This window comes from Kibdelosporangium philippinense, from assembly GCF_021390435.2.
Classification (GTDB): domain Bacteria; phylum Actinomycetota; class Actinomycetes; order Mycobacteriales; family Pseudonocardiaceae; genus Kibdelosporangium; species Kibdelosporangium philippinense.
Window position 1 is genome coordinate 1266107 of sequence record NZ_JAJVCN010000001.1, and the last position, 56328, is coordinate 1322434.

General features: G+C 65.1%; 53 protein-coding genes and 2 pseudogenes (2 of these 55 only partly in view). 25 read left to right on the top strand and 30 right to left on the bottom strand.

Translation table 11 applies throughout. The features are described 5' to 3' along the window. From LWC34_RS05785 to LWC34_RS58695, 3 genes are all read left to right on the top strand, one after another. Window positions 1-314: the end of a hypothetical protein gene (locus tag LWC34_RS05785; protein ID WP_233723384.1), read on the top strand. The gene continues 682 nt to the left of window position 1, outside the view; the window shows 314 of its 996 coding nt (coding positions 683-996); its start codon lies off the left edge, out of view; its stop codon occupies window positions 312-314. A gap of 162 nt (window positions 315-476) precedes the next feature. Continuing rightward, window positions 477-1739 (top strand): alpha/beta fold hydrolase, encoded by a 1263-nt coding sequence (locus LWC34_RS05790; protein ID WP_233723385.1) that lies wholly within the window; start codon window positions 477-479, stop codon window positions 1737-1739. Then, entirely contained in the window at window positions 1729-1860 is a 132-nt protein-coding gene (locus LWC34_RS58695; protein ID WP_372496427.1) for an alpha/beta hydrolase, read from the top strand. The genes LWC34_RS05790 and LWC34_RS58695 overlap by 11 nt, the downstream gene beginning before the upstream one ends. A gap of 212 nt (window positions 1861-2072) precedes the next feature. Here LWC34_RS58695 and LWC34_RS05795 read toward each other — a convergent pair whose 3' ends face one another. The 6 genes from LWC34_RS05795 to LWC34_RS05820 are packed head-to-tail and all read right to left on the bottom strand — an operon-like array spanning window position 2073 to window position 8679. Beyond that, window positions 2073-3632 (bottom strand): GMC family oxidoreductase, encoded by a 1560-nt coding sequence (locus LWC34_RS05795; RefSeq protein WP_233723387.1) that lies wholly within the window; start codon window positions 3630-3632, stop codon window positions 2073-2075. Further along, window positions 3629-4057 (bottom strand): hypothetical protein, encoded by a 429-nt coding sequence (locus LWC34_RS05800; RefSeq protein WP_233723389.1) that lies wholly within the window; start codon window positions 4055-4057, stop codon window positions 3629-3631. The genes LWC34_RS05795 and LWC34_RS05800 overlap by 4 nt, the downstream gene beginning before the upstream one ends. After that, a complete protein-coding gene (locus tag LWC34_RS05805; protein ID WP_233723390.1) occupies window positions 4054-5253 on the bottom strand; it encodes a substrate-binding domain-containing protein in 1200 nt (399 codons plus the stop codon). The genes LWC34_RS05800 and LWC34_RS05805 overlap by 4 nt, the downstream gene beginning before the upstream one ends. Before the next feature lie 11 nt (window positions 5254-5264). Beyond that, window positions 5265-6209 (bottom strand): ABC transporter permease, encoded by a 945-nt coding sequence (locus LWC34_RS05810; RefSeq protein ID WP_233723392.1) that lies wholly within the window; start codon window positions 6207-6209, stop codon window positions 5265-5267. Continuing rightward, complete coding sequence (locus LWC34_RS05815; RefSeq protein WP_233723394.1) at window positions 6206-7189, bottom strand: ABC transporter permease; 984 nt, start codon at window positions 7187-7189, stop codon at window positions 6206-6208. Before LWC34_RS05815 ends, LWC34_RS05810 begins: the two co-directional genes overlap by 4 nt. Further along, window positions 7186-8679 carry a sugar ABC transporter ATP-binding protein gene (locus LWC34_RS05820; protein ID WP_308199977.1) on the bottom strand — a complete coding sequence of 498 codons (1494 nt, stop codon included), beginning with the start codon at window positions 8677-8679 and terminating at the stop codon, window positions 7186-7188. The genes LWC34_RS05815 and LWC34_RS05820 overlap by 4 nt, the downstream gene beginning before the upstream one ends. Window positions 8680-8783: 104 nt before the next feature. On the opposite strand from LWC34_RS05820, the gene LWC34_RS05825 reads away from it, so the two are divergent. The 4 genes from LWC34_RS05825 (at window position 8784) to LWC34_RS05840 (ending at window position 11996) form a co-directional block, all read left to right on the top strand. Then, window positions 8784-9443 carry a GntR family transcriptional regulator gene (locus tag LWC34_RS05825; protein ID WP_233723396.1) on the top strand — a complete coding sequence of 220 codons (660 nt, stop codon included), beginning with the start codon at window positions 8784-8786 and terminating at the stop codon, window positions 9441-9443. Window positions 9444-9949: 506 nt separating this feature from the next. Then, window positions 9950-10750 (top strand): inositol monophosphatase family protein, encoded by an 801-nt coding sequence (locus LWC34_RS05830; protein WP_233723398.1) that lies wholly within the window; start codon window positions 9950-9952, stop codon window positions 10748-10750. A gap of 213 nt (window positions 10751-10963) precedes the next feature. Beyond that, window positions 10964-11566 carry an RNA polymerase sigma factor gene (locus LWC34_RS05835; protein ID WP_233723400.1) on the top strand — a complete coding sequence of 201 codons (603 nt, stop codon included), beginning with the start codon at window positions 10964-10966 and terminating at the stop codon, window positions 11564-11566. Continuing rightward, complete coding sequence (locus tag LWC34_RS05840) at window positions 11544-11996, top strand: hypothetical protein (RefSeq protein ID WP_233723402.1); 453 nt, start codon at window positions 11544-11546, stop codon at window positions 11994-11996. Before LWC34_RS05835 ends, LWC34_RS05840 begins: the two co-directional genes overlap by 23 nt. 8 nt (window positions 11997-12004) lie before the next feature. Here LWC34_RS05840 and LWC34_RS05845 read toward each other — a convergent pair whose 3' ends face one another. After that, window positions 12005-14581 (bottom strand): CHAT domain-containing protein, encoded by a 2577-nt coding sequence (locus LWC34_RS05845; protein ID WP_233723409.1) that lies wholly within the window; start codon window positions 14579-14581, stop codon window positions 12005-12007. Window positions 14582-14664: 83 nt separating this feature from the next. Between LWC34_RS05845 and LWC34_RS05850 the strand changes: the two genes are divergently transcribed. Next, a complete protein-coding gene (locus tag LWC34_RS05850; RefSeq protein WP_233723411.1) occupies window positions 14665-15954 on the top strand; it encodes a S8 family peptidase in 1290 nt (429 codons plus the stop codon). Window positions 15955-16014: 60 nt separating this feature from the next. Here the strand turns inward: LWC34_RS05850 and LWC34_RS05855 are convergent, their stop codons facing one another. The 3 genes from LWC34_RS05855 to LWC34_RS05865 are packed head-to-tail and all read right to left on the bottom strand — an operon-like array spanning window position 16015 to window position 17224. Further along, window positions 16015-16236, bottom strand: coding sequence for a hypothetical protein (locus LWC34_RS05855; protein ID WP_233723413.1), 222 nt, complete (start codon window positions 16234-16236; stop codon window positions 16015-16017). Further along, the gene (locus tag LWC34_RS05860; RefSeq protein WP_233723415.1) at window positions 16230-16370 is read right to left on the bottom strand and encodes a hypothetical protein; all 141 of its coding nucleotides are present in this window, start codon (window positions 16368-16370) and stop codon (window positions 16230-16232) included. The genes LWC34_RS05855 and LWC34_RS05860 overlap by 7 nt, the downstream gene beginning before the upstream one ends. A 14-nt stretch (window positions 16371-16384) precedes the next feature. Then, window positions 16385-17224: an EamA family transporter gene (locus LWC34_RS05865; protein WP_233726371.1), complete on the bottom strand. Its 840-nt coding sequence runs from the start codon at window positions 17222-17224 to the stop codon at window positions 16385-16387. A gap of 123 nt (window positions 17225-17347) precedes the next feature. Here LWC34_RS05865 and LWC34_RS05870 point away from each other — a divergent pair, with 123 nt between their 5' ends. Further along, window positions 17348-18226 (top strand): LysR family transcriptional regulator, encoded by an 879-nt coding sequence (locus tag LWC34_RS05870; RefSeq protein WP_233723417.1) that lies wholly within the window; start codon window positions 17348-17350, stop codon window positions 18224-18226. A 377-nt stretch (window positions 18227-18603) separates the two neighbouring features. Here LWC34_RS05870 and LWC34_RS05875 read toward each other — a convergent pair whose 3' ends face one another. The 3 genes from LWC34_RS05875 to LWC34_RS05885 are packed head-to-tail and all read right to left on the bottom strand — an operon-like array spanning window position 18604 to window position 20893. Continuing rightward, window positions 18604-19677, bottom strand: coding sequence for a peptidoglycan recognition protein family protein (locus LWC34_RS05875; protein ID WP_233723419.1), 1074 nt, complete (start codon window positions 19675-19677; stop codon window positions 18604-18606). Window positions 19678-19733: 56 nt separating this feature from the next. Beyond that, window positions 19734-20630 (bottom strand): FAD-dependent monooxygenase, encoded by an 897-nt coding sequence (locus LWC34_RS05880; protein WP_235729073.1) that lies wholly within the window; start codon window positions 20628-20630, stop codon window positions 19734-19736. A gap of 50 nt (window positions 20631-20680) precedes the next feature. Then, on the bottom strand, window positions 20681-20893 hold the full coding sequence (locus LWC34_RS05885; RefSeq protein ID WP_233723421.1) for a hypothetical protein: 213 nt from the start codon (window positions 20891-20893) through the stop codon (window positions 20681-20683). Window positions 20894-21234: 341 nt separating this feature from the next. On the opposite strand from LWC34_RS05885, the gene LWC34_RS05890 reads away from it, so the two are divergent. Continuing rightward, window positions 21235-22485 (top strand): vanadium-dependent haloperoxidase, encoded by a 1251-nt coding sequence (locus LWC34_RS05890; RefSeq protein ID WP_233723423.1) that lies wholly within the window; start codon window positions 21235-21237, stop codon window positions 22483-22485. 141 nt (window positions 22486-22626) lie between these two features. Here LWC34_RS05890 and LWC34_RS58700 read toward each other — a convergent pair. Next, window positions 22627-23031, bottom strand: a pseudogene (locus LWC34_RS58700) (SDR family NAD(P)-dependent oxidoreductase); the annotation flags it as partial. 12 nt (window positions 23032-23043) lie between these two features. On the opposite strand from LWC34_RS58700, the gene LWC34_RS05895 reads away from it, so the two are divergent. Then, window positions 23044-23610 (top strand): zinc-binding dehydrogenase, encoded by a 567-nt coding sequence (locus LWC34_RS05895; RefSeq protein WP_233723425.1) that lies wholly within the window; start codon window positions 23044-23046, stop codon window positions 23608-23610. A gap of 26 nt (window positions 23611-23636) precedes the next feature. Here the strand turns inward: LWC34_RS05895 and LWC34_RS05900 are convergent, their stop codons facing one another. The 3 genes from LWC34_RS05900 to LWC34_RS05910 all read right to left on the bottom strand — a co-directional run bounded on the left by LWC34_RS05900 (window position 23637) and on the right by LWC34_RS05910 (window position 26838). Further along, the gene (locus LWC34_RS05900; protein WP_233723426.1) at window positions 23637-25166 is read right to left on the bottom strand and encodes an AMP-binding protein; all 1530 of its coding nucleotides are present in this window, start codon (window positions 25164-25166) and stop codon (window positions 23637-23639) included. Continuing rightward, window positions 25163-26188 (bottom strand): SAM-dependent methyltransferase, encoded by a 1026-nt coding sequence (locus LWC34_RS05905; protein ID WP_233723428.1) that lies wholly within the window; start codon window positions 26186-26188, stop codon window positions 25163-25165. The genes LWC34_RS05900 and LWC34_RS05905 overlap by 4 nt, the downstream gene beginning before the upstream one ends. Window positions 26189-26319: 131 nt before the next feature. Further along, window positions 26320-26838 (bottom strand): P-loop NTPase family protein, encoded by a 519-nt coding sequence (locus LWC34_RS05910; protein WP_233723429.1) that lies wholly within the window; start codon window positions 26836-26838, stop codon window positions 26320-26322. Between the two features lie 159 nt (window positions 26839-26997). Here LWC34_RS05910 and LWC34_RS05915 point away from each other — a divergent pair, with 159 nt between their 5' ends. The 7 genes and pseudogenes from LWC34_RS05915 (at window position 26998) to LWC34_RS05945 (ending at window position 31546) form a co-directional block, all read left to right on the top strand. Then, window positions 26998-28110, top strand: coding sequence for a magnesium and cobalt transport protein CorA (locus LWC34_RS05915; RefSeq protein ID WP_233723431.1), 1113 nt, complete (start codon window positions 26998-27000; stop codon window positions 28108-28110). A 69-nt stretch (window positions 28111-28179) separates the two neighbouring features. Then, window positions 28180-28557, top strand: a complete 378-nt coding sequence (locus LWC34_RS05920) for a DUF2089 domain-containing protein (protein ID WP_233723433.1) — start codon at window positions 28180-28182, stop codon at window positions 28555-28557. Further along, a complete protein-coding gene (locus LWC34_RS05925; protein WP_233723435.1) occupies window positions 28554-28814 on the top strand; it encodes a hypothetical protein in 261 nt (86 codons plus the stop codon). The genes LWC34_RS05920 and LWC34_RS05925 overlap by 4 nt, the downstream gene beginning before the upstream one ends. An 11-nt stretch (window positions 28815-28825) precedes the next feature. Further along, entirely contained in the window at window positions 28826-29239 is a 414-nt protein-coding gene (locus tag LWC34_RS05930) for an SHOCT-like domain-containing protein (protein ID WP_233723437.1), read from the top strand. Window positions 29240-29250: 11 nt separating this feature from the next. Continuing rightward, window positions 29251-30008 (top strand): annotated as a pseudogene (locus LWC34_RS05935) (ABC transporter ATP-binding protein). Next, window positions 30005-30763: an ABC transporter permease gene (locus LWC34_RS05940; RefSeq protein WP_233723439.1), complete on the top strand. Its 759-nt coding sequence runs from the start codon at window positions 30005-30007 to the stop codon at window positions 30761-30763. The pseudogene LWC34_RS05935 and the gene LWC34_RS05940 overlap by 4 nt, the downstream one beginning before the upstream one ends. Before the next feature lie 57 nt (window positions 30764-30820). Next, window positions 30821-31546: a hypothetical protein gene (locus LWC34_RS05945; RefSeq protein ID WP_233723441.1), complete on the top strand. Its 726-nt coding sequence runs from the start codon at window positions 30821-30823 to the stop codon at window positions 31544-31546. A gap of 276 nt (window positions 31547-31822) precedes the next feature. Here the strand turns inward: LWC34_RS05945 and LWC34_RS05950 are convergent, their stop codons facing one another. The 4 genes from LWC34_RS05950 to LWC34_RS05965 are packed head-to-tail and all read right to left on the bottom strand — an operon-like array spanning window position 31823 to window position 34572. Further along, window positions 31823-32107: an NAD(P)-binding domain-containing protein gene (locus LWC34_RS05950; protein ID WP_233723443.1), complete on the bottom strand. Its 285-nt coding sequence runs from the start codon at window positions 32105-32107 to the stop codon at window positions 31823-31825. A 14-nt stretch (window positions 32108-32121) separates the two neighbouring features. Continuing rightward, window positions 32122-32496 carry an NADPH-dependent F420 reductase gene (locus LWC34_RS05955; protein ID WP_233723445.1) on the bottom strand — a complete coding sequence of 125 codons (375 nt, stop codon included), beginning with the start codon at window positions 32494-32496 and terminating at the stop codon, window positions 32122-32124. Continuing rightward, the gene (locus tag LWC34_RS05960; RefSeq protein ID WP_233723446.1) at window positions 32493-33536 is read right to left on the bottom strand and encodes an LLM class flavin-dependent oxidoreductase; all 1044 of its coding nucleotides are present in this window, start codon (window positions 33534-33536) and stop codon (window positions 32493-32495) included. The genes LWC34_RS05955 and LWC34_RS05960 overlap by 4 nt, the downstream gene beginning before the upstream one ends. Further along, on the bottom strand, window positions 33529-34572 hold the full coding sequence (locus LWC34_RS05965; protein WP_233723448.1) for an LLM class flavin-dependent oxidoreductase: 1044 nt from the start codon (window positions 34570-34572) through the stop codon (window positions 33529-33531). Before LWC34_RS05965 ends, LWC34_RS05960 begins: the two co-directional genes overlap by 8 nt. Window positions 34573-34656: 84 nt before the next feature. Here LWC34_RS05965 and LWC34_RS05970 point away from each other — a divergent pair, with 84 nt between their 5' ends. Together LWC34_RS05970 and LWC34_RS05975 are read left to right on the top strand one after the other, a co-directional pair. Continuing rightward, window positions 34657-35133, top strand: coding sequence for a MarR family winged helix-turn-helix transcriptional regulator (locus tag LWC34_RS05970; protein ID WP_233723449.1), 477 nt, complete (start codon window positions 34657-34659; stop codon window positions 35131-35133). 87 nt (window positions 35134-35220) lie between these two features. Next, the gene (locus tag LWC34_RS05975; protein ID WP_233723451.1) at window positions 35221-35943 is read left to right on the top strand and encodes a hypothetical protein; all 723 of its coding nucleotides are present in this window, start codon (window positions 35221-35223) and stop codon (window positions 35941-35943) included. Between the two features lie 45 nt (window positions 35944-35988). Here the strand turns inward: LWC34_RS05975 and LWC34_RS05980 are convergent, their stop codons facing one another. Next, window positions 35989-39216: a S8 family serine peptidase gene (locus tag LWC34_RS05980; protein WP_233723453.1), complete on the bottom strand. Its 3228-nt coding sequence runs from the start codon at window positions 39214-39216 to the stop codon at window positions 35989-35991. Between the two features lie 573 nt (window positions 39217-39789). Beyond that, window positions 39790-40947, bottom strand: a complete 1158-nt coding sequence (locus LWC34_RS05985) for an alpha/beta hydrolase fold domain-containing protein (RefSeq protein WP_233723462.1) — start codon at window positions 40945-40947, stop codon at window positions 39790-39792. A gap of 136 nt (window positions 40948-41083) precedes the next feature. Here LWC34_RS05985 and LWC34_RS05990 point away from each other — a divergent pair, with 136 nt between their 5' ends. Continuing rightward, complete coding sequence (locus LWC34_RS05990; protein ID WP_233723464.1) at window positions 41084-41983, top strand: LLM class flavin-dependent oxidoreductase; 900 nt, start codon at window positions 41084-41086, stop codon at window positions 41981-41983. Here LWC34_RS05990 and LWC34_RS05995 read toward each other — a convergent pair. Together LWC34_RS05995 and LWC34_RS06000 are read right to left on the bottom strand one after the other, a co-directional pair. Beyond that, complete coding sequence (locus tag LWC34_RS05995; RefSeq protein WP_233723466.1) at window positions 41923-44025, bottom strand: putative glycosyltransferase family protein; 2103 nt, start codon at window positions 44023-44025, stop codon at window positions 41923-41925. The two genes, LWC34_RS05990 and LWC34_RS05995, sit on opposite strands and share 61 nt — an antisense overlap. Beyond that, on the bottom strand, window positions 44022-44996 hold the full coding sequence (locus LWC34_RS06000) for a glycosyltransferase family 2 protein (RefSeq protein ID WP_233723468.1): 975 nt from the start codon (window positions 44994-44996) through the stop codon (window positions 44022-44024). The genes LWC34_RS05995 and LWC34_RS06000 overlap by 4 nt, the downstream gene beginning before the upstream one ends. Window positions 44997-45083: 87 nt before the next feature. Here LWC34_RS06000 and LWC34_RS06005 point away from each other — a divergent pair, with 87 nt between their 5' ends. Beyond that, window positions 45084-46778, top strand: coding sequence for a PIG-L family deacetylase (locus tag LWC34_RS06005; RefSeq protein ID WP_233723470.1), 1695 nt, complete (start codon window positions 45084-45086; stop codon window positions 46776-46778). Here the strand turns inward: LWC34_RS06005 and LWC34_RS06010 are convergent. Then, window positions 46775-48214 (bottom strand): FAD-dependent monooxygenase, encoded by a 1440-nt coding sequence (locus LWC34_RS06010; RefSeq protein WP_233723472.1) that lies wholly within the window; start codon window positions 48212-48214, stop codon window positions 46775-46777. The genes LWC34_RS06005 and LWC34_RS06010 overlap by 4 nt on opposite strands. Window positions 48215-48287: 73 nt before the next feature. Here LWC34_RS06010 and LWC34_RS06015 point away from each other — a divergent pair, with 73 nt between their 5' ends. Next, window positions 48288-49013 carry a TetR/AcrR family transcriptional regulator gene (locus LWC34_RS06015; protein WP_233723474.1) on the top strand — a complete coding sequence of 242 codons (726 nt, stop codon included), beginning with the start codon at window positions 48288-48290 and terminating at the stop codon, window positions 49011-49013. On the opposite strand, the gene LWC34_RS06020 is transcribed toward LWC34_RS06015, so the two are convergent. Together LWC34_RS06020 and LWC34_RS06025 are read right to left on the bottom strand one after the other, a co-directional pair. Further along, window positions 48997-49578: a dihydrofolate reductase family protein gene (locus LWC34_RS06020; RefSeq protein ID WP_233726373.1), complete on the bottom strand. Its 582-nt coding sequence runs from the start codon at window positions 49576-49578 to the stop codon at window positions 48997-48999. The two genes, LWC34_RS06015 and LWC34_RS06020, sit on opposite strands and share 17 nt — an antisense overlap. A 21-nt stretch (window positions 49579-49599) precedes the next feature. Further along, window positions 49600-50061 carry an SRPBCC family protein gene (locus LWC34_RS06025; protein ID WP_233723476.1) on the bottom strand — a complete coding sequence of 154 codons (462 nt, stop codon included), beginning with the start codon at window positions 50059-50061 and terminating at the stop codon, window positions 49600-49602. 166 nt (window positions 50062-50227) lie between these two features. Between LWC34_RS06025 and LWC34_RS06030 the strand changes: the two genes are divergently transcribed. After that, window positions 50228-50650, top strand: coding sequence for a hypothetical protein (locus tag LWC34_RS06030; protein ID WP_233723478.1), 423 nt, complete (start codon window positions 50228-50230; stop codon window positions 50648-50650). Here LWC34_RS06030 and LWC34_RS06035 read toward each other — a convergent pair whose 3' ends face one another. Both LWC34_RS06035 and LWC34_RS06040 read right to left on the bottom strand, forming a co-directional pair. After that, complete coding sequence (locus LWC34_RS06035) at window positions 50651-53527, bottom strand: AfsR/SARP family transcriptional regulator (RefSeq protein ID WP_233723480.1); 2877 nt, start codon at window positions 53525-53527, stop codon at window positions 50651-50653. 384 nt (window positions 53528-53911) lie between these two features. Beyond that, window positions 53912-55351 (bottom strand): IS1380 family transposase, encoded by a 1440-nt coding sequence (locus LWC34_RS06040; RefSeq protein WP_233723482.1) that lies wholly within the window; start codon window positions 55349-55351, stop codon window positions 53912-53914. 218 nt (window positions 55352-55569) lie between these two features. On the opposite strand from LWC34_RS06040, the gene LWC34_RS06045 reads away from it, so the two are divergent. Next, window positions 55570-56328 carry the 5' portion of a hypothetical protein gene (locus LWC34_RS06045; RefSeq protein WP_233723484.1) on the top strand. 228 nt of this gene lie beyond the right edge of the window, so 759 of the gene's 987 nt are visible here — the first part of the coding sequence; its start codon is at window positions 55570-55572; its stop codon lies off the right edge, out of view.

A 56328-nucleotide genomic window follows, 5' to 3' on the forward strand; every position in this document is an offset into this window, starting at 1 on the left:
ATCGCTTTGAAGCTGGCATCGACGGCTTGTTCCTCAATGTGGAGGCTCCGATGCCCAACCGCGCGCACGGCCGCGACGACTGGCGAGTCGAGGTAATCCGTTGGATCCCAGACAACCCGGAGGATGAGGACAGCAATGCCACGGGCGAACCCATCCTTCGTTGCGTACGGGCGGAATCGCCTGCTGCTGCCGAGATCGCGGAACTGCTGAACCGCAGCGGGAACAACGAACAGCTCAGCAAGTGGATGGAAACACCAGTCGGCGAGCCCCTCGATGGCACCGCCTTCGTCGTGGCACAGCGTTGGCGCGACTGAGGGGATCGTGCCATTGGAGCTGATACAGCCTCGGTGGGAACCACCTGCTGACTTGCTTCGCGCGAGTCAGCAGGACGTTTCGGCGTCATTCCCAAGTGGTAGGTGGAGATCGGCCTTGGGGTCGATGTGCGGGCTTTCTGCCTGCTTCTACCGTCGGTGGTCATGAGATGGGCATGGGGACGCGCGGTGGCAGTGCTCGCGATCATTGGGATGCTGACGGGTTGCGGCGCTTGGCAAATGTCGAGACGTCCGGCTGAGGGGTTGGCGTGGACGGCTTGTTCGGACGAAGTCCAGTGCGCGACGTTGACTGTGCCTGTGGACTGGCGGGCGCCGGAGGGGCCGATCACCGCCGTGAACCTGGTTCGGCTGCCTGCGACCGGGGACAGGTTGGGTTCGGTGGTCGTCAACCTGGGCGCGGGCAATGGCACCAACGCAATGCTTGCTCGAGTGCCGCCTGCTCTGCGCGAGTTGGCTGGGCGGTTCGACATTGTGGTTTTCGATCCGCCTGGGCTTGGCAGGGCGGACAATGGCACGCTGATTCGTTGCGCCCCTGGCCCGTCGGTCTATGGGCTGGTGATTGATCCCAGCGAAGCTGGGTGGGCGGCGCAGTCGGGGGCGAACGCGGCGTACGACAAGAGCTGTCGTGAGGCTGCTGGCCATACCTACACCCACCTCACCTCCTGGCAGATCGCGCACGACCTTGAAGCTCTGCGCGCTGCCCTCGGTGAGGATCGGCTGCGGTACTTGGGAAACTCCTACGGCACCAGCTACGGCCAGGCCTACGCGGACTTGTTTGGCCCTTGGGTTGAACGGATGTACTTGGACGGAGTCGCGGACCACACGCAGCCGGACCTGACTGCTTGGTTGACGGATCATGCGCGTACCCAGGAGGAGCAGCTGCGGAGGTTCAGTGACTGGTGCGCAGCGTCCACAACCTGCGCGTTGCACGGTATCGATCCGCTGGCAGTGTGGGACAAGGTCGCTGACGATTCACGGGCACATATCGGTGTCCTGATTGGACTGACACCGCCGAGATGGCCAGATCTGGCCGCTGGATTGGCCGCTGCCAGGGATGGCGACTTCAGTCGGTTTCCCAAGGACTTGCCGCCCGAACCGGTTGGGAGCGTGCAGCCAGCCTTGCTGTGCCACGACTTCATGCCAGCGATGCCTGAATATCGGGAGTTCTTGGCTATCGAGCGACGATTGCGCGAGGCCGCTCCTCGTGTGGGATGGCTTGCTGGACGGATGCAGCTTGGCCGATGCGTTGGTGTCACGGATGATCCGGCTTACCCGCCTGCTCCGATCAAGCCTCGTGGCCTCGGGCCTGTCCTGATTGGAATTGGCGAGTTGGACAACAACACGCCTCACCTCGCCGCGCATCGTGTGGTCGAGCAGTTGTCCGCCCACGAAGGTCATGCATGGTGATGGTCACGCTGCCTACCTACTTGGCAACCGTTGCATCGCTTCCTATGTACATACCTACTTCACTGATGGGGTGCTGCCTCGGCCCGGGGCCCGATGTGCCTCCGAGCTTCTTGGTAAATGACCGTACGCTGATTGAGATTCATGGAATCCCGTATTTGTGCGACTTTTCGTGGATGCACAAGGCGATGTGTGAGGAACCCGGCTGGTTCTACGGCCTGTTGCAGGCCGTATCAGGTCCACCTGATGCGGTCCAGGCTCACGCTGGCCTGACGCGGATCCGCGGAGCGTGCCGACTGTCCGCGTTACCAGCGCGGACAGTCGGCCAGTAGTTCTTTACCAACGGTCTAGCTGATTGGTGAGGTACGCGGCCTGTCGCATTGCCAGTGCGACGATGGTGAGTGTTGGGTTCGCGGCGGCGCCGGTGGTGAAGATCGAACCGTCGCAGATGTACAGATTGTTCACGTCGTGGGCCTGTCCGAATGCGTTGACGACCCCGGTCGCCGGGTCGGTGCTCATCCGCGCCGTGCCCATGTTGTGGCCTGATGGCATGGCGGGGGAGCGGAGCAGCCGGGTCGCGCCCACCGCCGACATGATCGCCTCGGCTTGGCCGTAAGCGTGCGTGCGTAGGGCGAGGTCGTTGGGATGGTCGTCGTAATGCACCTCAGGCGCGGGTAGGCCGACGCTGTCCTTGAGTGTGTCGCTGAGGGTCACGCGGTTGGTGGGTTGGGGCATGTCTTCGCCGCAGATCCAGATCGATGCAGTGTGGGTGTAGGCCTCGATGATCTCGGTATATGCACGGCCCCATGCTCCTGGCGTCGCGAATGTGACGAACGATGGCAGGCCTTGGGAAATCATCTCCATGTAGTAGCCGCCGACGAAGCCGCGAGCGGGGTCGTGGCGCGACTCGTCGCTCACGACGCCAGCCATGTTCTCGCCGCGGTAATGGTGCACGGGCTCAGGGAACTGTCCATGTACGACGCCGGTGGCGTGGCGCATGTAGTTGCGGCCGAGTTGTCCTGACGAGTTCGCGAGTCCGTCGGGGTGTCGCGATTCAGCGGAAAGCATGAGCAGACGCGGTGTTTCGATGGCGTTGCCTGCTACGGCGACTGCGACGGCCCGCTGGCGGTGTAGCGCGCCGGACGGGTCGGCGTAGATCACGGAGTCAGCACGGCCGTCGGCGCCGAGTGTGATCTGCACGGCCTGGCATTGCGTGCGTACCTCGACGTTGCCGGTTGCGATGGCGCGAGGGATTTCGCGCACGAGCGGGCTCCATTTTGAGCCGTGCTTGTCTCCTTGGGAGTTGAAGCCGTCCTGCAGGGTCGCGGGGCGGCCGTCGTACGGCTCGGCGTTGCCTGCGTATGGGCCTGTCGCGTAATGGCGGTAGCCGACGCGGCGCGCGCCTTCGGCGAGGACCTTGTAGTTGTTGTTCGCTGGCAAAGGTTTCTTGCCGTGGCGATGGGTGACGCCGATGGCTTGTTCGGCTGATGAGTAGAAGGGTTCCAGCTCGGCGAGCCCGATTGGCCAGTCGGCGAGCGCGGCGCCGTCAACACCGCCGTAGGTGCTGAGCGCACGGAACTCGTGCGCCTTGAACCTGGGACAGACTCCGGTCCACAGCACCGCTGTGCCACCCACGCAGCGTGCGTTCCATGCTGGCAGAGAAGGGAAATCGGTCGCGAGGCTCCAGCTTCCCGTTGCCAGCCTTGGTTCCAGCCAGCTGAGTTGTTCGAAGGCCTTGTTGTCGTCGTTGACGAACTCCTCATTGGCGATCCACGGTCCGGCTTCGAGTACGACCACCGGCACCGACCGCATCGCGAGCTGGTGGGCTAGCGTCGCACCACCTGGGCCGGAGCCGATCACCACGACGACCGCGTCGTCGGCTTCGAATGTCCTCATTGGACCTCCGGAGGAGGAGACAGCGGATAAGGCAGGGGACCGATCTCTACCAGCGGCTCTGGTGGCTCCTCGATGGGTGGCTCGGGGAGCCACCGCAGGTCGTTGAAGCCACGGTTGACGTATCCACCGTCCGAATAGGACGCGCCTGGATAGCCGATGTACGCACGGACCTCGGGGTCGTCGTAGAGATAGCGGGCCACGAGCGGGCGCAGGGCACGGAAGGAGGCGCTTTCTTCGACGCACGCGGAAAGCTCGTCCATGCCGTCGCGCAGGATGCCGCCAAGCACCGGGTCAGCGGCGGCCAGCGAGGCGATCGTGGCGACAACCCTCCGATACGGCTGCTCACCGAGCCCAGGGTGCGGGTACATCGCGCTGGCCACCGAGGTCAGCACGGCCTCTTGGCGTTCGGTGAACGGCCCGCTCATGGCATCTTCCGTTCGATCCAGACCTGCGGGAACCCCGGCAGGTCCTCGCCGCCGAAGCGCGCGGAGTGCACGTCGGGCATCGCCGTGTTCGCGGCGAGCACCTGGTCGCGGGTCTCGGCGGTGATCGGCACCTGTGGCAGCACCCAGTCCTTGGGAATGTCCGTGCCGTGCAGGAGCGAGTCGAGCCCGAGAAGCGCGGTACGCCACTGGAAGCACGAGTACACGGCGGCAAAGCCCTCGAATCCGTGTTTCTTCCACGCGCGCAGATACGCCATGTTGTCTTCGCCGTTGATCGGCGGGATTGGCTGTCCGGCGTCCTGGAATGCCTCGACCGCGGGCACTGCTTGGTCGCCGAGGTCGGTCCAGACGGCATCGATCTTGCCCTTGGCCAGCTCGTCCGCCATAGCGTTCTTGATCTTGGCTGGATCGGCGCCGGTGATGTGATCGGTCACGGTGATCCCCGCGTCGCGGAAGATCTTCTGCGCCGCGGCCCAGCGCTGCTCGAAGACATCGACACCCGACGCCGTCCGCAGCGCCACAACCCTTTGCCCGGAGCGCAGTTTCGAGGCGATGAACGTGGAAGCGTCGATACCCCAGGCATAGCCGCCGATCGAGTGGACGAAACTGGTGACGCACGTCGCGGTCGTGCCACGGTCGAACACGATGACCGGTTTGCCTGTGGCGCAAGCGCGTTCGATCGCGTCCTTGGTCGCGTCCACAGTGGCCGGTGCGACGATGTAGCCGTCGCAGTTGCCTTCCTTGATCAGGTAGTCGATGTCGGCGACCTGCGTGTTCTCGCTGTCCTGGGCGTCACGCACCTCAAGGGCGGCAAGGCGTCCCGCGTCACGCAGGGCGACGAACTGCTGGTACATCGTCAGCCAGCCGGTCTGGCGCCAGACGTTGCTCAGCGATGCGTTGGAGAAACAGACTTTGCCCGGCCGGTTGAGTGCGAACCCGGCGCCCCTGACCGTTTCGCCTGGCAGGAACTGCAAGTAGGGCTTGGCTGGGTCGCCGCTGAATGTCCCCTTGCGTTCGGCGTCCTGACGGGCGTACGCGGCCTGGTCGAGGCCAGCGATGGGCGCCGTGCTCGTTGGCGGGCCGGACGTCGCACCGGGCGCGCACGCCGCGGTACCGGCTAAGACCGCGCCGACCAAGAGGGCCAGTGCGGTCGTAGTGCCGCACCTGCGTGCAGACATGGTTGTCCCTTTCATTCGGTGATTCGCTGGCCTGACAGGCGTTTCCACTGAACGCCCGCAGCGCCGAGAGCGGCCAGGATGACCGCGCCTTGCACGGTGTCGCGCCATGTCGACTCGATACCGATGATGTTGAGCAGCGAGATGAGCGTCTCCAGCACGGCCGCGCCCGCCGCAGCCGACAGCAGCCAGCCGCGGCCTCCGCCCAGCGCGACGCCGCCGATGACGGCGCCAGCTATGGCCGTGTACTGGTAGCCCTGTCCCACAGTCGGATGGGTGCCCGCGTAGCCAACGAGAAGGATCGCGGCGACCGTCGCGAGCAGCGCCGACAGCACGTACGCGCGCGTACGCAGCCACCAGACACGCGCACCGGCCAGCGCCATGCTGTCCTCGTTGTCGCCCACGGCAAGCAGCAGTCGCCCGAACGGACGGCGCATGAGCCAAGCGCCGCCGATGAGCACAGCCAGGAGCACCATCACTGACCACGGCACGTACCCGAGAACCGGCAGGGTCGGGCCACTGCGGCCGATGTTGCGGAAGGTGTCGGACGGGTTGCCGCTCGCGGCGCCGCCAGTTGCGTAGAACGTGATGCCCGACAGCACAAGCATCATGCCGAGCGTTGTGATGAAACCGGGCACGCGCAGAATGGTGGTGACGAGCCCGTTGACGAGGCCGACGGCCACGGCAAGCACCACCATGAGCCCGAGGACCGGCAGGATCATCGCGTCGTCGCTGCCGATCAAGTTTCCCGCCAGCACAACCTGAACCGCGATCACCGCGCCAGCCGAGAGGTCGAATTCCCCGGCCACGAGCACGAAGTACTGACCGATCGTCACGATCACGATCGGTGCCATCCGACCGAGGAACCTGGCCGGCTGCCCGGGTTCGAGGAGGTTCGGGTTTGCCACCACGAGCGCCACGAGCAGCACCACGAGGATGACGTAGACACCGCGCTTCATGCGCTTGTCCCGGCTGGGAAACGTTTGCGCCGACGCATGATACCCGTGCGCCGGGCGAAAACGGCGACGGCCGCGACGATCACGAGGCCGCGTACGACATCCTTGAGGAACGGATTGACTTGCAGGACGCCCATCGCGGAGTCGATCACGGCGAAGATCAGGACTCCGCCGAGGGTCCCGAGCAGCGAACTGCGGCCGCCAGCCAGCGACGCGCCGCCCAACACCACGGCGGCCACTGAGAGCAACGCGAACCCGCCCTGTGTGCCCGCATTCGGTCCCCCGACGCCAAGGCGCGAGACGATTGTGATCCCAGCCAGCCCCGCGAGCACCGCCGACAAGGTGTGCGCCGCGATGATCGGCCGTGCCGTCTTGACGCCCGACAGTCGCGCGACCCGCGCGTCACCGCCGACGGCATGCATCCGATGACCCAGCCGAGTTCGGTGCAGCAGAACGAAAACAAGGCCGAGACACGCCAGCATCACGAGCGTGGTGACCGGTACGACCCCGATTCCGGCTTGGCCGAACGTGGTGAACGCGTCCGGCACACCCGTGACATTGCCGCGGTAGTAGGTGGAAAGGTCGCCGGAGATCACGAGGCCGCTCGCGAGCGTCGCGATGAATCCGTGCAAGCCAAGCACACCAACTACAAACCCATTGGCTGCACCGATCGCCGCGCAGACCACGAGCGTTGTCACGATCGCGACCGGTATGTTCTCCGTGCGCCCGGCCATGACGCCGGCGCACAGCACTCCTGCGAGGCTGAGTACGTATCCGACAGACAGGTCAAGGCTACCGACTAGCACGACAAGCGTCTGTCCAATTGCGACAAAGCCCAACGCGGTGACGCTTGTCATGATCACCGCGATGTTGCCTGACGAGAACAGGTTCCGGTCCGCGTCGGCTGCCAGCAACGCGGCTGCCAGTGTCACAAGCGCCAATACGACGTAGACGATCGCGGTGGTGGACAGACGGCGGGTCATGCGACGGCCGCCCGCATTACGTCCTCTTCGCTGCTACCGCCGGGCAACTCGGTCACTAACCGCCCGTCGCGCAACACGAGGATGCGGTCGGCCATCCCGATCACCTCCGGCAGCTCGCTTGAGGCCAGCAGCACGGCCATGCCGTCCTGGGTAAGGCTGCGCAGTAGGGCGTAGACGGCCTGCTTGGCGCCCACGTCGATGCCGCGGGTCGGTTCGTCGAGCAGCACGATGGCAGGGCGGCAGAGAATCCACTTCGCCAGCAAGACTTTCTGCTGGTTCCCGCCCGAGAGGTACTGGGCGGGCTGATCGGGGCTGCGTGCGTTGAGCTCCAGTTCGGCGAGCAACCGGAGCGCCTCCGCTCGGCTGCGGCGTGCCCCGGTGGCGTGCACGACGGCCAAAGTGTTGTCCAGCACGGATTGGTGCAGCGCCAACCCTGTCGCTTCGCGGTCCTCGGTGAGGTAGGCGATGCCGTGCCCGATCGCGGTACGTGGGCTGGCGATGCGTACCTGGCGCCTGCCGACGTGCATCGTGCCGCGGGTGAAGGGCCGGTTTCCGGCGATCGCGTCCAGTACCTCGGTGCGTCCGGATCCCTGAAGTCCTGCCAGCGCAACGATTTCGCCCGCATGGACGGTCAGTGTGATGCCGTCGACGTCGCCGTTGCCGCCTTCGGAGACCTTGAGGGCCACCTCTTCTATTTGTATGTCTGTGCCTTCGGCGCGCGGCGGGTAGAACGTGGACAGCGGCCGTCCGACCATGAGCCGTACAACCTCGGCCTCGTCCAGCTCAGCGGCCGGTCGCGAGGCGACGCGTTTGCCGTCCTTGAGCACGGTGATCCGGTCACAGAGGTCGAACACCTCGCGCAGCCGGTGCGAGACGTAAAGGATGGCGACGCCGCGAGCGGTCAGTGTGCGGATGATTTGGTAGAGCAGCTCCACCTCGTGGTCGGCGAGCGCGGCGGTTGGCTCGTCCATCGCGATGATGCGCGACTGCCGCCGCAGCGCCTTCGCGATCTCGACGATCTGCTGCTCGGCGACCGAGAGCGCGCCGACGGGTGTGCTTGGCGCGATCGTGCTGACGCCGACCGAGGCCAGCAGCTCGGCTGTGCGGCTGTGCATCAGCTTTTTCGAGACCAGCCCGCGGACCCGCGGCTCGTGGCCGAGGAAGACGTTCTCGGCGACCGATCGCTCCGGGAGCAGGTTGAACTCCTGGAAGACCGTCGAGATTCCGGCCGCGTAGGCCTGCGCGGGGTGGGTGAACGCGGTCGGGCTGCCGTCGAGGTGGATCTCGCCCGTGTCGCGGGGACGGACGCCCGCGAGGATCTTCATCAGCGTCGATTTGCCAGCGCCGTTCTCGCCGACCAGCCCGTGCACCTCGCCTGTGGCGAGCGTCAGGTCCACGTCCACGAGTGCGGGTATGCCGTAGAAGCTCTTCCCGACCCCGCGTATTTCGAGAAGCTGCCCGTCCATCGCCACCCCCGCGTCGTCGCGCACCGTGGCAAACCGGTTTCGTGCTGTGCCCAGTGACGCTAGATGGCTTCACGCTATCGAGTCAAGCATTATCGATAATGACCGTAAGGGCCTACTATTGGGCCACTATGACCAGTCGCCTGCCCCGGATAACACTCGCTGATCAGGTGCGGGATTTCATCGTCATGGAGATCGCCAGGGGCGCGCTCGCGCCAGGGGCGAGCGTGCGTGAGCTGGAAATCGCCCAACGACTCGGCACCAGCCAGACGCCTGTCCGCGAGGCCTTCCGCAAACTCGCCGCCGTCGGCCTGCTGGAAACCCGCATTCACGTCGGCACTCGTGTCCGCGACTTCACGGCCAAGGATTTGTCGGACGCGGTGCCGGTGCGGGCCGCGCTTGAGGGCATGGCCGGGCGCATTGTCGCTGAGCTCGGCATCCGGGAGGACGCGGAGCTGGAGGCGGCACTGGCGCACATGGAGGCCGTCGCGGCGACAGGGGAGCGGCTCGCTTTGGCTGGCGCCAGCACGGCGTTCCACCGCAGGATCATCACGATGGCCGGCAACGACTCTTTGCGGCGCGCTTGGGAGTCACTGGGCATCGAGGTGATGACCGTGATGGCGTTGGCGCACACCACCATCGACAGCCCGGCCGTGGCGCACAGCCACCGTCCGGTGTTGGAGGCGCTGCTTTCCGGCGATCCTGACCGGGCGGAACGCGAGTTGACCGAGCACCAGTTCGCCTACATTCCCAGCTCGATGCCTGCCGACGAGGGCAAGAACGCGTCCTGATCCTGACCGCGATGGAAGTGTGCGGCTTACTCCACGGCGGTCCACTAAGGACAAAAAATCGCCTCGGCAGTCACAGGTATTACACCTTTCCCATCTGTTACGGGGTCGGATGCCGTGAAGGTCTTCTTACCTTGACGGGGTTCAACGCCCCAAATCTTCCCCTCACAACCGCCCACGACCCGCACGCGGTCAGGGCACACCACCGCGAACGCATCCTCGGCAGCCCCTGTGCTGCGCCAAGACGGAAACCTGCAGGTCACCGAGCCGAACGCCGGTCGAGTCACGCCCGACCGGGCGAGCTTAAAACTCCCTGGCATTGGCGCGGTAGAGACGCGTCAAGGGAGGCCCTCGCGCGTCTAATGCCGCGAAGGTGGCCTTCACGGCATACCGTCCCGTGATAGGTGGGGGTGAAGTGACACATGTGACTGACGAGTCGATGGAGGGTCCATAGCGGACCGCGAGAGAAGGAACCTGTGTTGATCCGACCGCGATGGAAAGATCGGGTTGTGGGCGGATTGATCATCAAACCGGGTTCCGACGCGGAGGTGGCGATCCGTGCCGCGGAGGCCGCGTGCGAAGTGATCCGGCGTGCGTACGGCGGCGCGGTCGAGCGGTTCGACAAAGGCGGCGGAGACTTCGCCACAGGAGTGGACCTCGCGGCGGAGCGTGTGATCCGGGGAATTCTGCGGGAGGAACGTCCGCGCGACGCGATCCTCGGTGAGGAGTACGGAGCGGACGGGGGCGACGGCTCGCGGGTCTGGCTGGTCGACCCGTTGTGCGGGACGTTGAACTTCGCGGCGCGGACCCCGTTGGTCGCGGTCAACATCGCCCTGCGCGTCGAGGGCGAAGTGACTATGGCGGTGTCAGCAGACCCGTTGTCCGGCGAGGTGTTCTGGACCGGCGGTGAGGGTGCGTTCATCGGGGACGAGCCCTTGGTGCCGACAATGGGCGATCGGCTCGTCGACGTGAACCTCGACCCGCCGTTTCCCAATCGGGTGATCTTTCGGGCAGCGTGGTTGCTGGCGGACGACGCCTTCATCGGGAGTTTCCGGCCCCGCGTGCTGTCTACGACCCTGGCGCTGGCCTGGGTCGCGGCCGGGCGGCGGGCCGCCTACATCACCGACGGGCATCTTCGGGACAGCGTGCACTTCACCAGCGGTATCGCCCTTTGTCAGGCGGCTGGCTGCATCGTGACCAACCTTGCCGGGCAGGCCATACACACCGGCATTCAAGGCCTCGTTGTCGCCTCCGACCCCGCGACACACCGTGAATTGCTTGACATCGTCGCACTTCACCGCCGCATTTGAACATCCGTTTGCCCACTGTGTATTTAGGCACGGTGTCCGGTGCTCCTTGTTGGTATCAGCGAGGGGCTACAGCCGGATGAGGTGACGAATTGACGAGGGCGATTGACCCTTTATCGGCCTGGCTGGAGCTTCTAGGCTCGGTGCTGCCCGCGTGCCTGTTGATCCGCGGTCTGACAACGACAGCTGAGGTTGCACCGCGAGCGAGGAATGTGCATGTCGGACGACTTCGAGATCACCCCCTTGGTCGTCGCCGCGGCCGGTGGCGACCAGGCGGCGTGGGGCGAGATCGTGAGCCGGTTCTCGCCGCTGCTGGTGAGCGTCATCCGCGGCTTCCGGCTGACGCCGAGCGAGATCGAGGACATCGCGCAGGAAGTGTGGCTGCGCCTCGTCGAGCATCTCGGCGACCTCAAGGAGCCGCGCGCACTGCCCAAGTGGATCATCACTATCGCCAGGCGGGTCGCTTTACGCTACGTCCAGCGCAAACGGGAGACGCAGCCACTTGAGCCGGACTGGCAACAGCCTGCCGACGATGACAACGCCGACCCGGCGACCGGCCTGCTGCGCCAGGAACGGCAGGAAGCCGTGCTCGCTGGCTTGGCCGAGTTGCCCGCCAAGCATCGGGAACTGCTGCTTCTGCTGGTCGCGGACCCGCCACTGTCGTACGTCGAGATCGCCAAGCGGCTTGACCTCCCGGTCGGCAGTATTGGGCCGACGAGAGCACGTGCGCTGGAACGGCTTCGGAAAACGGCAGCGATGGGGACCTATCAAGGAAACGACGCGGGTGGTGATGAACATGACGCAGCGACGCTGGGATGACGACGAACTGCTGCTGCGGGACTTCGCCGACGCCGTCGGCGAGATCGCGCCGCTGGTGGACCGAGTAGCCGCGCAGGGCATGGCCGCGTTCACGTGGCGCACGGTCGACGAGGAACTGCTGGCGCTGTCGTACGACTCGACAGAAGGACCGCTGGCCACCAGTCGTGCGGAATCCGATGGCGGCCGTGTCCTCGTCTTCGGCACCGCGGAGCTGTCGGTGGAACTCGAAGTCACCACCGACCAGATCCTCGGCCAGATCACGCCACCGAGCGCGGGCGAGGTCCGGCTGGAGACCTCGGACGGCTCGACGGTCCACATCACCGCGGACGATCTGGGTTTCTTCGTCACCTCGCCATTGCCAGGCCAGCTCGTTCGCCTGCGGTGTGAAACGTCCGATCAACGGTTGATCACCGAATGGGTGCGCCTGTGAGCGAAGCTTCAGACGCCGAAGGCGAGGAAAGATGCCGCGGTGGTCCTCGCGACGACGTCGTCAGCCGCCGAGTGCCGTGCCATCGCGAGTGCTTGGGGGAGCGGCGATCCACCGCTGAGATGGTCGTGCAGCGAAAGCATCAGCGGCACCGTGGTCGGGTCGTCGACTGGGACGACCGTGGCGACAATGCCAGCGGCGCCAAGGGAAATCAACGAACTGACCATCCCGAGCAGCTCATCGGCGCCGGTAGGCGCGCCGACAGCCGAGTTGCAACTGGACAGCACCACGCGATAAGGCGCTCGGTGGAGCCGTTCAAGGTCGTACACAGTCAACGGGCCGTCATCGAGCTCGATCGCCGAGAACAACGGGCTGTCGGCACGGAATGTGCTGTGTGCGGCGATGTGTACGAGCCAGGCGCCGTCGATGGCGGCCATCACGCGGTCCACGCTCGCGGTTCCTTCGGCCAGCACAGTGGCGTTCGGGTACTGCTGCGCCAACCGGCGAACTTCCGTGGTGCCAGTGGAAAGCCGTGGACCACCGACAAGAACGATACGCGCGTCATCAGGCGGACCGGCCTGTCGCGCACGCAACCACGCGGACGCCGAGGGAGCCACCGAGATCGGCCGATCACGCAGCGACGGCAGCATGGCCCACGGCACAGCGTGCAACCGCCCGGTCGGAATGACGACAACGGGTCCATTGTGGAGCAACCGGGTGGCGTCGTTGAGCAGATCCGCTTCCAGCCGTGCGCCAATGGCTTCCATGTCCAGCGGCCGGGTCCGTTGCCGTTCACTGTCGCGGCGCAGCGCGAACAGCGCGCGGGCAAGCGAGTATTCCGCCTTGGCCATCGACCCCACGTGATGCATCCGGACTTGGTTGCGGCCCGCAACCACGGCGTACAACTCGCCGTCGACGTCGGTGAGTTCGATGAGATCCGTCGACCCGAGGTGCTCAAGCAGTTCCGTGGACTGGAAGGGCGCGGTGGCGTTGGCCGAGGCTCGCGGAGTACGCAGAACCCGTTGACGCACAGCCGTTTCCAGTCGTCGACGCTCTCGATGCAAGTGCGCTGGGGCGTCCGCGTCGAGCCGAAGTGTGAGGTGCCGCAGGGCGGCGAGGTCGGTCGCCAAGTCCTCGTCGCGTGGCGGGCGGACCGGCGCCACGGCCAACGCCACCGCGCGCCATCGCTCGCTCCACCTCAGCAATTCCCGCGCGTTCCACCGGCGTACCGCATGCCGCAGCGCCAGCCCGGCCAACGCCGAACCACGCGCCGTGGCCAGCACTCGCAGCTCGGTCGCACCCAACGTGCGCAGGTACACGTGGACGTCGTGCAGGCCGCGGTCGCAGGCAGCCAGCATGCCTCGCCAACGAGCCTCTCCTTCGCACAGCATGGCCTGCGCCAACCACCCGGTACTGCTCGTCCACAAGCCGCGGCTGCGGGCGTGCGCCGCGGATCGCAGGTGTGGCAGCGCGACATCGGCCTCGCCACGCGCCAACGCGAGACGACCGGCCAGCAGATGTGCCTCGGTGGCTCGTGTCGAATCCAGCTCGTCCAACTCGGCCGCGACCCGTTGGGCGCGTCGCAGCGACGACTCGGACTGATCGCCGTCGCCAGCGAAGCGTGCCTGCAGGAGGACAAGTTCGGCGCGAGCGGTCCACCACGGCCGGTGCTGGCGGCGGAACAACTTCAGTGCGTCAACGCTTCGCTGAGCGGCGCCCGCGAAATCGTCGGCCGCGTATGCCGCAAGTGCCGCGCACAGCAACAACTCTGCTCGTCTTGTCGCCGACCCGCGCAGTTGCTCGATGCGCGCGACGGCGGCGTCGATGTCGGCCAGTGCGTCACGGGACAAACCGGCGGCAAGCAACACCGTGCACCTGTTGACGTACAACTCTGGTTCGAAGGCACCGAGGTCACGGAATCGCCGCTGCGCGTCGTCGAGCTGCGCCAGTGCCGTCGGGACGTCACCGCTCGCGAACGTCGCGATTCCACGCTCGTGCCGGGTGGACGCGTACTCGACTTCCTGGCCGACCTCAGCGAAAAGAGCCTCGGTCCTGGCGTAATCCCGGTCGGCGCGCGCGACCGCGCCAACGCCGAGGTACGCCGCGGCACGATGGGTCAGCGCACGCGCTTCCCAGAGTGGATGTTGCGCCGCGGACGTCAACGCCACGGCTTCCTGCGCGTCGGCCAGGGCTTCGTCGTAGCGGCCGAGAACCAGCAACGCGTTGACCCGCTTGATCAAGATCCGGCCGAGCAACTCCTTGTCGACACTGCGGTTCACCGCCGCGTCGAGCGCCGACAGGCCGCGCCGCGTGAACCCGGCGTGCACCAACGCGACTCCCAGGCTCGCCATGACGTCGGCTTCACGGTCGGGATCACCGGCTTTTTGTGCGTACCTTCGGGCAGTCCTGAGCTCACGGACGGCCTCGTCGATGTCGCCGAAGTCGCGGAGAACCAGGCCGCATGCCTGGTGGGCGACGGAAGCTTCGAACGCCGATGGCCGGCTTGCCAGCACATCCCGTGCCACGCGCAACGCCTCGGCGGGCCGGGACAACGCCAGGGCCAGCAGTTCGTCGGGCGGCAAGGGCATCAACTCCCAGGCTTTCAGGCAACCAGTCGATCTTATTTCCTGATCACGAACCAGTCGATACCTACGAGTTGGCGGAGGAAAGCGTGCCGAGTGCTCTAGTTCGGTCCCAGATCAAGTTGATTCTGCAGGAGCTGAAGGGCGCGGGCGCGCACCCGGCCAACTGGGACGAGGACGACAACGACGTCGACTACCTCTATCGGCGCAACAACATGCTGTGCCGGCCTGCCGACGTTGACCGGGTGGTTCGCGAGTTGCGGGACCTCCTCGAGCCGCGGGGCGAGCAGTCCGCTGAGCAAGAGCAGCAGCGTCCGGAGACGGTCATCCGCGTCCACGGAGTCATTGACGGCGTCGTCCGGATCGAATACTCGTCCGGCAAGGACACACCGACTGTGCCGCAGCTCCTCGACGAACTCGACCGCCGCGTGGGACCCGGGGTGGCAAGACCGGACCACATCCTGCACATCTGCCCGCACGCGTGCCCCGCGACCGAACCGGAGGAAGTGGGGGTTGCCGAACCGTTCCCTGCCGTCGCGGACGACCAGAAATGCAGTGGCGAAAACGTCTTCGTCAGCATCGTCGACACTGGACTGATCGCCGAAGCGACGGCTCAGCACTCGTGGCTCGCGGGCGTCAACGGCACCATCGAAACCACCTTCGACCCGTCGACCGGCCGGATCCTCCCGTACGCCGGTCATGGCACGTTCGGCGCCGGGACCTTGCGGTGTGTGGCGCCGAAAGCTTCGGTGTTCGTGGAATCGGCCAACCTGGGCGCGGGCGGAGCCCAGTACGAGACCGAAGTCGTCCAGCGGCTGACCGAAACGCTCAGCAAGAGCCCCGACATCATCGTGCTCACGCTCGCGACGGACACCCGTGGCAGCCTGCCGTTGATGACGTTCGACGCGTTGTACGAATCAACGATCCGGCACATCAAGGGCTTGGTGATGCTCTGTCCCGCTGACAATGAGGGCACGAACGCGCTGCGGTGGCCTGCCGCTTATCCGTGGGTGGTCTCGGTCGGCGCGCTGTCGGCGAACTGGCAACAACGGGCCACCTTCAGCAACTACGGCGGCTGGGTGGACGTGTACGCGCCAGGCGAGGGGCTGGTGAACGCGTTCGCCACAGGGGAGTACGAGTGCTTCTATCCGCCAAATGAGGGCGTGCTCAGGCAGTTCAAGGGGATCGCTAAGTGGAGTGGTACGTCGTACTCCACGCCGCTCGTTGCCGGGCTGATCGCCGCCCGGATGTCGGTCACCGGGGAAAACGGGCAGCAAGCCGCCGAGTCGTTGCTCCAGTTCGCCCGCAGCCAGGCGATCCCAGGCGTCGGCGCGATCCTGCTGCCCGGTCAGGCCTGCTTTGACGTGGAGGGCTGCTGACGAACCTGGTTCGCGCCGGACAGTCCATCATCGGCTGTTCGGCGCGGTCTGTCAGTGTCCCTAATGGACGGATGGGAGCAATCGGGGCGCTTCGCCGTCGAAGTCGATCCACGGGTTCGTGCCAAGCGAGTCCGCGCCTTCCGCGGTCGGGTGTTCGTAGCGCATGACGAACTTCTCGGGGCCGTGGGCGAACGCCACGACCACCCTGTGCTCGGAGGTGCTCAACTGGCCGCCGCGGTCGGTCGCGGGTTCGCGACCGGCCAGTTCGATCTGCTCTAGCAACGCGTCCCGGTCAAGGTTGAACGTGGAGCTTGGCTGACGCGTACGCCCACCGTGCGCAGCACGTCGTTGACCGCGTCGATGCCGATCACGTCCGGCCTGCCGTCGCTGTACGAAAGGGTCAAGTCCTGGATCATTTTCTTGTTCTCCTTCAGCCGTGCAGAGCCAGCTGGGTCTTTTTGAAAGTCGGGTGAATCTGGCCTGCGAGGATCGCGGCCATGCAGAGTGCGAATCCGATCACCTGGATCGGGCCGAGCGACTGGCCGAGCACCACCGCGCCGAGCACGGCGGCGACCATCGGCGAAAGCAGGCCGAGCAAGGCGACGGACGTGACCGGCAACGTCGTGATCCCACGGAACCACAGGACATAGGCGACGAGACCACCGATCAATCCCAGCCAGAGGTAGCCGAGGATCGCGTCGCCGTCGATGGCTGGCGGCATCCCCTCGAACAGGAACGTCACCGGCACAAGGAACAGGCCGCCAGCGGTCAGCTGCCAGCCGGCGAACGTGGTCGGGCTGACGCCTTCCGGGCGTCCCCAGCGCTTCGTGAGCGTCACGCCGAGCGCCATACCGGCCGTGCCGCCGAGACCTGCCAGGATCCCGACGATGTCGAAGCCCGCGGCCGGTCCGAGCACGACCAGCCCGACCCCGAGCACGCCGACCACGCCCCAGACGAACCGCCAGGCCGACGGACTCTCGTGCAACACCCCCACCGCCAGAACCGCGACGATGATCGGCTGTGCCGCACCGAGAGTCGCGGCCACGCCCCCCGGAAGGCGTTCTGCGGCAACGAAAAGCAGCGGGAAGAACAGTCCGATGTTCAGCACGCCAAGGGCCGCGGCCTTCGCCAACCATGTCCCACGCGGCATTGTGCGGGTGATCGCCAACGCGATCAGGCCCGCTGGCAGCGCCCGCAACAGCCCAGCGAACAGCGGATGCCCCAGCGGCAGCAGTTCGGTGGTGACCACGTATGTCGTGCCCCAGACCATCGGCGCTAACGCGGTGATCGCCGTGGCCAGCCCTGATTTGTTCACCTCTCCAGCTTGAGCGGACTTGATCGATGAGTCCAACACATGTTTGTCAAGTGATCTATCTTGATTCAAGATAGATGCATGGAGCTACGACAGCTGCGATACGTCGTCGCGGTGGCGGAGACGAGCAGCTTCACGCGCGCCGCCGAACGATGCCTCGTCGTCCAATCCGCCCTCAGCCATCAGATCGCCAGGCTGGAGCGGCAACTGGGCGCCCGGCTCTTCGACCGCACCAGCCGCCAGGTCCGCCTGACCGCAGCAGGCGAAGCATTCCTACCCGCCGCCCGCCAATGTCTCGACGCCGCCGACCGTGCCGCCGCCGAAGTCGCCGCCGCTATCGGCGAAGTACGCGGCCAGCTCACCGTCGGCGTGATTCCGACCGTCGCGGCGGTCGACGTCCCCGCGGTTCTGCGCGCGTTCCACGAGCGCTACCCGCATGTCCGGGTCGGCCTCCGCGTCGGCACCAGTGAGCTTCTGATGGTGCAGGTGAAGGAAGGCACGATCGATGTCGCCTTTCTTGGCCTGCCCGCCACCACGCGCCCCAACGACAACATCCGGTCCCGCGAACTCGCGCACGACCGGCATGTGGCTGTCGTCGCCCCTGGGCATGCGCTTGCCGGTAAGTCCGATGTGGACCTTCGGCGGCTGTCGAGCGAGGTTTTCGTGGATTTCCCCGCGGGTACAGCGGGACGTGATCAATCAGACCTTGCCTTCGCGGCAGCTGGACTGCAACGCGAGGTCGCCTTTGAAGTGACCTCGCCCGAATTCCTGGCGAGGCTGATCCACCAGGGTCTCGGCATCGCCATGCTGCCGTCGAACTATGTCCCGTATCTGTCCGGTGTGGTCACGATCCCAGTGACAGACGCCCCCGCACGCGTCGAACACCTCGCCTGGAGCCGCTTCGGTCTCACTCCCGCCGCGACGGCTTTCCTTGCGGCGCTTGATGTCAGCCCTTCGTGAGCACGTCGGCCAATGATCGCGGCGAAGGTGATGAGGGTCGCCACCGAGATCAGGACGTACTGCTCGTCAACCGAGGTCGACATGCCTGGAATAGGCGCGACAGATCATGGGCGCTTCGACCCCGGCGGGTCCATGGGAGTGGACCGGGTATATCTCCAGGAGTTCGTCCCGGCTCAGCCGGGAAAGCGATGGGAGGGCGCCAGCTACTGGCGCCCTCCCGCGGCCGTCACAAACTCGCGCGCTCGGCGACGATTCCGGTGATGGTGTCGTCTTGAGCGATCGCGAACCCAGCCGGGCCCGCCAGCACCTTCTTGACCGGCACGGCCGCCGAAGACCTGCGCCTGGTACGGGTGATTCTTTCTCCGTAACGGATTACGTCACTTGGGCAGTAGCTTCGAGACGCGGGTACGAATCGACGGCAGGTCGGGGTAGAACCGGTTGCCAGGGCATTCGGTTGCGAGCCAGTCGCGGTGGCCGGAGATGGTGTCGACCGTCTTGGTGCTGCCGCTGATCGGATTCACATAGTTGGTCCGGCCCAACGGGTCGAGACCGCAGATGGCCGAAAGTGCCGCGAGCACGACGACAAGCGAGTCGATGGCCGCCTTCGACGGCGAGGTTTCGCTGAGGTGCCCCAAAAGACACACACCCACATTGCCCGCGTTGTATCCGACGACGTGTCCGGCGTTGGCCATCAGCGGTCGCTTGCCGCCTTGCAGATCGGGACCGAAAACCGGGAACCAGTCCGAGCCGGACACCCGTCCCTCGTAGACGCTTCCGTTCGGATCGATGAGCAGGTGGTAGCCGATGTCCCCGAAGTCACGGACGATCGAGTGGTCATAGTAGATCGCCCGCACATCGGCCGCTGGATCCCGGCCAACAGAGCCCGCGGAGTGGTGCACAGTCAGTGTCTGCACAGGAAAGTAGGCGACGGGCCAGCGCTCGACGCCTTCGGGTGTGAAGCGCAGTTTCTCGTCGGCTCCCCATGCGGCGCGAGAGTAGTAAGGCCGCCTGAGCGCACTTCCATCAAGCGGAACTGCGGGGGCTGGCGATGCCAGCGTTGCCAACGCCGGACCGTTCACAGTGTCCATTTCGGACACGGTTGAATCATGCTTCAGGTCGAGTTCGTACTCGACGACGCCCGGGTCAACGGGCAGCAGCGTGACAGCCGGCAGGTCGTCACGGCCAGCGGGACACGTGGCGAGCTCACGCCATTCGCTCCACTGACCGGCAGTCCGAGTACGGATGGCACCGCTGTTGGTGCTGATACTGAGGTGAGTGACTGGCGCCGTCCCAACGGGCACCCGGTGCCTGCCAGCGGCAAGACTCCGGTTTCGGGTCACGGTCGCCGGAAACGTCCTCGCAGCCGCGTTGGCCGATCCTTCACCCGCCGCGAGCAGCGCGGCAGTGCCGCCCAGTGCGGCGAGAAGACCCCTCCGAGACAGTTCGACCATCAGTGTTCCTCCCCAGCTTGGCATGACCGATTCGACAGACGGCGTCGAGACGTCGGTCAGGCTACCGCAGGTTCGCTGGTGGGATGGGCGGTATGGAGTTTCGACGGCTTGCCGCGACCACACGGTTGCGCGCGGCAACCATCGCCCGCGGCGCGACCTAAATTAAGTCGGCAACGGACGTTCAGCGTCGAAAAACCGCCGGACTCCGCGTTCGAACAGTCCATTGGGGACGACGCGAAGCCCGAGATTGCGAACCTGTGCCTTGAGGCGGCTTGAGGTGAGGAAAGCCGCGTGCGCTGTCGCGATAGCGATGGGCGAGGCGTCATCACGGCTTCGAATTGTCGCAAGGCCGCGGTGATGTTCTCCGGGCTACGTGCCAGGCTGCCAGCCAACACGTGTGCGTCCTGGAGTGCCAATGAACTTCCCATTCCGGACAAGAAAGGCGGGCAATGCGCGGCGTCACCGATCAACGCAGACCGGGCGCCAGTGAAATGCGGCATATCGACCTGAGTGATCGCATCCGCGAAAACGAAGTCGCCAGCGGTCATGGTGGTGAACACGCGACGCACCTCGGCGGGAAACTCCGCGCATGTCCTAAGTAGATAGTCACGCAACGTGTCGCGTGGTGGAATCCCTGCCGCGGCACCGGCGTAGACGATAGCCGACACTGTGCCGGTGGCCACGGGGCAGAGGTTGACCATTTTCCCGGTGCTGACAAAGGAGTGTACGACTGGGGGAAGGCCGTGGGCGAAGTGCTGGGTGGTCGCGATGTAGTTCTCGAAGCCGTCGCCGAAGAGCATCCGCCTTGTGTGGGAGTGGATGCCGTCCGCTCCAACGAGAAGATCGCCGTGTTCGACGGTGCCATCGCTGAGGGTGACTTCGATCCCGTCGGCGGTGGTCGCAGTCCGGTCGATTTCGGTGCCGAAGCGAATGTCGGCTTGCTCGCGTACCAGATCGCAGCCCTATCGGCGGACAACCTCGGCGAGGTCGAACTCCAACAGTCCTAACGAGACAAACGGAGCCGGTGGAGGTGTGCGCGCGCCGCATCGGGGCTCGGCGCATCGACAACACTCACGACACCCGGGCCTGGTTGCGAGAAGTAGACCTCTTGGAGCACTCCTTCGGCCTTCAACTCGTTGAAGACAAGGACTTCCTCTTCCATGTGCGCGTCGGTCTCCTCGGGACGGACGATCCGGCCGGTGGCGAGGAACAGCATGGGCTCTCTCCTTGCGGGGTAAGACGACCGGTCATATTCGTGGTACGGAAGGAGCGCCGCGATGCCACCTCAGCCGCGATCGCCCGTGGCGCAGACAAAAGCCGACTAGGCGCCGACGTGGACTCGACGGCGGAGAACCCGGTGTGGCGCTAAAGAATTGCTGCGATCCGGCCACAGCGGCGCCGGTTCCGTGTCGCGATCCCCTGGACAGCGCATTGAATGTCGGTCAGGTTCATGCCACGGTGAAGTGTCATCGGTGTCGGGGAACCGTGATTCAAAGGGGGATTCATCGTGCGTTATCTGTACGTCAGTCATCCATGGGCCAGCGCATGCTGAGGACGTTGAGCATCGCGGCCGCCACGATTTCTGTTGTTACGGCAGTAAGTGCCACTCCATACGCTGCCGCCGCGCGCGAGACGTCATCAGCGTCCGCGGCTGTGGTACTCGACTGGTACACCGAAGCCTGGACGTCGATCGCGGTCATCGACGGCCAACTCCCATGGGACGCCGAAGTTGGCGTCGCCATAACACAAGGCGCGGTGTACGACGCCGTCAACGGGATCGTGCGGTCTCATCAGCCGTATCTGGCCATGCCAGCAGCTCGGCCCAGAGACTCACAGGACGCCGCGGCTGCCACGGCGTCATTCAGTGTTCTGGCTACGTTGTTGCCGCGCCAACGTGACCGCCTGCAAGCCAAATATGACCGGACTTTGTCAGCTATCCCGGCTGGGAGGGCGAAACAAGGTGGCATTGCCGCAGGCAAGCAGGCCGCGGACACCATGCTCGCGGCACGGAAAGGTGATGGGCGAGACGTCGTAGGACCGCCGTTCGTCGGAACGCAGCCAGGTCAATGGCGACCCACCCCGCCTTCATACACACCATCCCAAGGAACCGCTTTCGGGAATATCAAGCCGTTTCTGGTCCCCAGCGCCGCCAAGTTGCGTACTGCTGGGCCGAATGCGCTGACAAGTGCCGCATACGCGGCCGATTTCAACGAAGTGAAGGCGTACGGCGGCGTGACCAGCACGGTTCGCACGCAGGACCAGAAGGAAGCGGCCATCTTCTGGCATGAACGTCCTTCGGTCGAGTACGCCATGCACCACCAGATCGCCCAAACGCGCGGGCTCAACGCCGCTGACGCGGCGCGGATGTTCGCGGTTGCGCATCTGGTCGGCGTCGACTCGCTCATCGGATGCTTCAACGACAAGTACTTCTGGAAAACCTGGCGTCCCGTCACGGCGATCCACGAGGCAGCGAATGACGGCAACCCAGCCACCACCGCGGATCCGGACTGGAAACCGTTGCTCGGCACACCCGCGCACCCGGATCACCCGTCGGGACACTCGTGCGTGAGCGCCGGGTACGGAAAGGCTCTCGAGTACTTCTTCCACACCGACAACATCACGTTCAGCGCCTACAGCAAGGACTCCGGGACAACACGACACTTCACGAGCTTCTCGCAGAAACTCGACGAGGTGATCGGTGCGCGGATCTGGGGCGGGATCCACACGCGTACCGCGGACGTGCAAGGCGCCAAGATCGGCAAGGATGTCGCGACGTGGAGTCGTGACCACTACTTCCGGCCGCTGTGACGCTCGCTTACTCGGCCAGCCCGTAGATTCCGGCGGGCTTGGCCGTGCTCTCGGCACGTCTGGAATGCTTGAGTACCTCGGGTCCGCTGCCAGCGCCGCGACAACCCGGCCGACGAACCGTGGCGACCCGGCCTGTCCCATGTCAAAGGCGCCCGCGCCAGGGATGTCCAGAACCTTGACGCCATTCTCAGTGACCCGTGCGGCGGCCTCGAGGAACTGGGTGCGCACCAAGTTCGGCCACACCGACACGACTGCGACCGAGTGAGGTCGCAGTTCGTGGGCCATGTCGGCGGTCAGCCGGTCAAGGCCGGCCTTTCCCACGCCGTACACCACGTTCTGCATGTATTGGACCGCACCAGGCGAGGAGATGTTGACGATCACGCCCAGCCGGTCCGCCTTCATCAGCAGTGGTGCGGCGAAAGCGCTTGCGACGTAGTGGGATCGTAGCCCGGTCTCGATCACCTGGTCCCACGCCTTGATCGGCAGTGTCCAGAAGGGACGGTTGATCCACTGTGCGAGGTCCGGGGCGGAGAAAACGTTGTTCACCAGGATGTCCAGGTGGCCGTGCTCGGCCTGAATCTGGCCAACTCCGCGGTGGGGCAGTACGTCATCGCACTGGCCAAGCAGGCAGGCGTCAGGACCCTCGCCATCGTGCGCCGGGAGCAAGCCGCCGACGTGGTCCGCAAGCTCGGGGCGGACCACGTCGTCATAGACGGGGACAAGCTCGGCCACCGCGTAGCCGAAGCGTTGCAAGGAAAGCAGTTACGGTTCCTGCTGGAAGGAACCGGGAGCAGCGAGCAGGTCGCGGAGCTCGCGCCGAACGTCGAAGCTGGCGGCAGCGTGGTGCTCTTCGCAGCGGTTACCTACCAGTCGCCCGCGCTGCCGTTGGCGGATCTCATCTATCGCGGCGTCACGCTGAGCGCGTTCTTCATCCTGAAATGGCTTCGCGACACCCCTCGCGAGGAACTGGAGCGCGTGTACGGCGAACTGGCCGAGCTGGTCCGGCAGGGCGTGATCAAGTCCGAAGTGGAGGCAACGTACCCGCTCACCGAGTACCGGAATGCTCTCGCACACGCGGCCAGCATGGAACGATCAGGCAAGATCCTTTTCACTCCGAACGGCTGAGGCAACGCACTGGATGATGGACAGCGTCATCCCGCAACAGGCTGGCCACCACTGATCCCGGCCCGCCATGAGGCACGCAGCAACTGCTTGTCGGGCTTTCCCACGTCCGTCAACGGGATCGCGTCGAGCACGGTGATGCCACTCGGCGCGTATTGGGCGCCCATGTGCGTTGTGACAAGGGATCGCACCGCGTCCAAATCGATGGTGGCGCCGGGCCGCAGCACAAGCGCGGCCTCAACCTGCTCCATGGAATCCGCGTCACGCACGCCGAACACAGCCGCCGCGGCCACCGCGGGGTGTGACAGCAGCACATCTTCCACCTCGGTGGGGTACACGTGCCCGCCAAGCACAATGACCATGTCCCTGACCCGGCCGTTGATGTGCAGGTACGCCTCCTCGTCGAGAAAGCCGACATCCCCGGTGTGCACCAAGCCGTCCCGCCACACCTGCGCGGACAACTCGGGGTTGTTCAGGTACCCAGCGGAAGCACTCGGCGTGCGTACGCAGATCTCCCCGGATTCGCCTTGCTTCACCTCGCTGCCATCCTCCGCGAGGATGCGTATCTCCACGCCGGGCAACGCTCGGCCCGCAGTGCCAAGCAGTTCGTAGCGCAGATGGTCCTCTGGGGACAGTGCGCTGATGAACCCGGCCTCCAACTGGCCGTATACCTGCGTGAACACCGCGCCGAATACCGCAACCGCCTGCGCGATCCGGTCTGGCGACGATGCGCAGCCGCCGTAGGCCACGTTACGCAGGCTGGAGGTGTCGACGGGTTCGCGCAGCATCTGATCGGTTAGCTGATACAGCAGCGGTGGCATCAGGGCGCTATCGGTAACGCGGTGGCGTTCAATGTCGGCGAGCGCCTTGACCGGGTCGAACCTGGGATGCAGCACGACACTGCCGCCTTGGCCCAATGCCCGGTCAGTTTCGGTGCCTGCCACGTGCGCGAGAGTGGTGCACGCCAGAAAGACCGGCGGCTCGGCCGGGTTCGCCGCGTCGCTCCAGCGTGCGGCATATGTGCCGAAGGCTCGCAGGATGCCCTTTGGGTGGCCGGTCGTGCCGCCGGTGTGTCGTACGGACCAGATTTCGTCCGCACGCACGGGTTCGACCGGGATCGGAGTACTCGGCGCCTGCTCAACCAACGCGAGCAGATCGGCGCCTGCCGTCGACGGACCGAATGTCAGCACGTCCTTGACCTTCGGCAGCGCGTCGACTTTGTCGGTGACCAGGATGTCGGTCTCGACGTCGGCGGCGATCACGGCCAGCGTTTCGGCGGACATGCCCTCGTAGAGCGACACCGACCGAGCACCCAACAGGTTCGTGGCGTACCGGATGGTCAGCACCTCGACACGGTTGCCGGACATGATCGACACCGTGGACCCGCGCCGCACGCCGCGGTCACGCAACACGTGCGCGGTGCGGTGGATCAGGTCGATCAGCTCGGCTGCTCGTACGGTGCGACCGTCAGCCTGGTGAATCACGATCCGGTCGGGGTCGTCGCCGATACCGCGCAGGACGGCGCCAACGTAGTTGTTGCTGCTGGATTCCGTTTTCATGGGAGTGTTCGTTTCTCTCGGCGGAGAACCACTATCCGACCGAAATCGGATGACCCGATTCGGGCGAGTCCGAACCCGGCTTGTTCAGCCTCGGCGGCGAGTTGCTCGGCCGTGCGGCCGAAAGGCACCTCCCAGCCTTGAAAAACCAGGCGCCGCAACGCGTACGCGGGCCGAGCGGCTTCCGTCGGCTCGGGTTCGAACTCCTGAACGAACAGCAATCCGCCCGGCTTGAGCGCGCGCCGAATCATGGCTAGCGTCGCGGCCCGCGCCGGTTCGGCGAAGAACGGTTGCGCCCAAAACGCGCCGTCGAAGGCGTTTTGTTCGTCGAAATCCCGTGCGTCAACGCATCTGATGTCCACCCGGTCGGCGACTCCGAGTGCTTCGGCCCGGCGTTGCGCCTCGGCGGCGACGTCGGGCACGACTTCGATGGCCACTGCTCGCATTTCGGGCACCATGGTCGCGAAAGTCAGCGTCGCCCCAGCGACACCGCACCCGATATCCAGCCACCGTCCGGTACGGATGACCTCGGGTATTTCGGGCACCTGCTTGAACAGGACCTGCTCGAACACCGCCTGCGTGACATCGGTGGTCTGACCGCCGACGGCACGAGCGAGGACGAGCGCATCGTCTTTGGTCAGGGGCAGTGTGCCCGGCTCCTGCGCCGCGGCCGCGACCAAATGGGTCGTCATCGCGGCACGGTCCAGCACGTCGTCGAGGTTGACCCAAGCATTGTCGGCGGTCAACGCCATGAATGCGGGACTCAGCTGAACGTGATCGTCCTGCCTTTCGGCGATGCCGTGGATTTCAAGCACGGCAAGCACATCGGCCAGCCGGGTCGGTGAGAGCCCGGAGAATTCCGCGAGCTCGTCAAGGTTTCGGGGGCGATTGAGGAAATTCGTCCACCCGTTTTTGTGCAACATCGTCAGGAGGCCGAAGACCTGCGCTCCGGTTGCCCAATTTTCGATACTAGCCCTGGCCTGACCGGCCTGCATGAATTGGGTGACCAGACCCGCGTCGCTCATAAAGCCATGTCAGCACGGCACTTGGTGGCTCGCAACCTGTGGTTGTCCTCGGTGCGAAATCTCGCCACAGCCAGCAAGTATTGGTAAACGGTCACTAAAATGTGGAATGCGACCGCGCCTGAAGTACGTCCCTAAGCACGCGGGATCGTCGTGAGGAGGCGACGGACATCGTGTGCGGTGGCGACCCGGATCACGGTCACGTCCGGATGCTGTTCGGCGTACCGGAGTACCTGGGCGCGCTTGCCGTGGTACTGCGTCCAGGCCCATTGGATCGGATGATCGGCCTTGAGCCAGTCGCGCCAGTGTTCCCGGTTGCCGTTCCACAGTTCCCGGCGTGTCAGAGCGCGGATGAAGCTGCGGCGGATGACGCGCGACATCACCACGCGCCGCGGAACGTCCAGCCACACCACGGTGTCGGCGCGGTGCCACAACAGGTCGCCGAGCACACGGTGGTACTGGTCTTCCGTCACCCACCGGGATTGCTCGCTGAACCGCTCGACATCCGCTTCGAACTCCGGTCGTTTCACCCAGCCGGGACCGTGATGCAGACCATCGAGTTCGTAGTGGGGCATTCCATAGCTGGCGGATAAGGCCCGAGCGAGTGTGGTCTTCCCAGCGCCAGTGCTGCCCGCGACGAGCACTCTGTCCATGGCACAAGATTACGAGACCCAGCAAATGCAATAGCGACACGAAGGAGTCGATCGGCAGAATTCGGTCTACGACGGGCCAGGCGTTGACCGGATCACCTTTAGCCTCTATATCGGCACCAAGTCAGCGCCTCCGACGGCCTGACCCACAGAGGAGGACGTATGCCGAACCAGCAGCCGCCGGTCTCGTCCTATGTGGTCGATTGCGCGGTGTACGTGGACGGGCAACGGCTGCCGGGCAAGTGGTCGCATGACGCGGCAATCGCCGAGGTACGCACTCGCGGCGAAGGTTTTGTCTGGATAGGACTTTACGAACCGGGAACCGAGCAGATCCAAGGCATCGCGGAGACGTACGGGCTCCACGAGCTGGCCGTCGAGGACGCGGTGTGCGCGCATCAGCGGCCCAAGCTGGAGCGCTACGACAACCTGCTGTTCATGGTGCTCAAGACGGTCCACTACGTCTCGCACGAGTCGCCGACCAGGGCGAACGAGATCGTCGAGACCGGCGAGATCATGGCGTTCCTCGGCGAGGACTTCATTGTGACGGTCCGGCACGGCGACCATTCAGGTCTTCGCGGGCTGCGCCGTGAACTGGAGGCGATGCCGGAACGCCTGCGCCTCGGGCCTGCCGCGGTGTTGCACGCGATCTCCGACCGGGTCGTTGACGACTACCTGGAGGTCAGCGACTTGTTCGAGCGTGACATCGAAGAGGCCGAATCGGTCATTTTCGCGCCGCGCAGTCTCGTCGGCGCCGAGCAGATCTACTTGATGAAACGGGAGGTGCTCGAACTGCGGCGGTCCATCGCGCCGCTCGCCTTGCCGTTGCGCCGGTTGGCCGATGGGGACCTTTCGCTGGTTCCCGCTGAGGTGCGCTCGTACTTCCGGGACGTGGACGATCACCTGACCGTGGTGGCCGACCGGGTGACGCGGGCCGATGAGCTGCTGAACAGCCTGGTCGACGCCACGCTCGCGAAGATCACGCTGCAGCAGAACACCGATATCCGCAAGATCACCGCGTGGGCGGCGATCATCTCCATCCCGACCATGGCGGCCGGTGTGTACGGGATGAACTTCGATGTCATGCCCGAGACGCACTGGACGTACGGGTATCCGATCGTGCTCGCCGTGATCGTGCTCGCGTGCCTTGTGGTCTACCGGATCCTCAAACGCAACAAGTGGCTTGGGTCCGGCCGCACGGTCATCTGGGTCGTGCTGATGATCGTCGCCTGGCTGGCCCTGGTCGTCGTGCAGATCTCCCTCGGCATGGGTCACTGATATGCTTTTATTAAGAAAGTTAAGGTTAACTTCTTGAAAGTTGAAGTCTGGCCGCGTAAAACTTGAGATATGACAGAACAGCCGCTGGACTGGCAGGAGCTCACGAACCTGACCCGTGGCCAGCCGTTCGTCGTGGAGCGGGTGCGCCTCGCTGGCAACGGCGTCGCGATCGAGGGCGAGTTCGAGCTGCCGCAACTGGCTCAGCTCAACGTCGAGGACCAGGTCTTCGTCACGGCGTTCGTCCGCAGCCACGGCTCCATCAAGGAGATGGAGCGGATCTTCGGGGTGAGCTACCCGACGATCAAGGCACGGCTGAACCGGATCACGCAGATGCTCGACTTCGTCGAGACGGATCCGGCGCCATCGCACGCCGACGTGATCGACCGGTTGCGTCGCGGCGAGATCACCGCGAACGAGGCAGTGTCCGAATTAGAGGGGCAGACATGATGCCGCAGCTGGTGACCGTCCGGGTCAGACGCCCGGACCGGCGCACGATCCGAGTCTGGGTCCCGGTACTTCCCGTGGTTCTCGTGCTCTCGCCGATCCTGCTCCTTGCCGCCGTGGGTGTGGTCGTGGCGTGTCGCATGTACCAGGTCAACGCGATGCGGGCGTTGGCCACCGGTTGGCGCGTCTTCTGGGCTTTGTCAGGCACGCGGTTCGATGTCGAGTACGGCGGTACGGGTGTGCTCGTTTCCATGCGATAGAGGGGTTTTCGATGACTGAACGCAAGGACGTCCTCGAGTTGCTTGCCGAGGGCAAGATCACCGCGGACGAGGCAGAACGGTTGATTGGCGCGCTCGAACGCGTCCAGCCCGCCGTAGTGCCTGACGTCCGGCCGAAGGGCAAGGCGAAGTACCTGCGGTTGGTGGTGGACACCCAGGACGCCGGTGAGCGGACGAAGGTGAACATCCGGGTGCCACTGCAACTCCTGCGGGCGGGCGTGAAGCTGGCGGCACTGATCCCGCCGGTCGCGGTGGACAAGGTCAACGCCGAGCTGACCAAGGCCGGCGTGCCGTTCGACCTTGGTCAGCTCAAGCCCGAGCAGCTTGAGGAGCTCGTCGACCACCTCGACGACCTGACCTTGGACGTCGACCAGCCGGACACCACCGTGCGCATCTTCTGCGAGTAGGAGGGGCACCAATGATCCAGGTGCGAGGTCTGGAGAAGTCCTATAAGGACCTGCATGTGTTACGCGGCGTGGATTTCGATGTGGCGCGCGGCAGCATCTTCGCGTTACTTGGCTCAAACGGCGCAGGCAAGACCACTGTCGTACGAATCCTGTCCACATTGCTCAAAGCTGATGTCGGAACGGCAAGCGTCGCTGGCTTCGATGTCGCCGCACAATCGGCGAACGTGCGGGAATCCATCAGCCTGACCGGACAGTTCACCGCCGTCGACGAGATCCTCAGCGGGCGGGAAAACCTCGTCCTTGTCGCGAAGTTGCGGCACCTCAAGAATCCACGGCAGATCGCTGACGATCTGCTCGACCGGTTCGCGCTGACCGACGCGGCCACGCGGAAGGTGTCGACGTATTCCGGTGGCATGCGCCGTCGTCTGGACCTCGCGATGAGCCTGATCGGGAACCCGCCGGTGATCTTCCTCGACGAGCCGACGACCGGCCTCGACCCGCAGGCGCGGATCGAGGTGTGGAACAGCATCAAGGAGCTCGCAAGGCGGGGCACGACCGTACTGCTCACAACACAGTATCTGGACGAGGCCGAGCAACTGGCCGACCGGATCGCGATCCTGCACGAGGGCCGGATCCTCGTGAACGGCACCCTTGCCGAACTCAAGCAGCTGCTCCCACCAGCCAAGGTCGAGTACGTCGAAAGCAACCGACCCTCGAGGAGGTCTTTCTCACGCTCGTCGGCGCCGAACCTGTGAAGGAACACCAATGACGAAGCACTTCCTCGGAGACACGGCAGTCCTCTTAGGACGATCACTGCGGCACATCGCCCGCAGCCCGGACACCATCATCACAACCGCGATCATGCCGATCGCGATGATGCTGATGTTCGTCTACGTCTTCGGCGGCGCGATCAACACTGGCGGGTCGTATGTGGACTATATGCTGCCAGGCATCCTGCTGATCACAGTCGCGTCGGGCATCTCCTACACCGCATTCCGGCTCTTTCTGGACATGAAGGGCGGCATCTTCGAGCGTTTCCAGTCCATGCCGATCGCCCGCTCGGCCGTCCTGTGGGCGCACGTGCTGACTTCGTTGGTGGCCAATCTGATCTCGCTTGTGGTCGTCGTGGGTGTTGCACTGATCATGGGTTTTCGTTCAGGCGCTGGAGTGCTGGCGTGGCTTGCCATCGCGGGCATCCTGCTGCTGTTCACCCTGGCGTTGACCTGGATCGCGGTGATTCCCGGCCTTTCCGCCAAGTCTGTTGACGGCGCCAGCGCGTTCTCGTACCCGCTCGTCTTTCTTCCGTTTCTCAGCTCGGCATTCGTCCCGACCGGCACCATGCCGGGCGTGGTACGCGCTTTCGCCGAACACCAGCCCGTAACGTCCATTGTGAACGCCATTCGTGCCCTTTTCACGCAGCGGCCAATCGGCACCGACATCTGGATCGCGCTCGCTTGGTGCATAGGCATCCTGATTGTCGCGTATGTCTTCGCGACAGCTACCTACCGCCGCAAGATCTCCTGAGGTTGCCGACTCGCTGCCCGGCGGTTAGCGTCTACTGTGGCCGGTGGGGAGAGTCGTGTGAGCTTTGAGAAAGAAGTGCGGGCCGCGTTCCGGCGTGGTGACAGCGCCGAAGTGCTGCGGATGGCCGGTGCAGAGGTCGAGCGGGCGCGCGCGGCCGGTGATCCGGCCGGAGAAGTGGAAGCGCTCTACGCGATGAGCCGAGTCGCTGTCCGTGAAGACGATCTGCCGCACGCGGAACAATTGGCCAGTCAGGCTTTGGCAGTAGCCGTGCGCACAGGCGACAAACGACTTGAGGAACGTCCCAGGCACGTGCTGGCCGGTGTGACGCGGCTGTCGGGCAACCTGACCAAGGCCAGAAGGCTCTACAAAGCAAACATCGAGCTCAACGAGTCGCTCGGCCAGGATGAGATCGCCAACTCCGAGTACCACAACCTGGCCTTCACCGAACTGCGCCTTGGCAACGTGGCCAGGGCGCGAGAGCTGTTCGAGGCTGGCCGTGCACGGGTGTTCCAGCGTGGATATGACTCGTTTGTTCCTTACGTCTGTGTCGCGGCCGCGGCTCTCGCTACCGTTGAAGGGGACCATTTTCAGACCGTGAAGATGGTTGGCCTGACCGACAAAGCCTATGCCGCCATTGGCGAGGTGCCGGATCCCGACGACGCCATAGAACTCGAAAACGCGCGCACTGCGGCAATTCAGGCTCTGGGTGAATCACGATTCGAGCAGGCGTACGCCGCCGGTGCCACACTCGAACCTGCCGAAGCGTTTGGACTGTCCAGTTGAGACACGCCTGACGGGTTTGCACCAGACCCACCGGGGCGGTCAATGCAGGCGGCAATGACCGAACCTGTGGGACGGCGGCGAAGCCAGTCCGGACCGGTCTCCCGGCAGTGCTCTAACCCTTTCCCGTTGTGATCTCGGATGTCTGTATTGGATCGACGCGGCGATTCAGTGCGGAGCCTTGGCACGGACGAACTCGTAGAGGCCCCAGCCGGTTTCGCCGACGTCCTGGCAGCATTGGATGGCATGGCCCATCGCTTCAACCGCAGCGTTCCTAATTTAAGCTCGTGCCTGCGTGATGAGGTGGCCGCGTTCGAAATCCGGGAAACGCCTCAGCATCGCGCGCAGCTCATCGGCGTTCACGTTGGCGCCGAAGGTTTCCGAGCCTGGTTCGAGCTTGACGCCGTCCGCGAGTTGGCCTGCGACAACAGGATCGAAGCCGAACGCGGAGACCAGATCCGCGACGACCGCCACGTCCGCCGGGCCATCTCCGGCGATCGCGATGGCTTTGCGGCCTGCGGTACCAGTGGGACTGGCTTCATCCTCGAGGTCGTGATATCCCATGTGGTTGAAGGCTTTCACGACACGGGACTCGGCCAGATAGGCCTGGACTGTCTCGCTTGAGGACGTTCGCGGGTCGTTGAGGTCGTCGCGGATTCCGTCGACTTCCCACCAGTAGTCATCGCGTCGATGACGAGTTTGCCTTTCAGCTCCGCGGCCGGGATCGTTCGATATTTGCCCAGTGGCAGTGCGAGGATCACGATGTCGGCTTCGGCCGCGGCTTCTGGTGCGGTCATGGCGACCGCGCCAGGGGTGAGGACCTCGACGGTGAGCGCGATCTTGCTGCGTTCACCGGAGCCTGCGATGAGGACGCGATAACCGGCGGCGAGCGCGAGGCGGGCGAGGACGGTCCCCACCTTGCCCGCGCCGAGGATACCGATCGTGCTGGTCATGTCGTCTCCGTACTCGCGAAGATGTCTCGGACCATGGGAATCACCTTTGTGCCATAGAGTTCTACGGCACGCATGCGGGCGCTGGCTGGTTGGGATCCGCTGCTGTAGATCAGGTCGAACCGGCCGACTCCCAGTTCTTTGATCGCGCGAGCCATCTTGCGGGCGACGGTGTCCGGGGATCCAATGTAGAGCGAGCCGTGCTCGATCTCACGGTCGTACTCCGCGATGCTGATTGGCGGCCAGCCTCGCGTACGGCCGATCCGGTCACGGATGACCCGGTAGTGCGGCCAATAGACCTCGCGGGCTTGTTCGTCGGTGTCGGCGATGAAGCCGGGGGAGTGCATACCGACCGGGTGCGCGGTCGTCCCGAACTGTTCGGCGGCTTGCCTGTACAGGTCAAGGTACGGAGCGAACCTTTTCGCGGGCCCGCCGATGATGGCGAGCATCAGCGGCAGGTTGTAGTGGGCGGTGCGGACGACCGATTGGGGTGAACCACCGACACCGACCCAGGTTGTCAGCCGCCCTGAATCCGTTTTGGGATAGATGTCCGCATCTTCCAGTGCCGGGCGGAACTTTCCGCTCCACGTCACGGGTTGCTCGTCGAGCAGCCGCACGAACAGTTCGATCTTCTCCTCGAACAGGGCGTCGTAGTCTGCCAGGTCGTAGCCGAACAGCGGAAACGACTCGGTGAACGAACCCCGGCCGAGGATGACTTCCGCTCGCCCGTTGGACAACGCGTCGACTGTCGCGAAGCGCTGGAACACGCGTACGGGATCGTCCGAACTGAGCACGGTCACACCGGATGCCAAGTGGATACGTGAGGTCCGAGTGGCGATGCCGGCAAGCACTGTCTCTGGCGTGGAGATGGAAAACTCGGGGCGGTGGTGCTCGCCAAGCGCGATCACGTCCACCCCGGTCTCGTCCGCGAGCACGGCTTCGTCGACGACCTGCCGGATCGCCGCCGCGTGGCTCAGTAACTTGCCCGAATCGTCCTGCGGCACATCGCCGAAGGTGTCGAGGCCGAATACCAGATCAGACATGGGATGGCTCCTGGGTGAGCAGCTGGCGCACCCGCGGCGCGACCGCACGGCCGAACAGCTCGATCGTTCGCGCACGGGCAGCGCGCGGCAGGTGCATGATGTCGTACTTGAGGTCAAAGCGGTTCAGCCGCAGGTCACGCGCCATGAGCGCGATCTTGCGAGCGACCGTGTCCGGGGAGCCGACGAACAGCGCGCCGCCGTCGATCTCGGCCAGATAGCGTTCCCTGTCCGGCTTGTAGAACCCGCGCTCGGCTGCGATCTGGGCGACGACCGGTTGCCAGTACTTCCACCAGGTCTCCACGGCTTCCTCGTCGCTTTCCGCGATGAGGCCGAGAGAATGCATGCCGATCGGCTGCACCGGGTTTCCGAACTGCTTGAGCGCGACGTGGTAGAGCTCCACGAGACGAGCGAACCGTTGTGGGCGTCCACCAATGATGGCCAGCATGAGCGGAAGGCCATACCGGGCAGCGCGCACCACGGAATCCGGGCTCCCGCCCACGCCTATCCACGTGGGAATGCCGCCCGGCCTCATCTGTGGATGCAGCCGCTGATTGACCAGCGGTGAACGCGTTGTGCCAGACCAGGTCACGCGGTCCTCGCGCTGCAGTCGCATGAACAGGTCGAGCTTCTCGTCGAACAGCTGCTCGTAGTCAGCGAGGTTGTAGCCGAAGAGCGGGAACGATTCGGTCGCCGATGCCCGGCCGAGCACCAGCTGCGCGCGTCCATTTGAGACGGCGTCCACAGTGGAGAACTCGTGATAAAGCCGGACTGGGTCGTTCGTGCTCAGCACTGTCACCGTCGTGCCCAGCTTGATGCGGCTGGTCACGGTCGCCATCGCGGCGAGCAGCACGGGCGTGGCGCTGTCGTTGTGTCCTTCGCGGTAATGCTCGCCGACGCTGAAGACATCAAGACCTACCGACTCGGCGAGCCGCGCCTCGTCGACAAGGAGCCGAACCGTCTCCGCGTCGGTCAGTTCACGTGCACCATCCGTGGCCACCTCGCCGAACGAGTTGAGGCCGAACCCGAAGTCGTTCATGGCCGCCCCTCCAGATGATTGACGTATCAATTTTGACATGCCAATCATGCGTCGATACAATTGACATGTCAAACAGGAGGAGCCGTGACCAGGACGACACGACGACGCAGGGTGCTCCCGACCACAGCGGAGCTCAAAGCCTGGCGAGTGTTCATCGAGACGTCGGAAGCACTGCGGTCCGAACTCGGCACACGGCTGCAGGCGGAATCCGCGCTGTCCTCAGGCGACTATTCGGTACTGCTCGCGCTTAGCGAGACGGACGGGCACCGGCTGCGTTCATCCCTGCTCGCGGACCACGTCGGCTGGGAACGCAGCCGCCTGTCACACCACCTCGGCCGGATGGAGCGACGCGGCCTGATCAGGCGCGAAGACTGCTCAACGGACAACCGGGGCTCCGAGGTTGTCCTGACCGACGAGGGCGCCGCCATGTTCCGGGCCGCGACCGTCCCGCATCTCACCGCGGTTCGCGAGTTGTTCGTGGACGCGCTCACGCCGGAGCAGATCGCCGCCGTCGGCGAGATCGCGGCGGCACTGCAGGCCCACCTGAACAGATCGTCGTGAACCTGTCGTAGATGGATCGTGAACAACCGGCTGGTTACGTCAAGGCGTGGAAAGGGAACGCGCACACGATGAACTAAGGCGGCAGCAATGACCAAGACATCACTCGATCACTACTTCGAGCTGCTGGACTCGGACACCGGGGTCGACGGGATCAACGAGCTGTTCACCGAGAACGCGTTGGCGATCTACGGTGGCGAAGTGGCGCGTGGGCACGACTGGATCGGCCGACTGCACCGCAGCGTGATCGGCCGTCGCAAGTCGTCGCGTCACGAGTGGACGATCGTCGAGAAAACCCGTGACAGGCTTGTGGCCCAATGGCAAGAGAGTGGCGTGGACCTGCACGACAAGGAGTTCACGGCAAGCGGCCGCGCTGTCACGAGCCTCGACGACACCGGACGGATCTCCGATCTGCGGCTGAGCTTCGAATCCGGCACCGACCGGATCCGCGTGATTCTCGGCAGGCACCTTGAGGCCTTCGCGCTCGAAGATCCGGATGACCGGCGCGAGGTGATAGCGCAGGTCTACCACGAAGATGTTCGCTTCTTCGAAGCCGACAAGGTCAGTGTCTTCACCGGGCGCGCCGAGATCGCCGCCCGCACCGATCAGGTGTTGACGATGGCGCAGCCGCTGCTCGCGCAAATCGACGGCGTCATGGAGAACCATCACGCCGTCCTGTGGCAGTGGACCATCGTCAACCCGATCGCGGGCGAAGCACGCGGCTGGGAGGTCGTGCGTCTCGACGGCGACCAGATCCGTGAGTTCGTCGTGTTCACAGAGGACGCTGACACCCTCGTTGAGGGGATGCCGTGATCGACGCGCGTGTGGAGGCGCCGAAACGCCCCCACACGCCCGCGACTAACGCAGCAAGTACGCGTCGATAATGGTTTGATCGACGGAGTTGCCCGCCCGGTCGGCTGCGGTGGCCCGCAACGACACCGACTTCGCGTCCGCCGGGTGGTGCAGCATGGCGTACCCACCGATCAGCGGAGCGTTCTGCCAAGTCGTGCCCTTGTCGTAGGACACTTGGACCGTCTGCAGGCGCTGCTTCGAGGTGGTTCCTGGCTGGTTCTCCACTGTCACCGGCAGCAGGAACAGGCCCCTTGGGGCTGCCGCGTTCTCGTCCAGCTTCGGGGTGAACCGGATCGCGGACGCCGGATGCTGGGCGACGCCGGTGCTGCTGTCACCTTGGAATGTCCAGGTACCGGCCACCTTTGTGGCCTGGTCGTGGCCGGTGCGGGTGGCCTCTGTGACGATCTTGTACGTCGCCTTGCCCGCCGGAATGACGAACCGGCCGGAGCCTGCCTCGTTGTTCTGGCCGAGCAATTCCCCGTTGCGGTACAGCTTCGTCGATGCCGACGAAGTCGCCGACCATCCGGCGTTCCCGGTGCCATCGCTGAACAGCGGTATCGCGATCACCATGAGGTCACCGCGTTGCTGCACCCACAGATCGTCCTTTGTGTCCGGGAACGCGGGCCCGAACACGCCTTGGTGCATGGACTCCGCGTATGTCCGGCCGGGCGCGTAGTGCTTCACCGCGCCGGAGAACACTTCGTAGTTCTCGCCAGGCAGGCTCAGGCGACGGGCCCAGTCGGCGTTCTCACCGCCGTAGAACTCCTTGTGCACACCGGGTCCGACCGGCGTCAGCACTCCGAGGCCCCAGTCGGCGCGGGCGTTGTGCGGTGATGACGTCAGTCCAATGTAGGCAGGATCGGGGATCCGCTTGCCCAGATCGACGTTGACGGTAGCGAGGTCCTTCTGTGTGATCACCTTGGACAATCCGGTGTGGACACCGCCCTTGCGGAACCACGCCAGCGCGTACTTGTCGGTGCCGCTCGTCCAGTTCATCGCGAGCTGACCGGTGGCTTCGTTGGCTGGCGCGTCCGGGCCGATTTGTCCGAACCCGACAGTGCTGATGTCACCGCCGCGGTCGAAACTGGTGATCGTCCACCGGTTCTTTCCGGCGATCCGCTCGAACCCGAACTGCGTCTGCTGCAGCTGGGCGTTGGCGTCCGGCAGTTTGATGTCGACCGGCTTGGCCTTGCGGGCGTCGAGGTCGATCGTGATCGGCCCGTCGACACGCAGGTTCGGTGCGTTGATCACGTCTGAGGCGTACGGCTCGTCTGTCCACACCGACCCGGACAGCAGATACCGGCCCGCTGCCAACCGCTGAACTACCTTGCCGTCAGCGAAGTCACGCGGCATCACCAGTTGCGTGGTGTCCAGATTGGTCAGGAACACGTTCGTGTACCCAGGAACGCCGCCGTTTCGGTCGTGCGCGGTGATCGTGACGTCGTAGCTCTCGACCTCCAGATCGATCTCTACGGCAGTGCGCACAGACGTCGTGCCGCTGGTGGCGACCACCGCGCCGCCGAAGGTGCCGCCGTTCGGCGTGGTGCTGACCTCGGCCCTGACGGTGGCGGAGGCGGTGCCACCGGCAGGGATGGTGATGCGCGACGGCGAAACGCTGAACACGCCGCCGTTGGTGTCCATCTTCACCTCAAGGGTCACCGTGCTGGTGCCGTTGTTGGCGTACGAGATCTCTTTGGTGACAGCCGGTTTGCCGGTGTGCGGCCATTGCTGCTGGCCGAAGCTGAGGCTGATCGGCTGGCTGGTGACAGTCTGGGTGAGCACCTTCGCCGAGTCCACGCGCCCTGCACCCTGTTCGAACGGCGTCAGCCCTGGCGTCGGCGTGCTGGCGGTCACGAGCATCGCCTTGAGCTGGTCGCCACGCAGGTTCGGATGCTGTTGGGCCAGTAGGGCAGCCGCACCGGCGACGTGCGGGGCGGCCATGGACGTACCAGAAACGGCCGTGTAGCCGTCGTCGACAGGGGTGCCGATCCGGCCGTCCGCGTGCCGGGCCGCCACGATTTCCACGCCTGGCGCGGTGATGTCCGGTTTGATCATCCCGCCGCCCTTACGCGGGCCACGTGAGGAGAACTCGGCGATCTGGTTGTCGCGATCCACCGCGCCGACGGTCAACGCGGCGTCGGCGGCACCGGGGGAGCCGATCGTGCCGGGCACCGGGCCGTAGTTGCCAGCGGAGATCACGAACAGCGTGCCGTACTTGGCGGACAACGTGTTCACGGCCTCTTCGAGCGGGTCGACCTCGGGAGTGTCGAAGTCGCCGAGGCTCATGTTGACGATGTCGGCGCCCTGTTCGGCCGCCCACTGCATGCCCGCGATGATCCCGGAGTCGGCGCCGGACCCGGAGTCGTCAAGCACCTTCACGTCCAGGATCCGCGCGCCAGGGGCGACACCACGGTACTTCCCGCCCGACTTGGCGCCGGTGCCCGCGACGATCGATGCCACGTGCGTGCCGTGTCCATAGTGGTCGAGATCGTCGGGGGAGTCGGTGAAGTTCTTGCCACCGATCTCTTGCGTGACGAGGTCCGGATGCGTGTTGTCCACACCGGTGTCGAGCACCGCGACGGTCGTGCCAGCGCCCGTGTAGCCCGCGGCCCACGCGGTCGGTGCCCCGATCTGCGGGACACTGTGGTCGAGTGTGGCGCGCCGTTTCCCGTCGAGCCAGACCTTCGCGATACCGCTCGACTTCAGCGCCGGACCCGTCATGCTCTGCCAGAACTGCGTGGGATCAGCCTTGATCGCAGTGGCGTTGATGGCGGAGAGGCCGCCCGTGGGGCGCCGTGCCTCGTCGTACTTGACGATGAGCGGGATCGTGCCGCGATAGGCGCGCAGCGCGGTGATGTCGAAGAGGCGCTGGTCGACGACCTTGTTGGCGATCAAGGACATCGCGTCGGACGGGAAAACGTAGGTGTGCCCGTCGGCTTGGTACGTGGTGAATCTGAGCCGTTCCCGGCCAGGCCCAGGCAGGAGATAGCCCGCGCCGCCGTTGGCACTGGGAACGACCTTGTCGCCGGTGATCAGGGTGACCGCGTCGGCGGGATCGAACGGTTGCGGTGACGCGTGCGCGACCGCGGGAACACCGGTCAACGCCAAGAATGCGGACAGCAGAATGCCACTACGCCAACGGCGCACGGGTACCTCCAGGTGAGCAGGGTTCGCCGGAACGTAACGGCCGTCATGGGAAGTCCACAAGACGTCGTACGGGGGTGTCCCACTCACCGCGCAAACCCTTGTCCTGTCAAGTGAGAGCGCGCTCATCCACCGCTTGTTCCAAGCGGGCATTTCTTTCACTGTCGAGTGGCAAGAACTTGCCACTCGACAGTGTCCAGGCCTTGCGAAGGCCGCGGGTGGGATGCCGTGAAGGCCACCTTCGCGGCGTTGAACGCGCGAGGGCCTCCGTTGACGCGTTAGATGCCAATGTCGGGACCTTAAGAAGGTGCACGCGCGGCCGCTTGCGGGCATATCAAGGTCCACTATGGACAAGAAGCCGTCTCATCGGGCACACATGTCACATCAGCCTCATCTGTCACGGGTTGCCATGCCGTGAAGGCCACCTTCGCGGCGTTGAACGCACCTAACTCGGCCCTCGCGCCGCATTCGGGTCGTCGGAGTCAAACTTGCACCCTTGACCGCCGCGCTGTGGCCACGCCTCGTCTGCGCAGTCACTCCCAATGTCGACCTGCCTATGCCAGTCGCAAAATATTCGCAGGTCCACGGCCCGTGCCCGGCTCCAGGCTCGGCCAAGTCCCGAGCCTGGAGTTCCTGGCATTGCTGGACCTTCCCGCCCGCCCTTCAGCGGGTGACAGCTTCGCGGATCCACTCGGTGACGGTCGGCCACACGGGATGGGTCGGGTGCACGACGTCGAAGTGCGTGCCGCCCTCGACCTCGACGTAACGAGCATTTCCGGCCTCGGCATTCGTCTTCTCCACGTACCGGCGGCTCCACTCGGCCGGAATGGCCTCATCGCCTGTGCCATGCACGGCCAGCACGGGCACACCGGCGTTCGGCAGCTCGATCGGCGCCGCCCAGGCGTACCGCTCGGGCTGCTCCTCGAACCGCCCACCCAGCAGCAGATTCACGATCCCATCGCCGACGGCCTCGGCGACCACGGGCCACACCTCGGGCCGGGCGGCGTCAGGAGCGTCCTTCGGATGCACGGCGTCCGGGTCTGCAAGGACCGTGCCGAGGGTGATGGCGTCGGCGGTCTTCACGTCGAGCGCTCCGCCCAGGGTGACTACGCCGATTGGGGTGATCTTGGGGTTGGCTCCGGGGGCCTCGGGCGGCAGGACACCGCGATGGCCTGCCCAGGTGACGAGGTGGCCGCCCGCCGAGTGGCCGAGGAGTACGACGCGACTCGTGTCCAGTGCCGGGTCCATGCCGTCAAGGGCATCGATGGCCGCTGCTATGTCGAGGAACGTTCCGGGCCAGCCGCCGCCGGGTTCGCCGACGCGCCTGTATTCGATGTTCCACACCGCATAGCCGCGCGCGAGGAGGTCGTCGACGACGTCGGTGATCTGGCGACGGTCCCAGATCGCAGTCCAGTAGCCGCCGTGCGTGACGACCACGACTGGGAACGGGCCCTCGCCCTCCGGCAGGTACAGCTCGCCGACCTGGGATGGTTCGGGGCCGTAGGCGATGGTTCGGACCTTGCTGTCATGGGCGTCGTCGTAGCGAACGCCTCGCTCGGAGCTCACCAGCTTGTCGATTGTGCCGAAGAACGTCGCGATCGCGGGCAGGTTGCCGCCTTTGGCCTTTGATTCGTCCCATGCTGCGTCGTCTGTCCATTCGACGAAGTCGAGCCAGGTGTTCTCGTCGACGCGGACAAGGCGAGCGGAGCGGAAGCCGCGTCGGTCGGCCTTGAATGCGGCCACCATTCCTTGACGTGCCGCTAGCATGGCCGATGTGTTGTCTGGGGTCACTGTGAAGGTCGTCATCTCGATGACGGACATCGTCAACTCCTTGTTCGCGTACCGGCCATGTAGTCAGTAGGTGTGACAGTCCAGAGAACTTCCCAAGCCGCTCGCCTATTCCAGCATATGGTAAATTTTATGACAGTCATCAATCGTGACTAGATCGGGGTGTGCTGTGCGTGACGGTCTGAGCTTCGGTGTCTCCATCGCGCCGAGCACCGATGTGGCTTCGAACCGGGCCTTGGCCGTTGCCGCGGACGAGGGCGGTCTCGACCTCATCGGCATTCAGGATCACCCGTACGTGTCCGACTTCCTTGACACGTTCGTGGTCGCTGGCGACCTGCTCGCGGCCACCCAGAACATCAGCGTCTTCCCGGACGTCGCGAACCTTCCCCTGCGTCCGCCCGCGGTCCTTGCGAAGACCGCGGCCGCGCTAGACATCGTCTCAGGTGGACGGTTCGAGCTCGCGCTCGGCGCCGGTGGTTACTGGGACGCCATCACCCGCATGGGAGTGCCGCGCCGCAGCCCGGGTGAGGCGAACGTGGCGTTGCGTGAGGCGATCGCCGTGCTCCGCGCGCTGTGGGCGCAGGGATCGGCGCCGGTCCGGCTGAACGGCGAGTACTACTCGATCGCCGGGGCGCGGCCAGGGCCTGTGCCCGCGCACCCGATCGAGATCTGGACCGGCAGTCAGGGGCCGAAAGCGCTTGCCCTCACCGGCGCCATCGCCGACGGCTGGGCCGCACCCCTCGCCCAGTACCTGGCGTACGAGAAATGGGCCGAAGCCAACCGGATCATCGACGAAGCCGCTGCGGCCGCAGGCCGAACGCCTTCTGAGGTACGGCGGATCGCGCAGGTCGTCGGCACCATCACGGAAACGCCAGGCACACTGCGGGTCACGAATGGTGCTGAACCTGTGCGCGCGACGGCCGGTCAGTGGGCGGAGTTCCTGGCGCGTCTTGGCACCGAACAGCCGTTCACCACCTTCGTGTTCTGGCCGGAGCGGCCGTCGACCGATCAGGTCACCGCGTTCGCGCGCGAGGTGGCGCCCGAAGTCGTCCGACTGCTCCAGCGTTGACGCAGCCCCAACCCGCACGCCAGCGCTAGGCCAAGCAAGGCGCAGACGATCCCGGCAGGCAGTCCCGGTGGCGCCCAGGTGAGTTTGAGTTCGCCCTCGACAGGAACGTCCACAGTGAGCAGTCCGGCCGGACCGTCGCGCACTGGCACGGGCTTGCCGTTGATCTCGGCACGGTAACCGGGCCAGTTGAGCCGGGCGAACGTGAGGGTTCCGGCGCCGTGGAACCGGACGCGTTCAGACCGTGCACCATCCATTGTGTCCTCGAGCACAGTCAGGTTCGACGACCACGCGCTGACTCGCCCGTCAGGGAATGGGATGGGTTTGTCCCTGCGCAAGACTATGGCCTCGTCATCGCTTGATTCGACGTGCCAGCCCGGCTGTGGCTGTGGCGCGTTGACCAACGCCCGTTGGACCACAACGGTTTCCACGCGGGTCAGGTCCGCGATCGTGAGGTCGCCAAGAACCGGTGTGAACAATCTGGTGTATCCCTCGGCGCATGTCTGCCGGTGGTTCACGCACAACGCGTTCTCGTACTTCAGGAAGGCGATTCCGGTGTACGCCATCAGGCTCGGCACCCCGGCCGCCGCGTAGCCGTTGCCGAACCGGAAACGATCCCGAGGCTCCTTGGCCACGTCGGCGATCTGTGCGACGGTACCCACATATGGCACGTGGACAGTCGGGGTCGGATAGATCTGTGTGACCGAAACGTTGACCGGCGACCATGTGGTCTGCACCACGAGCACCACGGCCGTTCCTGCCGTCAGAACGCCTGCCATCCAACGGGAATTACCGCGCTGCGCCGCCAGAATGAGCAACGCGGTCAACCCAGCGAGTAGGAGCGCGCCAATCACGTGATGCACGGCGACCTTCGGGTAGGACGCGACAGAAAGATAAGTGCTAGCAAGCAACGCGCCACCGGTGATCGCTGCTCGTCGGCGCAGGTGATCCGTGCGTAGCCCGCCGGACAGCAACACGGCAAGCAGCACCGAGAGACCGAGAAGGAAAACCTCGATGTTGCGCAGCGGCCAGCGGAACATCCACAAGTTCGACGGCGCCAGACAGAACGCGAGGTACACACCGCTGACCACAAAGGCGGAGATCAGTTCGCGCTTGCGCCGCCGCAGCACTGTCCAGTCGAGCCATGCGAGCACTGGCACGGCGAACCACGCGAAGTAAGTCGCAGGAACGTGGAAGCGAATGTCCGACGGGTCGAACACCTTCATCAGTGGCGAATGGCCCGGCATGCTCATCGCGAGCAGGTCACCGATGCCTGGCTGCAGCATGCCGGAGTTGTAGAGCACCATGCCGCCGCGGCTGCCGACCGAAGCCGCACCGATCAGCGGCAGGAAAACCAACGGCACAACGGCAAGAACGGACAGTCCGATGAGGACGACCCGAAGCTTGCGGAACTCGGCGTATAGTCCGATGTAGATGGCCAGGATCGCCAGCACGCCATACGGATTGCCAGCCGTGATACACAGCGCGCCAAAGACGAACGCCCACACCGGACGCAGCGTCCGAGCCGCGGCCTTACGCCCAGACCACCACACCCACGGCACCCACGCGAACGTCATCAGCCCAGCGGCCCACGTACTTGCCTGGAAGAACAGGATGAAACCGCTGAACGGCAACGCGAAACCCAGTGCGAACGCCGCCCACCTCGACGCACCGAATTCCCGGCACAACAGGTACACGCCGAGCGCCAGTATCACCAGGAACTGGGTCTTCACCACGGCCGCGGCCAGCGCCAGGTCGTCGAACCGGGTGACAAGGAGATAGTCAGCCAGGTTCACCGGGTTCCACAGGCCGAACAGGGCTTCCCCGGCCAGGTTTCCGCCCTGCCACGAGTCCAGATCGAGCAGTGGATGGGTGCCGGAAAGCAATCGTTCGCCTATCCGATGCCACATCGGCGCGAACTGGGCCGCGCTGTCGTCGGCCAGGTAGAACAGGTGGGCCCGGGCGAACGGCACCATGGCCAGCACCGCCACAAGGACGCACAGGATCGCCGGCGGTACCCACCGCCGGTTGAGCAAGGAACTCACTGATTCGCCTCGTGCTCCTTGCCGGACGACACGCGCAACGACGCCGCGTGCGGCGTCCCACTTGTCTCTTTGACGAGGAAATGCGGCCTGCGTTTGGACTCGTAGTAGATCCGGCCGACGTACTCGCCGATGATCCCGAGGAACAGCAACTGCAGCCCGCCGAGGACGGAGACGCCGACCATCAACGTGGCGTATCCAGGCGCGTCAACGCCGCTGGCCAGCACGTCGACCACCACGTACCCGGCATAGAAGAAGGCGAGCAACGTCACGATCAGGCCTAGGTAGACGGCCAGCCGCAGCGGGCGGTTGTTGAACGACACGACCCCGTCTATGCCGTAGTTCAACAACTTTCGAAATGTCCACTTTGTCTGGCCGGTACAGCGCTGGACGTTCTGGTAATCGATGACCGCGGTGTCGAAACCGATCCAGGCGAACAGCCCTTTGGAGAACCGGTTGTATTCGCCAAGTGACAGCAAGGCGTTGACCGCCCTGCGCGTCATCACCCGGTAGTCGCCTTCCCCGTCCCGCAACCGGACATCCACCAGGCGATTCATCATCTTGTAGTACGCCTTCGACGACAACGCCCGCAGCCGTTTCTCGCCTTTGCGGTTTCGTCGCGCAACGACTTGGTCGTAGCCCTTGCCGAGCAACTCGATCATCTGGCCGAGTAACTCGGGCGGATGTTGCAGGTCCGCGTCCATGATCGCGACGACATCGCCATCGGCATGCGACAGTCCGGCCAGCATCGCGGATTCCTTGCCGAAGTTACGGCTCAGCGCGACATAGCGGACATGCGGATCTTCCGACGCGAGCTCCCGCATCCGGGCAAGCGTTTGATCGGAACTGCCGTCGTCGACCATGACGATCTCGAAATCGTGCGTGACCATGGGAAGGACGTCGTTCAGCCGCGCATGAAGACCCGCGAGTCCGTTCTCCTCGTTGAAGCACGGCACCACAACGGAAAGCCGCATCCGTTTTCCCCTTTGCCCGTCACCCGACCATATAGACGCCGCTGATGCGAAAAAGGTTGCCAACGAAGTTGTGGCAATGTCGTTGTCATGACGACGTTGGCCGATCGTGGCCGGGATGTCCGCTCATGGCTTGGTTTGGTGGCGGCCATGGTGCTCGCCGTGATATTGATGGGGTTTTCGTCCACATCGGAGCGAATGCCCCCTGCGATCGCGGGACCGGCCAGGTACGTCCAGGTGATCGCGCATCCCGATGACGACATCATCTTCATGAATCCGGATCTGGTCGCGGGGATCAGGGCCGGAGATCCCACCACCGGGATTTATCTCACCGCGGGCGAGACCGACAAACCGGATGCGGCCGCGTACGCCGCTCGGCGGCAGTCGGGCACCCGCGCAGCCTACGCGCGAATGGCTGGCGTTGCAAACGATTGGCGTGCCGAGCGGCTGGACGTCGACCCGAGACACTCGGTCGAGTTGTATACCTTGCACCAACGGCCACAGGTCCAAGTGGTCTTCGTCAATCTGCCGGAGAACAATGATCCCGTCGCCGTCGGCGGACGCCGATCGTTCGTGCGGCTGTGGAAAGACGATCGGGACGAACTGCGCGTCGGAACCCTCATGCCGACCGGTGGAGTCCTTACGCGCCAGTACTTCTACACCCACTCCGATGTGGTTCAGTTGTTGGTGAAGCTGTTCGAGCGGTTCGGGCCGACGGTGGTCAGGGCGCAGGATCCCAACCCGGACAAGCGGTTGCGCAAGGACGATATACCGTACCACGACCATCCGGACCATGTTGCTGCCGCGCTGTTCACCGACGCTGCTTCGCGCCTGTACCAAGGGCCTCGGTTCATTCACGAGAACTACCGGGACTACAACCTCGCCGAGGTGCCGCCCAATCTGTCCACTGCCGACCGGAAAGACAAGATCGACATCTTTGGTGCCTACGTACCGCATGACTCGGATGTGAGTCTGGGGTATCCGTACGACGTATGGTTGCCCGCGATGTATCAGCGCTATCCGCGCGGATCGACGTGGGCCATGGATGGTCGTGCTTACGTTGTCATGAATGGACAGTTGTACGCATGCCGTCCCGGCGAAGCCTGGGCTCCGATGCCGTGGGCAGACGGACCGCTCAACCAAGCGGTGTCCGCCGCTGGCGGCTGGGTGGTCGCGAAACGCGCCACTGACAACCAGATCCTGGCGTTGATCGACGGATCATGGCAGTCGCTCGGCAATCCGCACGACCACTTCGCCGGTGACCGCACGCAGATCGGTTCCCCTGTCACCAATGGAAAAGCTGTGTACGTGAAGAACGGGCGCGGTGGATTGAGCGTGTGGCGGCCCAGTCGCGGATGGACAGACCTTGGCGGCACTGACCTTCAGGATGGCCTCGCGCTCGCCGGGGACGACGTGTACGCGTCCACAAGGGACAAGGTGCTGCATTGGCATGCCGACAAGCTGGACCCAGGGTTCACCTCGCTGCGACCTGCGGGACCGCCATCGGCTGCCTTGACGCCAGGCGGGATCGCGGTCGTCTACCGGACCGACACTGGCGAGATCGCGTTGGGGGACAAGGTATTGTCCGGATTCTCCGGACCGGGAAATCCGACGGTCACAACCTCGGGAGCGGTGTTCGTCCGCACCTCGGCCGGTGGAATCGCGGTCACCAGTCGGGCGGGCCGGCGTGACCTAGGTGGACAGATGCTCGATCAGCCCGCGGCCATGGGTGCGGACGTGGTCGTCCTGAGCCCGGATGGGCAGGTACACATTTTCCGTGGTTAGCCATGGATTGCGGCCCAGTACTTGGAAAGCTGCTCGCTGTCGGTTGTCACGAGTCCGATGTAGCCGTCAGGGCGAATCAGCACCAGCGAGTCGGCCACATCGTATGCGGCCTGCACGTGTCCCTCACTGTCAACCACGGTTTCCGTTGCCTCCTTCGCCACGGTGGACGCGATAGTGGGCGCGGCGCTGAAGTCCAGCAGCGTCCAATGTGGACCACGGAACAGGTCGAAGAGCCTTGTCGATCGGCCATCGGCTGTGGTCACCGGTGCGTCCGGCGCGCGGTCTCCGGCCCGGAGAGCCCCGGGGATGGCACGGTCGTCGTGGGAAAGCGGACTGCCGCGGTAGTTGAGCGTGAGCTGATGTACCTCGGGGCCACGCACGTGGGCGTCTTCGTCGCCGCGCCTGTGCTTCTCCAGCAGGTTGGTGCTGATGTCCAGCGCGGTGCGGGCCGTCGCGAGACGTTCGGATTCATAGCTGTCCAGCACGATGTCCGGGGCTCCTGCCAGCGCTGCGGCGAGTTTCCAGCCGAGGTTGTAGCCGTCCTGGATGCCGGTGTTCATGCCTTGCCCGCCGGTCGGCGGATGCACGTGTCCGGCATCGCCGGCCAGGAAAACCCGGCCGTCGCGCAACCGCTCGGCAAGGCGGATGTTGGATCGCCAGGTGGTGTGCCAGGTGACCTCACCGATCTGGATGTCCGGGTTGCCGGACGACTCGGTGACCAGTCGCTGGAGGTAGTCGCGGACGGGTTCATCCTGGTTGTCCGGTGGCTGGGTGACCACAAAGAACAGCTCGGTCCCTGCCAGCGGCGTCACCGAGACGCTGGCGTCGCCTGCTTGCCAGATGCGGCCGTGGTCGTGGGTGATGCCGTCCACTCGCGCGTCAGCGAACAGCATCGCGGTGGATTCGTCTGTCTTACCGGGAAACGCGATGCCGAGGCGTTTGCGGACCGTGCTGTGTCCGCCGTCCGCGCCGACCAGATACCGGGCGCGTGTCGTGCCGGTACTCAGCGTCGCGGTCACGCCACCGGCGTCCTGGGTGAAATCGAGCAGTTCGGTGCTCAGTTCGACCCGCACGCCGAGGGCGGCCAGCCGCTCGCGAAGGATTTCCTCGGTCCGGAATTGGGGGACGAACCAGGTGTTGGGGTAGGGCACGGCCGGGGTTGGGTCGGTCGGTGCGGTCATCTGGCCTTCCCAGACGACCTTGTCGCCCTGGTAGGCGCGGATCACCGTGCCGAGATCGCCGCTGGCCACTATCTGGTCGATGATCCCGAGATCGTCGAACACCTCAAGGGTTCGCGGCTGGATGCCGTCGGCGCGTGATCCGCCGAAGAACCTGTCCGCGCGGTCGACGACGCGCACGTCCACGCCGCGTACCGCGAGTTCGCAGGCCAGCGTGAGCCCGGTCGGGCCCGCGCCGGCGATGAGTACATCGGTCATCACCGTCTCCTGTTCGTATAACGTACCAAATCGTCGTACGTCGTACTAATAACGTTAGCGGTACGGTGTACGAGTGGCAAGCGGCGAAGACGACGCACTGATCTGGACCCGTCCGGAGCCCGGCACCCGCCGGCCGAAGTTCACCCGCGACCAGATCGCGTCGACCGCGCTGGCCGTCGCCGACGCCGAGGGTTTCGCCGCGGTGTCGATGCGCCGGATCGCGAGTGAGCTGGGCGCGGGCACGATGACGCTGTATTACTACGTTCGCACCAAGGACGAGCTGATCGCGTTGATGGACGACGCGATCATGAACCAGGTGCTGATCCCGGCCGACGAACTGCCGTCGCACTGGTACGACGCCCTCGCCATGGTCGCGACGCGCACGTGGGAAGTGCTGGTGCACCACTCATGGGCGTTGCATTCCCTGCAGAACGCGCAGGCCGGTCCCAATGCCATGCGGCACTTCGAACAGTCGCTCGCCGCCATTGCCGACACCGGACTCGCCGCGCCCGACAAGTTCGCGCTGCTTGCCTTGGTCGACGACTACGTGCGCGGCAACGCCTTGCGCGCGGCGGAAATCACCTCGGACGGCGACATCGAGTCCGCTGTCCGGTTTGGACAGTCCCAGCTGGCCACCGGACAGTTCCCGCAAACGCGGGAACTATTCGGCGGCAGGGACCCACGCGACGTGTTTCCCGAGTTGCTCGGCGACATGTCCGACCACGACCGGTTCCGCCACGGCCTGCTGATCCTGTTGGACGGTGTCGCGCACCGGATGAACCTCAGCCTGCCTGACTGACGTGCAGGGTGGGCCGGTAGACGAGCTCCAGCGTGCGGCCGTCGAGCGTGCGGCTCTCCAAGAGTTCGAGGTCGAAATCGGCCGCGTCCTGGAAGATCGGCCGCAGTCCGGTCTGCCCGGTGATCACGGGAAAGACCGTCACCTGGACGCGGTCAACCAGGCCAGCGGCCATCAGCGACCGGTTCATCGACAGGCTTCCGTGTGACCGCAACGGGACATCGGATTCCTGCTTGAGTTTGGCGACGACGTCGACGGCGTCACCGCTGGCGACGGTCGCGTCCGGCCAGTCGAGTGGGCCTTGCAGGGTGCTCGACACGACCGTGGCTGGCATGTCCCGCATCCGGGTGACCCACGGATCGAGCTCCTCGGTGTACGAGCCCAGCAACTCCGCGAAATCCCGATAAGTGTTGGCCCCGAAGACCATCCGTCCCTCGCTGCGGTACATATCGAGGCGGTGTGCGAGCAGTTCGGGGCCTTGCTTGCCCCAGTAGCCGCCCCAGTCGCCGCGGTGCGCGGCGAACCCGTCGAGGCTGCTGAAGATGTCGAAGGTGTAGGTCGCGGTCATGGTCATGGTCATTCTCCTTGATCAGGCGAGCTTGGCCAGGTGGCGCAGCGAGTTGCCGAGGTGGTCGGGGCTGAATGGCGGGAACTGGATGTATTCCCGGATGTTCGGGGGGACGGCTGACCAGTCGTAGGTGAGCGTGACCTCGGTTGCGGACGGGCCCAGCGGTGCGAGGTCGTAGCGCCAGATCCAGCCGCCGAACTCCGGACCGTTGCCTTCGTCGTACCCGGTCAGCCAACTGATCGCGCGCGGTGCGTCGAGCACGTCGACCTTGTTGACGACCTGGTAGTCGCCGCCCGGATGGTCGGCGTGATACATGTCCATCCGGAAGAGCTGCCCGGCTTGAGTCAGCGGCGCGCGGTCGGCTGGTCGCTGAACCCAGCCGGTGCCGTCGATCGCCGCATGGGTGGTCGGGTCCGCCAGTACGGCGAACACGGCCGTGGCTGGTGCGTCGAGGGTCAATGTGGCGCTGACGTGCTCGGACATCGTGTGCCTCCGGTGAGTTGGGGGTCTCTCACCTTGGCGACGAACGCGCTCGACACCATTCGACATCGGCGCCGAAAAAATTCAGATACAGGCCGCGTACACGTCGGATACAGGCCCGGCTGGCACCGTCAAACCAGCCCGAAAACCGCTGTAACCGAGGACAAGAATGAGAATCGCATCGTTGACCGCCGCGCTCGTCGCTATGACCGCCGTCGTACTGCCTGGTCAGGCCCAGGCGGCGACCGGTCCGCACCACTGGATGTACACCGAGGACGACAACCCCGGTGGCAAGGTCGACTTCTGGCCGAACGGTGACATCGTTCAGCTCTGCGACCAGCAGGCTGACGGCGCGCGGGCCGAGCTCCACGTGTACGACGCCACCGCTGGCGGGCTCGTGATGCACCTGGAAGCGGTGGGCGACGGTGTGTGCGTGTCGCGCCGTGCCTCCGACGGCGGGCGCTACGACCTGGCGGAGAACCACTGCTTCAGGTTCAACATCCAGCTCAGGAACAACGGCACTGTGGTCAACCCGAGCTTCGACCAGGCGCACTGGCGTAACTACAACGACGCCAAGGCCAACTGCGACTGATTAGTTCGATAGCCGGTGGAGTTGCTGCCTGACGGCGCTGGCCTGGGGGTCTGCGCCGAAGGTCTGCCACAGTTCGAGGGCGCGGCCTAAGTGTGTTCGTGCCGCGGCATGGTCATCTTGTTCGGCGTCGAGTTCGCCGAGCAGCTGCCAGCAGCGTGCTTCGTCAGCACGATCGCCGACGCCCTCGAACAACCCCGCCGCGCGGGTCAACGTTTTCGTCGTCCGTGTCGGTTCTTGTTGCTGTGCCTGGATATGGCCGATCCTCAGCAGCGTGTACGCCAAGCATCGCTGGTCGTGCAGTTGCTCGAAGATGGCCTGGGCGCGGTGCAGGCAGTCGAGCGCTGATGCCGTGGCGCCAAGGTTTCGGTGAAGCTGGCTCATCTCGCGTAGCACGACCGCTTCGCGGTGGACGTCGTCGAGTTCGCGGGACAGCTCAAGGGCATCGCGGAACCAGGTTCGTGCGTCCTCGGTGCGTCCGGCGGCCAGGTGAATGACCGCGATGCCGTTACGCAGCGCCGCTTCGATGTGCCGGTCGCGGGCGGTGGTCACGATTTCCAGCGCGCGTGTGGCTTTGTTCAGGGCGTCGTCGTGATGACCGAGGACCCTCGCGACCGTGGCCTGTCCGGCGATGGCCAGTGCTTCTCCACGCCGGTCGCCTGCCTGCTGGGCCAGGTGGAGTGACTGCCGGAGGTTGTCGGTGGCCGCGTCGAACTCGTCGCGGTAGATCTGTACCTGAGCCAGCCCGTTGTGCAGTACGGCCGTGCCACGCGGGTTGTTCGCTGTACAGGCAGTCAATGCCAAGCGGTGGCTGCGTTCCCAGTCCTGGTGGAGGCTGCGCAAGTCGTAGTAGGGGACCATGGCAGCCGCGAGTTCCCAGGCCAGTTCGTCAAGTCCGCGCTCGGCTGCCAGCGCGACCGCTTCGAGCATGGCCGCTCGTTCTCCTTCGAACCAGGCCATGGGGTCGCTGATCAGCCTTTGGGTGAGCGTTTTTGGCAACGCTCGCCGCGGCGAGGTTCCTGGGATTGGCCGTAACAGCCCCGGCGGCAGGCCTTCGGCGGCTTGCTCGGCAAGCCATAGCCGCGTGGCCAAATGCCTGATCAGGGCGGCTTCAACCTCGGGATACGCCGCCGCGGCCTCGACGGCGTAGGCGCGCAACAGGTCGTGCAGCCGGTATCTGGGTTGTCCGAGCGCGTCGGTACCGGTCAGCCGGATCAGGTTGGCGTCGAGGAGAACGTCCAGAATCTCGTCGGTGTCATGCCTGTCCAGCAAGGGATCCAGTACCCAGGCTGGCACCGATTGCGCGCCCAGCAAGCCAATCATCGCGAACGCCTGCACGGCGTCAGCTGGCAGTGTGCGCAGGCTCAGGTCGAAGCTCGCGCGGACGCCGAGGTCGCCGGTGCGTAGTTCGTCGAGCCGCCGTGACTCGTCTTCCAGTCGCTCTCGCAGCATTCGCAATGGCCAGTGGGCACGCCCGGCGAGTTTGCCGCCGACGATCCGGATTGCCAGCGGCAGGTAGCCGCATGCCCGCACGATCGCGTCGGCATGCACGGGTTCGGCGTCCACCCGGTCACGGCCCACGATCGTGGTGAACATCCGGTTGGCCGCCGCCGGTGACAGTACGTCCAGCTCGACGTGCCGGGCTCCGGGCAGATCCCCGAGCTGCCGCCGGGTGGTGATCATGACGGCACATCGTCCGGTCGGCGGCAGCAATGGCCGGAGCTGGCTGCTGTCCGCGGCATCGTCGAGCAGGAGCAGCAGGCTGCGTCCGGCCAGGACCGAGCGGTACAGCGATGCACGTGCGGGCAGGCTCGACGGGATCAAGGCGCCCGGAACACCAAGTGCGCCAAGAACCTCGGCGACCATCACAGCCGGATCCCTTGGCTGGTTGGACGTTCCGGCGAGCTCGAGGTAGATCTGGCCGTCCGGGAAGCCTTCGCTCGCGGTGTGGGCGGCGTGCACGGCAAGGCTCGATTTGCCAACACCCGGCCCGCCCGCCATGACCACGATCGGCGGCGGCCCGTTGTCCTGGCGGGACTTCAGCGTGTCGAGCACGTAGGCCAACTGCTCGGCGCGGCCGCTGAAGTCGGGTATGTCAGCGGGCAGTTGATGCACGGGCACTGTCGCCGCGTGACTCTGCGGCGCGAGCGTGGGATCACTGCGCAGGATCCGCTCGTGTAATTGCTTTACGGGTTCCCCCGGGTCGATCCCGAGTTCGTCCGCCAGCGCGGCCCTGAGTTCGGCGTAGGCCGTGAGCGCCTCGGCCTGCCTTCCGCTTCGGTACAAGGCAAGCATGTGGAGCTCGCGTAGTCGTTCCCTGAGCGGGCGCTGGGCGATTTCTTCGGCTAGTTCGGTCACCACCTGCGCGTGTTCGCCGCGGTCCAGCCGTGCCTGCGCCAGATCTTCCACGGCCGCGATCCGGAGTTCCGCCAGGCGCTGGACCTCGGCTGCTACGAGAGGGATCGCGGGCACGTCCTCGAATGCCGTGCCCCGCCACAGACCCAGGGCTTTGCTCAGCGCCTCCGTGGCAGCTTCCGGATCACCCGCACCCAGGGCTTTGCGGCCACGTTCGGCCAGTGCCGTGAACTGGCCAAGGTCGGTGTCTTGCGGCTCGACGTACAGCCGGTACCCGGGTGGTTGGGTGATCAGCCGGTCCGCGCCGAGCAGGCGGCGAAGCCGGGCTGCGTACCCGTGGATCTGGTTGCCCACGGTCTGCGGCGGGCGCTCGTCCCACAGGTGGTCGGCCATCCGGTCGCGTGACACCACCCGGTTCGCCTCGATCAGCAGGACCGCGAGCATCAGCCGTGGTTTTGCCGCTCCGAGCCGCTGCCATTCGGCGTTTTCGAGCACCTCAAGCGGGCCGAGAACCCGAAACCGCATGCCCACCTCTATGTACCCGCGACTGACGTGCCCACCAACGTAGTCCGGCCACCCCATGCCTGGAAGGTGACGCATATCGCGGTGTGGGACGTCAACAAGGTTTCCTCCCGAGTTGACGGGAACTTTCAAGGCTCCTCGGTGCGGGTTCGGGGGCCGCAATGGACGTCTGCGTGAAGGCCGAGTTGGGTGCGTTGAATGCCGTGAAGGTGGCCTTCACGGCGTTCAACCTGGATTCACCGTTGATCTTGGGTTGTGGTCGTGGTGGTGGGTGGTTGTGGTGGTGGGCTGGTGGTGTGTGGTGTGGTCGTGTGGGAGTTGCTGGTCTGCCCAGCTTTTCCACTGTGGTCTTTCGGGTTGGGCCTGGTCAGGCGGGTGGTTAGGGGTTCAGGCGGGGTGGGGTGGGGCGTGGATGGTGGTGAACAGGTGGGTGAAGTCGGTGGCCCAGGGCCAGTCTTGTGGTAGTCGCAGGGTGATGTGGCGGGCGGTGCGGGTGACGCGGGCGGCGATGGTGATCAACCGGCGGCGCAGGGTGGTCAGCCGTGTTCGGGCGTGGGCAGGGCCGGCCAGGCAGGCGGTGGCGCGCAGGAGGTTGTGGGTCAGGGCGGCCAGGGACAGCCAGGCGGCGTTGGCGGCGAACAGTCCGGACGGGAAGTGGGCCAGCGGGCCGGCCGCGAGTTCGGCGAAGACGTGTTCGATCGCGCCACTGCGTTGGTCGTGCAGACGCCAGGCGGTGGCCGTGTCGAAGCCGGCCGTGTCGGGCTCGGTGGTGTCGGGCTCGGTGGTGGCGGGCCTGGTGGTGGTGGGTGGGAGGTTGGTGAACACCGCGTGGTAGCGCCAGGCTGGGAACAACTCGCCCTGCTCGTCGCGGGTGGTGATCCGGGTCCGGCGGACCAGTAGCCGGGCGGTGGTTTTCTGGCCGGGATTGACGGTCGGGTTGGTGAACGCGGTATGGCTGGTCTCGGCGATCTGGGCGGTGTGGATCAGTTGCCCGGTGTGCGGGTCGAGGACCGGGTCGCGGTAGGTGTGCTGCTGCCAGGCGTGCTCGGTGATCGCGTCGATCGCCTCCCGGATCGCGGAATGTTGTGGGGCGGTGATGGAGAACCAGGCCCCTTCCCGCGCCAGCATCGTGATCAATTCCCCGACATAGAACCCGGAATCGCCGCGTACCAGCAGCGGCCCGGTGGCGCCCGCGGCGCGGGCGGTGCCCAGCGCGCGGCGGGCCAGCGAGCTCACCGCGCGGCGGGTATCGGCGTTGCCGCCCCGTAACCGGGTCGCCACGATCACCGGCCTGCCCGCCGCTGTGGTCAGGGTCGCGGCCAGCGTGTTCAACCCCAGCACCCCGGTGTAGCCGAACGCGGCCCCGTCTTTGCCCCGCCCGTAGACCTGGCTGATTTTCGAGTCCAGATCCAGCAACCCCAACCGGTCGGCCCCCGCCAGCAGCGGCGTCAGCTCCGCCAAGCGGGCCAGCAGCCGGGCGGAGAGTTTCTCCAGCTGAGCGACATGACCCATGCTGAACCAGCGCAGGAACGTGCCCACTGTGGACGGTGCGCGGATCCCGGTGAACAACCCCGCCATCCCGCCATGCCGCACCAGGTCCAGATCACTGATCGAGTCCGCGCCCGCGGCCATCCCGGCCACGATCGTGCTGATCTTCGCGCCCGCGTTCGCCCCGACCGGACCACCCAGCCGGACCAGCTCACCGGCCAGATCCGACAACCCCGCGTCCTCGGCCAGCCGCATCACCGCCACCAGGCCCGCGTGCGACACCAATCCCGGATCGTCGAACCTCACCGACACCGCGCCACGCGTATGCGATGCTTTCACTCAGCAGATGCCCTCTCACTCGGACCGATATGTTTCTGTCACAAGAACAATCGTCCCAAGTCAGAGGGCATCTGCCCGTCCACGACACGACCAACCCACCAAGATCTTCGGTGAATCCAGGTTCAACGCACTAAAAGTTCCCCACACGCTCGCCAAGTTATCCACAGGCTCGCCTCGCCGTCTTCCTGAGTCCAAGCGGTACCGCCAAGCTCTTTCACATGAAGAGGGGAAGGTGGGCCGACCACCCAGAACGACTGATTGAGCAGAGCAAAGGCGGTGTCATCAGGGCAGCGACTCTGGAAAACACTGGCATGGACACGAGCACGGTTTACCGCAGGTGTCAGCCCGGCGGTCCGTGGCGAAGGATCTTGCCTGGGGTGATTCTGCTGCAGCCAACCCAGCCGAGTGCCGACCAACGCGTGATCGGGGCGCTCATGCACGCGGGCACGGAGGCGTTGATCACCGGTGTGGAGGCCTGCCGAAGATATGGTCTGGAAACCGAGGGATGTACTCCGTCGGACAAAGTGCATGTCCTTGTCCCCCACGATCGCAAGGTGCAGAGCAGCGATTTCGTCATCGTCGAACGGACACATCGAATACCCGAACCGGTGGTTCGAGCAGGGTTCCCCCTGACACCGTTGCCGCGTGCCGTGCTGGACGCGGCGCGTCGCGTTCGGATTGCGGACCCGATCAAGCGCTTGCTTATCTCAGCCATGCAGCGCGGGGGATGCTCTGCTGACTCCATTGCGTGGGAACTCGAACGTGGGAGTCAACGCGGAACGGCGATGCCGCGACGCCTGCTTGCCGATGTCACATCGGCGTGGTCGATGGCGGAGGCTCAGGCCATGGTGATCGTTCGTGATTCGACGCTGCCTGATCCACAGTGGAATGTGAGCGTCTTCGGCCAAGATGGCCGGTACATCGGCTGTCCGGACGCATGGTGGAACGAGGTCGCGTTGGCATGGGAGATCGACTCA

Excerpts from the sequence above, each read along its gene's own strand:
- LWC34_RS06000 (WP_233723468.1), bottom strand. The coding sequence starts at position 44,996 with ATGCGGCTTTCCGTTGTGGTGCCGTGCTTCAACGAGGAGAACGGACTC.
- LWC34_RS05845 (WP_233723409.1), bottom strand. The coding sequence starts at position 14,581 with ATGCCCTTGCCGCCCGACGAACTGCTGGCCCTGGCGTTGTCCCGGCCC.
- LWC34_RS05885 (WP_233723421.1), bottom strand. The coding sequence starts at position 20,893 with ATGCTGTTCCTCGCCACCGGCCGGATCGTCCGTCCCGAGGAGACCGAC.
- LWC34_RS05960 (WP_233723446.1), bottom strand. The coding sequence starts at position 33,536 with ATGTCTGATCTGGTATTCGGCCTCGACACCTTCGGCGATGTGCCGCAG.
- LWC34_RS05815 (WP_233723394.1), bottom strand. The coding sequence starts at position 7,189 with ATGACCCGCCGTCTGTCCACCACCGCGATCGTCTACGTCGTATTGGCG.
- LWC34_RS05975 (WP_233723451.1), top strand. The coding sequence starts at position 35,221 with ATGACCAAGACATCACTCGATCACTACTTCGAGCTGCTGGACTCGGAC.
- LWC34_RS05920 (WP_233723433.1), top strand. The coding sequence starts at position 28,180 with ATGACAGAACAGCCGCTGGACTGGCAGGAGCTCACGAACCTGACCCGT.
- LWC34_RS58695 (WP_372496427.1), top strand. The coding sequence starts at position 1,729 with ATGCATGGTGATGGTCACGCTGCCTACCTACTTGGCAACCGTTGCATC.
- LWC34_RS05955 (WP_233723445.1), bottom strand. The coding sequence starts at position 32,496 with ATGACCAGCACGATCGGTATCCTCGGCGCGGGCAAGGTGGGGACCGTC.
- LWC34_RS06010 (WP_233723472.1), bottom strand. The coding sequence starts at position 48,214 with ATGACCGATGTACTCATCGCCGGCGCGGGCCCGACCGGGCTCACGCTG.
- LWC34_RS05930 (WP_233723437.1), top strand. The coding sequence starts at position 28,826 with ATGACTGAACGCAAGGACGTCCTCGAGTTGCTTGCCGAGGGCAAGATC.
- LWC34_RS05875 (WP_233723419.1), bottom strand. The coding sequence starts at position 19,677 with ATGGTCGAACTGTCTCGGAGGGGTCTTCTCGCCGCACTGGGCGGCACT.
- LWC34_RS05795 (WP_233723387.1), bottom strand. The coding sequence starts at position 3,632 with ATGAGGACATTCGAAGCCGACGACGCGGTCGTCGTGGTGATCGGCTCC.
- LWC34_RS05800 (WP_233723389.1), bottom strand. The coding sequence starts at position 4,057 with ATGAGCGGGCCGTTCACCGAACGCCAAGAGGCCGTGCTGACCTCGGTG.
- LWC34_RS05840 (WP_233723402.1), top strand. The coding sequence starts at position 11,544 with ATGACGCAGCGACGCTGGGATGACGACGAACTGCTGCTGCGGGACTTC.
- LWC34_RS05870 (WP_233723417.1), top strand. The coding sequence starts at position 17,348 with ATGGAGCTACGACAGCTGCGATACGTCGTCGCGGTGGCGGAGACGAGC.
- LWC34_RS06030 (WP_233723478.1), top strand. The coding sequence starts at position 50,228 with ATGAGAATCGCATCGTTGACCGCCGCGCTCGTCGCTATGACCGCCGTC.
- LWC34_RS05900 (WP_233723426.1), bottom strand. The coding sequence starts at position 25,166 with ATGAAAACGGAATCCAGCAGCAACAACTACGTTGGCGCCGTCCTGCGC.
- LWC34_RS05965 (WP_233723448.1), bottom strand. The coding sequence starts at position 34,572 with ATGAACGACTTCGGGTTCGGCCTCAACTCGTTCGGCGAGGTGGCCACG.
- LWC34_RS06025 (WP_233723476.1), bottom strand. The coding sequence starts at position 50,061 with ATGTCCGAGCACGTCAGCGCCACATTGACCCTCGACGCACCAGCCACG.
- LWC34_RS05915 (WP_233723431.1), top strand. The coding sequence starts at position 26,998 with ATGCCGAACCAGCAGCCGCCGGTCTCGTCCTATGTGGTCGATTGCGCG.
- LWC34_RS05940 (WP_233723439.1), top strand. The coding sequence starts at position 30,005 with ATGACGAAGCACTTCCTCGGAGACACGGCAGTCCTCTTAGGACGATCA.
- LWC34_RS06020 (WP_233726373.1), bottom strand. The coding sequence starts at position 49,578 with ATGACCGCGACCTACACCTTCGACATCTTCAGCAGCCTCGACGGGTTC.
- LWC34_RS05835 (WP_233723400.1), top strand. The coding sequence starts at position 10,964 with ATGTCGGACGACTTCGAGATCACCCCCTTGGTCGTCGCCGCGGCCGGT.
- LWC34_RS05905 (WP_233723428.1), bottom strand. The coding sequence starts at position 26,188 with ATGAGCGACGCGGGTCTGGTCACCCAATTCATGCAGGCCGGTCAGGCC.
- LWC34_RS06035 (WP_233723480.1), bottom strand. The coding sequence starts at position 53,527 with ATGCGGTTTCGGGTTCTCGGCCCGCTTGAGGTGCTCGAAAACGCCGAA.
- LWC34_RS05865 (WP_233726371.1), bottom strand. The coding sequence starts at position 17,224 with ATGGTCTGGGGCACGACATACGTGGTCACCACCGAACTGCTGCCGCTG.
- LWC34_RS05910 (WP_233723429.1), bottom strand. The coding sequence starts at position 26,838 with ATGGACAGAGTGCTCGTCGCGGGCAGCACTGGCGCTGGGAAGACCACA.
- LWC34_RS05925 (WP_233723435.1), top strand. The coding sequence starts at position 28,554 with ATGATGCCGCAGCTGGTGACCGTCCGGGTCAGACGCCCGGACCGGCGC.
- LWC34_RS05810 (WP_233723392.1), bottom strand. The coding sequence starts at position 6,209 with ATGAAGCGCGGTGTCTACGTCATCCTCGTGGTGCTGCTCGTGGCGCTC.
- LWC34_RS05950 (WP_233723443.1), bottom strand. The coding sequence starts at position 32,107 with ATGGGATATCACGACCTCGAGGATGAAGCCAGTCCCACTGGTACCGCA.
- LWC34_RS06005 (WP_233723470.1), top strand. The coding sequence starts at position 45,084 with ATGACGACGTTGGCCGATCGTGGCCGGGATGTCCGCTCATGGCTTGGT.
- LWC34_RS05805 (WP_233723390.1), bottom strand. The coding sequence starts at position 5,253 with ATGTCTGCACGCAGGTGCGGCACTACGACCGCACTGGCCCTCTTGGTC.
- LWC34_RS05825 (WP_233723396.1), top strand. The coding sequence starts at position 8,784 with ATGACCAGTCGCCTGCCCCGGATAACACTCGCTGATCAGGTGCGGGAT.
- LWC34_RS05985 (WP_233723462.1), bottom strand. The coding sequence starts at position 40,947 with ATGTCCGTCATCGAGATGACGACCTTCACAGTGACCCCAGACAACACA.
- LWC34_RS05860 (WP_233723415.1), bottom strand. The coding sequence starts at position 16,370 with ATGATCCAGGACTTGACCCTTTCGTACAGCGACGGCAGGCCGGACGTG.
- LWC34_RS05790 (WP_233723385.1), top strand. The coding sequence starts at position 477 with ATGAGATGGGCATGGGGACGCGCGGTGGCAGTGCTCGCGATCATTGGG.